The organism is Thermoflexus sp. (assembly GCF_034432235.1).
Taxonomy (GTDB): domain Bacteria; phylum Chloroflexota; class Anaerolineae; order Thermoflexales; family Thermoflexaceae; genus Thermoflexus.
In genome coordinates this window covers 1-56,665 of record NZ_DAOUCJ010000078.1, presented here as the reverse complement: position 1 = coordinate 56,665, position 56,665 = coordinate 1, and the positions used below count along the sequence as shown (strand labels likewise).

The 56,665-nt window shown below is 65.4% G+C and carries 50 protein-coding genes, 1 tRNA gene, 1 other RNA gene and 1 pseudogene; 31 read left to right on the top strand and 22 right to left on the bottom strand.

From position 1 onward, the window contains the following. Positions 1 to 73: 73 nt before the first annotated feature. On the bottom strand, positions 74 to 1,249 hold the full coding sequence (locus tag VAE54_RS09745; RefSeq protein ID WP_322801771.1) for a class I SAM-dependent methyltransferase: 1,176 nt from the start codon (positions 1,247 to 1,249) through the stop codon (positions 74 to 76). A gap of 95 nt (positions 1,250 to 1,344) precedes the next feature. Then, positions 1,345 to 1,730, bottom strand: a transfer-messenger RNA (tmRNA) gene (gene ssrA / locus VAE54_RS09740). Between the two features lie 254 nt (positions 1,731 to 1,984). On the opposite strand from ssrA, the gene pdo reads away from it, so the two are divergent. The 6 genes from pdo to VAE54_RS09710 all read left to right on the top strand — a co-directional run bounded on the left by pdo (position 1,985) and on the right by VAE54_RS09710 (position 6,226). Further along, entirely contained in the window at positions 1,985 to 2,722 is a 738-nt protein-coding gene (gene pdo, locus VAE54_RS09735; protein WP_322801770.1) for a protein disulfide oxidoreductase, read from the top strand. Between the two features lie 51 nt (positions 2,723 to 2,773). After that, the gene (locus VAE54_RS09730) at positions 2,774 to 2,971 is read left to right on the top strand and encodes a DUF2892 domain-containing protein (RefSeq protein ID WP_322801769.1); all 198 of its coding nucleotides are present in this window, start codon (positions 2,774 to 2,776) and stop codon (positions 2,969 to 2,971) included. 114 nt (positions 2,972 to 3,085) lie between these two features. After that, positions 3,086 to 3,161 (top strand) — tRNA-Gly (locus VAE54_RS09725). Positions 3,162 to 3,321: 160 nt separating this feature from the next. After that, positions 3,322 to 4,155, top strand: coding sequence for a ribonuclease III (gene rnc, locus VAE54_RS09720; RefSeq protein ID WP_322801768.1), 834 nt, complete (start codon positions 3,322 to 3,324; stop codon positions 4,153 to 4,155). A gap of 49 nt (positions 4,156 to 4,204) precedes the next feature. Then, complete coding sequence (gene prfA, locus VAE54_RS09715; protein ID WP_322801767.1) at positions 4,205 to 5,296, top strand: peptide chain release factor 1; 1,092 nt, start codon at positions 4,205 to 4,207, stop codon at positions 5,294 to 5,296. Positions 5,297 to 5,398: 102 nt separating this feature from the next. After that, a complete protein-coding gene (locus VAE54_RS09710) occupies positions 5,399 to 6,226 on the top strand; it encodes a lysophospholipid acyltransferase family protein (RefSeq protein ID WP_322801766.1) in 828 nt (275 codons plus the stop codon). An 81-nt stretch (positions 6,227 to 6,307) separates the two neighbouring features. Here VAE54_RS09710 and VAE54_RS09705 read toward each other — a convergent pair whose 3' ends face one another. The 5 genes from VAE54_RS09705 to VAE54_RS09685 form a co-directional block, all read right to left on the bottom strand. After that, positions 6,308 to 7,831 carry a G5 domain-containing protein gene (locus VAE54_RS09705; RefSeq protein WP_322801765.1) on the bottom strand — a complete coding sequence of 508 codons (1,524 nt, stop codon included), beginning with the start codon at positions 7,829 to 7,831 and terminating at the stop codon, positions 6,308 to 6,310. A gap of 90 nt (positions 7,832 to 7,921) precedes the next feature. Then, positions 7,922 to 8,884, bottom strand: a complete 963-nt coding sequence (locus tag VAE54_RS09700) for a hypothetical protein (protein WP_322801764.1) — start codon at positions 8,882 to 8,884, stop codon at positions 7,922 to 7,924. Positions 8,885 to 9,101: 217 nt separating this feature from the next. Further along, positions 9,102 to 10,142, bottom strand: a complete 1,041-nt coding sequence (locus tag VAE54_RS09695; protein ID WP_322801763.1) for a TadE family protein — start codon at positions 10,140 to 10,142, stop codon at positions 9,102 to 9,104. A 36-nt stretch (positions 10,143 to 10,178) separates the two neighbouring features. Then, the gene (locus tag VAE54_RS09690) at positions 10,179 to 11,690 is read right to left on the bottom strand and encodes a pilus assembly protein TadG-related protein (RefSeq protein ID WP_322801762.1); all 1,512 of its coding nucleotides are present in this window, start codon (positions 11,688 to 11,690) and stop codon (positions 10,179 to 10,181) included. A gap of 59 nt (positions 11,691 to 11,749) precedes the next feature. Further along, complete coding sequence (locus VAE54_RS09685) at positions 11,750 to 12,352, bottom strand: TadE/TadG family type IV pilus assembly protein (RefSeq protein WP_322801761.1); 603 nt, start codon at positions 12,350 to 12,352, stop codon at positions 11,750 to 11,752. A 198-nt stretch (positions 12,353 to 12,550) separates the two neighbouring features. On the opposite strand from VAE54_RS09685, the gene VAE54_RS09680 reads away from it, so the two are divergent. The 13 genes and pseudogenes from VAE54_RS09680 (at position 12,551) to hpf (ending at position 26,386) form a co-directional block, all read left to right on the top strand. Next, positions 12,551 to 13,111: a TadE family protein gene (locus tag VAE54_RS09680; RefSeq protein ID WP_322801760.1), complete on the top strand. Its 561-nt coding sequence runs from the start codon at positions 12,551 to 12,553 to the stop codon at positions 13,109 to 13,111. Between the two features lie 18 nt (positions 13,112 to 13,129). Then, complete coding sequence (locus VAE54_RS09675; RefSeq protein WP_322801759.1) at positions 13,130 to 13,618, top strand: TadE/TadG family type IV pilus assembly protein; 489 nt, start codon at positions 13,130 to 13,132, stop codon at positions 13,616 to 13,618. A gap of 32 nt (positions 13,619 to 13,650) precedes the next feature. Further along, entirely contained in the window at positions 13,651 to 14,961 is a 1,311-nt protein-coding gene (locus VAE54_RS09670) for a Tad domain-containing protein (protein ID WP_322801758.1), read from the top strand. 104 nt (positions 14,962 to 15,065) lie between these two features. Then, on the top strand, positions 15,066 to 18,080 hold the full coding sequence (locus tag VAE54_RS09665) for a hypothetical protein (RefSeq protein ID WP_322801757.1): 3,015 nt from the start codon (positions 15,066 to 15,068) through the stop codon (positions 18,078 to 18,080). 193 nt (positions 18,081 to 18,273) lie between these two features. Then, on the top strand, positions 18,274 to 18,930 hold the full coding sequence (locus VAE54_RS09660; protein ID WP_322801756.1) for an LPXTG cell wall anchor domain-containing protein: 657 nt from the start codon (positions 18,274 to 18,276) through the stop codon (positions 18,928 to 18,930). A gap of 233 nt (positions 18,931 to 19,163) precedes the next feature. Then, complete coding sequence (gene cpaB / locus VAE54_RS09655; RefSeq protein WP_322801755.1) at positions 19,164 to 20,174, top strand: Flp pilus assembly protein CpaB; 1,011 nt, start codon at positions 19,164 to 19,166, stop codon at positions 20,172 to 20,174. A gap of 87 nt (positions 20,175 to 20,261) precedes the next feature. Then, entirely contained in the window at positions 20,262 to 21,464 is a 1,203-nt protein-coding gene (locus VAE54_RS09650) for an AAA family ATPase (RefSeq protein ID WP_322801754.1), read from the top strand. A gap of 65 nt (positions 21,465 to 21,529) precedes the next feature. After that, a complete protein-coding gene (locus VAE54_RS09645; protein WP_322801753.1) occupies positions 21,530 to 22,930 on the top strand; it encodes a CpaF family protein in 1,401 nt (466 codons plus the stop codon). A gap of 105 nt (positions 22,931 to 23,035) precedes the next feature. After that, complete coding sequence (locus tag VAE54_RS09640; RefSeq protein ID WP_322801752.1) at positions 23,036 to 24,007, top strand: type II secretion system F family protein; 972 nt, start codon at positions 23,036 to 23,038, stop codon at positions 24,005 to 24,007. Between the two features lie 4 nt (positions 24,008 to 24,011). Next, positions 24,012 to 24,947 carry a type II secretion system F family protein gene (locus VAE54_RS09635; RefSeq protein ID WP_322801751.1) on the top strand — a complete coding sequence of 312 codons (936 nt, stop codon included), beginning with the start codon at positions 24,012 to 24,014 and terminating at the stop codon, positions 24,945 to 24,947. Positions 24,948 to 24,972: 25 nt separating this feature from the next. Continuing rightward, positions 24,973 to 25,167 (top strand): annotated as a pseudogene (locus VAE54_RS14635) (double zinc ribbon domain-containing protein); the annotation flags it as partial. Between the two features lie 174 nt (positions 25,168 to 25,341). After that, positions 25,342 to 25,704 (top strand): ComF family protein, encoded by a 363-nt coding sequence (locus VAE54_RS09630; protein ID WP_322801750.1) that lies wholly within the window; start codon positions 25,342 to 25,344, stop codon positions 25,702 to 25,704. A 142-nt stretch (positions 25,705 to 25,846) separates the two neighbouring features. After that, on the top strand, positions 25,847 to 26,386 hold the full coding sequence (hpf, locus tag VAE54_RS09625; protein ID WP_322801749.1) for a ribosome hibernation-promoting factor, HPF/YfiA family: 540 nt from the start codon (positions 25,847 to 25,849) through the stop codon (positions 26,384 to 26,386). Between the two features lie 215 nt (positions 26,387 to 26,601). Here hpf and VAE54_RS09620 read toward each other — a convergent pair whose 3' ends face one another. The 4 genes from VAE54_RS09620 to VAE54_RS09605 form a co-directional block, all read right to left on the bottom strand. Continuing rightward, positions 26,602 to 27,015, bottom strand: coding sequence for an SH3 domain-containing protein (locus tag VAE54_RS09620; RefSeq protein ID WP_322801748.1), 414 nt, complete (start codon positions 27,013 to 27,015; stop codon positions 26,602 to 26,604). Positions 27,016 to 27,116: 101 nt separating this feature from the next. Continuing rightward, positions 27,117 to 28,130 carry an MraY family glycosyltransferase gene (locus VAE54_RS09615; RefSeq protein WP_322801747.1) on the bottom strand — a complete coding sequence of 338 codons (1,014 nt, stop codon included), beginning with the start codon at positions 28,128 to 28,130 and terminating at the stop codon, positions 27,117 to 27,119. 134 nt (positions 28,131 to 28,264) lie between these two features. After that, entirely contained in the window at positions 28,265 to 32,293 is a 4,029-nt protein-coding gene (locus tag VAE54_RS09610; protein WP_322801746.1) for an N-acetylmuramoyl-L-alanine amidase, read from the bottom strand. A gap of 108 nt (positions 32,294 to 32,401) precedes the next feature. Continuing rightward, positions 32,402 to 33,289, bottom strand: coding sequence for an SH3 domain-containing protein (locus VAE54_RS09605; protein WP_322801745.1), 888 nt, complete (start codon positions 33,287 to 33,289; stop codon positions 32,402 to 32,404). A 227-nt stretch (positions 33,290 to 33,516) separates the two neighbouring features. Between VAE54_RS09605 and VAE54_RS09600 the strand changes: the two genes are divergently transcribed. Next, complete coding sequence (locus VAE54_RS09600) at positions 33,517 to 33,744, top strand: hypothetical protein (RefSeq protein ID WP_322801744.1); 228 nt, start codon at positions 33,517 to 33,519, stop codon at positions 33,742 to 33,744. Here VAE54_RS09600 and VAE54_RS09595 read toward each other — a convergent pair. Then, a complete protein-coding gene (locus tag VAE54_RS09595; RefSeq protein ID WP_322801743.1) occupies positions 33,680 to 34,870 on the bottom strand; it encodes an AI-2E family transporter in 1,191 nt (396 codons plus the stop codon). The two genes, VAE54_RS09600 and VAE54_RS09595, sit on opposite strands and share 65 nt — an antisense overlap. Positions 34,871 to 35,153: 283 nt before the next feature. Between VAE54_RS09595 and recA the strand changes: the two genes are divergently transcribed. The 11 genes from recA (at position 35,154) to VAE54_RS09540 (ending at position 46,106) form a co-directional block, all read left to right on the top strand. After that, a complete protein-coding gene (gene recA / locus VAE54_RS09590; RefSeq protein ID WP_322801742.1) occupies positions 35,154 to 36,215 on the top strand; it encodes a recombinase RecA in 1,062 nt (353 codons plus the stop codon). A gap of 83 nt (positions 36,216 to 36,298) precedes the next feature. Next, positions 36,299 to 36,934, top strand: a complete 636-nt coding sequence (locus tag VAE54_RS09585; RefSeq protein ID WP_322801741.1) for a regulatory protein RecX — start codon at positions 36,299 to 36,301, stop codon at positions 36,932 to 36,934. A gap of 95 nt (positions 36,935 to 37,029) precedes the next feature. Continuing rightward, entirely contained in the window at positions 37,030 to 38,595 is a 1,566-nt protein-coding gene (rny, locus tag VAE54_RS09580) for a ribonuclease Y (RefSeq protein WP_322801740.1), read from the top strand. 203 nt (positions 38,596 to 38,798) lie between these two features. Next, positions 38,799 to 39,038 (top strand): hypothetical protein, encoded by a 240-nt coding sequence (locus VAE54_RS09575; protein ID WP_322801739.1) that lies wholly within the window; start codon positions 38,799 to 38,801, stop codon positions 39,036 to 39,038. 5 nt (positions 39,039 to 39,043) lie between these two features. Beyond that, positions 39,044 to 40,363, top strand: a complete 1,320-nt coding sequence (locus VAE54_RS09570) for a pitrilysin family protein (RefSeq protein ID WP_322801738.1) — start codon at positions 39,044 to 39,046, stop codon at positions 40,361 to 40,363. Between the two features lie 59 nt (positions 40,364 to 40,422). Further along, positions 40,423 to 41,904 (top strand): nucleoside triphosphate pyrophosphohydrolase, encoded by a 1,482-nt coding sequence (gene mazG, locus VAE54_RS09565; RefSeq protein WP_322801737.1) that lies wholly within the window; start codon positions 40,423 to 40,425, stop codon positions 41,902 to 41,904. After that, positions 41,879 to 42,250 carry a DUF192 domain-containing protein gene (locus tag VAE54_RS09560; protein WP_322801736.1) on the top strand — a complete coding sequence of 124 codons (372 nt, stop codon included), beginning with the start codon at positions 41,879 to 41,881 and terminating at the stop codon, positions 42,248 to 42,250. The genes mazG and VAE54_RS09560 overlap by 26 nt, the downstream gene beginning before the upstream one ends. Continuing rightward, positions 42,223 to 43,434 (top strand): LysM peptidoglycan-binding domain-containing M23 family metallopeptidase, encoded by a 1,212-nt coding sequence (locus VAE54_RS09555; RefSeq protein ID WP_322801735.1) that lies wholly within the window; start codon positions 42,223 to 42,225, stop codon positions 43,432 to 43,434. Before VAE54_RS09560 ends, VAE54_RS09555 begins: the two co-directional genes overlap by 28 nt. A gap of 477 nt (positions 43,435 to 43,911) precedes the next feature. Next, positions 43,912 to 44,145, top strand: coding sequence for a hypothetical protein (locus tag VAE54_RS09550; RefSeq protein WP_322801734.1), 234 nt, complete (start codon positions 43,912 to 43,914; stop codon positions 44,143 to 44,145). Positions 44,146 to 44,181: 36 nt separating this feature from the next. Continuing rightward, positions 44,182 to 44,670, top strand: a complete 489-nt coding sequence (locus VAE54_RS09545) for an SH3 domain-containing protein (RefSeq protein ID WP_322801733.1) — start codon at positions 44,182 to 44,184, stop codon at positions 44,668 to 44,670. A gap of 35 nt (positions 44,671 to 44,705) precedes the next feature. Then, a complete protein-coding gene (locus tag VAE54_RS09540; protein ID WP_322801732.1) occupies positions 44,706 to 46,106 on the top strand; it encodes an MATE family efflux transporter in 1,401 nt (466 codons plus the stop codon). 34 nt (positions 46,107 to 46,140) lie between these two features. On the opposite strand, the gene VAE54_RS09535 is transcribed toward VAE54_RS09540, so the two are convergent. The 10 genes from VAE54_RS09535 to VAE54_RS09490 form a co-directional block, all read right to left on the bottom strand. Next, entirely contained in the window at positions 46,141 to 46,932 is a 792-nt protein-coding gene (locus VAE54_RS09535) for a hypothetical protein (protein ID WP_322801731.1), read from the bottom strand. A 13-nt stretch (positions 46,933 to 46,945) separates the two neighbouring features. Continuing rightward, positions 46,946 to 47,458 carry a Mut7-C RNAse domain-containing protein gene (locus tag VAE54_RS09530; RefSeq protein WP_322801730.1) on the bottom strand — a complete coding sequence of 171 codons (513 nt, stop codon included), beginning with the start codon at positions 47,456 to 47,458 and terminating at the stop codon, positions 46,946 to 46,948. A 209-nt stretch (positions 47,459 to 47,667) separates the two neighbouring features. Then, positions 47,668 to 49,185: a lysine--tRNA ligase gene (lysS, locus tag VAE54_RS09525; protein ID WP_322801729.1), complete on the bottom strand. Its 1,518-nt coding sequence runs from the start codon at positions 49,183 to 49,185 to the stop codon at positions 47,668 to 47,670. A gap of 10 nt (positions 49,186 to 49,195) precedes the next feature. After that, positions 49,196 to 49,669 carry a transcription elongation factor GreA gene (greA, locus tag VAE54_RS09520; protein WP_322801728.1) on the bottom strand — a complete coding sequence of 158 codons (474 nt, stop codon included), beginning with the start codon at positions 49,667 to 49,669 and terminating at the stop codon, positions 49,196 to 49,198. Positions 49,670 to 49,986: 317 nt separating this feature from the next. Next, positions 49,987 to 51,774 carry a translation initiation factor IF-2 gene (gene infB, locus VAE54_RS09515; RefSeq protein ID WP_322801727.1) on the bottom strand — a complete coding sequence of 596 codons (1,788 nt, stop codon included), beginning with the start codon at positions 51,772 to 51,774 and terminating at the stop codon, positions 49,987 to 49,989. A 196-nt stretch (positions 51,775 to 51,970) separates the two neighbouring features. After that, on the bottom strand, positions 51,971 to 52,255 hold the full coding sequence (gene rnpM / locus VAE54_RS09510; RefSeq protein WP_322801726.1) for an RNase P modulator RnpM: 285 nt from the start codon (positions 52,253 to 52,255) through the stop codon (positions 51,971 to 51,973). 146 nt (positions 52,256 to 52,401) lie between these two features. Beyond that, positions 52,402 to 52,992 carry a Uma2 family endonuclease gene (locus tag VAE54_RS09505; RefSeq protein WP_322801725.1) on the bottom strand — a complete coding sequence of 197 codons (591 nt, stop codon included), beginning with the start codon at positions 52,990 to 52,992 and terminating at the stop codon, positions 52,402 to 52,404. A 19-nt stretch (positions 52,993 to 53,011) separates the two neighbouring features. Then, positions 53,012 to 53,683, bottom strand: a complete 672-nt coding sequence (locus VAE54_RS09500; RefSeq protein ID WP_322801724.1) for a Uma2 family endonuclease — start codon at positions 53,681 to 53,683, stop codon at positions 53,012 to 53,014. 5 nt (positions 53,684 to 53,688) lie between these two features. Beyond that, a complete protein-coding gene (nusA, locus tag VAE54_RS09495; RefSeq protein WP_322801723.1) occupies positions 53,689 to 55,446 on the bottom strand; it encodes a transcription termination factor NusA in 1,758 nt (585 codons plus the stop codon). Between the two features lie 631 nt (positions 55,447 to 56,077). After that, positions 56,078 to 56,665 (bottom strand): DNA translocase FtsK (locus tag VAE54_RS09490; protein ID WP_322801722.1); only part of this gene is annotated, 588 nt, incomplete at its 5' end.

Sequence of the window (56,665 nt, the reverse complement as noted above, 5' to 3'; positions counted from 1 at the left end):
GGTCAGATATCCCCTTATCGATAGAGAGGCCGCAGGGTGCTATCGGAATCTGGGGAACGGCCAACCGCGCCAGCTATCGAAGCCGGCGGGGCATGTGGAGCGCCCGATACACCCGATAATGGCGATCATCGAACAGGATCTCCACGTTCCCGAAGACCCGCTCAATGATTGTGCGATAAGGCAGCACCACCGCCCCAACCAGATAGAGCCGCCCTCCAGGGCGCAACACGGAGGGAGCATCATATACGAATTGTGTAGCGACTTCCCGTTCGACTCCAAAGCCCTGGTGGATCGGCGGATTGGTCACCACGACATCGAACAGTTCTCCCCGCACGCCATCGATGACGTCGCTGAGACGGACTTCCACGTGAGGCAGGGAATAAAGGGCCAGAGTGCGGCGGCTCGCCTCCAGGGCTGCCGCGCTGATATCCACCATCACCACCCGACCTTCCCGCGCTTCGTGGCCAGCGATCACCCCTACGATCCCATATCCGCATCCCAGGTCCAGAACGTGATCCGTGGGGCGGATCTCCATCTGTTCGATGAGATGACGGGTTCCCTCATCCAGAGCGGACCACGAGAACAGGCCAGGGCGAGTGATGAAGCGCCAGGTGCGGCCCCGAACGACCGCCTCCCGTTCCACGAAATCATCTCCGGGAGGCTCGATCTCCAGGTGAGCCGGGCGGGAGGCCACCGCCACCCGGTAGCCGCTTCCATACGCCCATACCGGAGCCCGGCCGAAGAGATCCCGGGCGTAAGCGATGATGCTGTCTACGCCGCCTCGCTTCGGCCCGGCCAGATAGAGCCGTCCCCCAGGCTTAAGCGCCCATGCTGCGAGGCGCACCAGGCGTTGCGCCACCTCCTTGCCCTTGGGGATGTTCAAAAGAACCACATCGAAAGACCCGGGCTCCAGGAGGGGATAGCCATCGCCATGGAAGATCCGGGCGCGCCCCTCGAAGCCGTTCATCGCCATCGTGCGCCGAGCAGCTTCCACCGCCAGGCCGTGGTCGCTGGCCAGGACGATCCGACCGGTTGTGCGTCGGGCGGCCAGTACCCCTAACCATCCCACCCCGCAGTTCAAATCCAGGACGTGATCCTCGGGGCCGATCTCCATCACCTGGGCGATGAGGGCCACACCCGGATCGACATGGCTCCAGATCTCCAGGCCCGGCTTCCCCGCCCAGCGGATCCGCTCCCCGCCGATGCGATCCTCGAATTCCCGCCAGACATAATAATCCGTGACCCCCATGGCACGCCCTGTCGGCGCGAGAAAAAATTGAAGCCCCCGGCCTTATAAACGGGAAGTGGGCGAGGCCCACCTCAGGACCCCGCCCACTTCCGCGCAGGTGGAGGCGGCGGGAATCGAACCCGCGTCCGGAAGATTCGATCGCCGGTGCCTACAGGCGTATCCGGTTTTTCCCTCTCGCCGGCCGGTCCTCCCACCGGCAAGGTCTCCGGCCGGCCAGCCCCTTGGATCTTAGGCGGCCTTCCGGGGCGCCCGGCCGCCGCACGCCGACTTTGTCCCACCCGATCCGGCCCCGTCGGCGATGGGTCCGGTCGAGCGGGTCCCCTCATCGGGGGACCGTCCCCTCACGCTGGCTTAGGCGGCCAGCGGGAGAGCCGCGTAATCGCGGTTGGCACTTGTGGTTTGCTCGGGTTGTTCACGGGGTCCGAGCGGCCCCGACCTGCCACCGACGATCTGCCTCCCCCGTCGAGCCCTCTTCGCCCCCTCGTGCATTCCTATTATATCGCACGTCCAGCTTCCTGGGAAACTCTCGCTCCGCCCCCTTTTCCATTCGCCAGGCGAAGGGGATCTGTCACTCCAACCGGCCCTCTGCATCTAAAAGAAGTGAAGGGCGACGGTCCGCGCCATCGGGCCCTCCGACTGGGGGGAGGGGGTGGGTTTCCGCCCACCCCCTCCAGGCTCCCGGGAGGAGGCCGGCGGATCGAACCCAAAACCCTTTCACCCCAGGAGGAGGTCCGTATGGCGTTGCTGGATGCGCACACCCGTGAGGAAGTCCGACGTCTGCTCGCTGATCTGAAGAACCCGGTCCGGCTTCTGGTTTTCATCCAGCACGTGGATTGTGTGTATTGTCGCGAGACACGGCAGCTGATCGAGGAGGTTGCCTCCCTGTCGGATCGGATCACGGCAGAGGTCTACAACCGGATCACTGATCGGGAGGTGGCTGAGCGCTATGGCATCGACAAGGTGCCTGCGGTCGTGATCGAGGGGGATCAGGACTATGGCATCCGTTACTTCGGGATCCCGTCCGGCTACGAGTTCAGCTCCCTGATTGAGGATATCCGGATGGTCGGCGCGCGGGATTCTGGCCTCTCGCCCTCCAGCCGCAAGCGCCTGGCTCAGATCCAGACGCCTGTTCACATCCAGGTCTTCGTCACACCGACATGCCCTTACTGCCCGCGGATGGTGCGGCTGGCCCATCAGGCGGCGATGGAGAGCCCGTGGGTCCGGGCGGATATGGTGGAGGCGATGGAGTTCCCGGAGCTGGCGGATTACTACGGCGTCTACGGCGTCCCCCGAACAGTGATCAATGAGGTCCTTCACATCGAGGGGGCAGTGCCGGAGGGATACTTCATCAATGAGCTGATGAAGGTGACGGATCCGGAAGCGATGGCGCGGGCTCGAGCGGCATGGGAGCATATGCGCCATGCCCTTGCTGGAGCTCATATGCATCACCATCATCACGATGAGGAGGAGTGAGCCCGTGATGTTCGAGGAGATCCTGTTCGATCCCTTCCAGGAGGTGAAACCATGGTGGTGAATATGGCCAGCTGGGATCGGATCGTGCGGCTCATTGTGGCCGTGGTGTTTATCCTGCTCTCCGCCTTCGTCCTCCACTTCAATGCCCTGGGCATCATCCTCACCGTCGTCGGCGTGATCTTCATCCTGACCTCTCTGATCGGCTGGTGCCCGCTCTACGCGCTGCTGGGCTTCCGGACGAAGCGCTGAGGTGCTCCCCCTCCCGACCTCCATCCTCACTCCTCCCCTACCAGGGGAGGGGTGAGGATGGGGGGAGAGATTTGACAGAGGCGCTCGGACCCGCTAAATTGTTATATAGAGCGGGCGGGCGTAGCTCAGATGGTAGAGCGTTGGCTTCCCAAGCCAAAGGCCGCGGGTTCGAGTCCCGTCGCCCGCTCCATCGGGGGCAGATCCGTGATCTGCCCCCTTTGTTTTGTAGGGGTTCTCGGACCTAACCCCCCGGCCCCCTTCCCTACGAGGGAAGGGGGAGCCGATTTTCGCTCCCCGCTTCGGGGAGGGGTTCTTGGACCGTTATCCTTCCTTCGCGAGGGAGATTTGCGATGGGGAACTGGTGGGTTCGGATCGGGCGTATCTGGGGGCATCTTCAGGAAAAGCAGCCGGAACCCGCGCCTCGCGGTTCGCCCCTCCCTTCGCCCCACGCTTCCCCTTCCGAGGAAGACCCTCTTCGGCTCCTGGAGAAACGCCTGGGCTGGTCCTTCCGAGACCGGACTCTCCTTATGGAAGCCCTCACCCATCGGTCCTATGTGAATGAGCATCCGGAGGAAGGGGTCCGGGACAATGAGCGCCTGGAGTTCCTGGGAGATGCGGTCCTTCAGCTGGTGGTCAGCGCGGAGCTGTTCCGTCGATTCCCAGATTGGTCGGAGGGACGCCTGACGGAGTTGCGTACGGTTCTGATCCGCGGGGAGCGGCTGGCCGCATGGGCGGAGGAGCTGGAGCTGGGTCGGTGGCTCCGCGTAGGGAAGGGGGAGGCGGAAAGCGCTCGGGCCCGTCCTTCGGTTCTGGCGGATGCCTTCGAGGCGCTTCTGGGCGCTCTGTATCTGGATGGGGGGCTGCCGGCGGCCGAACGTCTGCTGGGCCAGTTGCTGCCCATGGCCATCGATCAGGCCGTGCGGGATCTGGAGTGGCATGATCCGAAAGGACGCCTGCAGCACTGGAGCCAGGCCGTCCGGGGGAAGACCCCTGTCTATCGGGTGGTGGCGGTGGAAGGCCCTCCCCACGCGGCCCGTTTCACGGTTCAGGTGCTGATCGGCGATGAGGTCGTGGGGGAAGGTCAGGGGGCCAGCAAGCGGGAAGCCACCCGGGAGGCGGCCCGGAACGCGTTGATCCGCCTGGGGATCGAGAACGGCGGCGAGCTGGAAATCGGGACCGCGTGATATCCGATCCTGCTGGTCTTTCGCACAACGGTGATCAGGTGAATTCCCGATGGAACGGCGATGGCTGGAGAAACTGGAAGCTGTCGAACAGCGCTATGAAGAGCTGACCGCGATGCTGGCCGACCCGGCCGTGGCGGCGGATATCTCCCGGCTCCGGATCCTCAGCCAGGAGCGGGAGGAGCTGGAGCCCATTGTGGAAACTTTCCGCCGCTATCAGGCGGTGCGTCGACAGCTGGAGGAGGCGCGGCAGTTGCTGGAAACCACGGAGGACGAAGAGCTGGCCGCCCTCGCCCGGGAGGAAGCCGAACGCCTCTCCGAGGAGCAGGAGCGCCTTGAGCAGCAGCTCCGGCGCCTCCTGCTCCCCCGCGATCCGAACGATGAAAAAAATGTCATTATGGAGATCCGCGCGGGGGCGGGCGGGGAGGAGGCCGCGCTGTTTGCCGCCGATCTTTTCCGGATGTATACCCGTTACGCGGAGCGGAAAGGCTGGGAGGTGGAGCTCCTCAGCGCCAACGAGACCGGCCTGGGCGGCTTTAAGGAGGTCATCTTCCTGATCCGCGGCCGCGGCGCTTATTCCCGCCTCAAATATGAGAGCGGTGTCCATCGGGTCCAGCGGGTGCCCGTTACGGAGGCCTCCGGCCGCATCCACACCAGCACGGCAACGGTTGCGGTGCTCCCCGAGATGGATGAGGTGGAGGTGCAGATCGATCCAAAGGACCTGATCATCGAAACCTTCCGGGCGGGCACGGCGGGCGGGCAGCACATGCAGAAGAACGAGACAGCGGTGCGGATCACCCATATCCCCACCGGGATTGTGGTCTCATGCCAGGATGAGCGCTCCCAGTTCCAGAACAAGCAGCGGGCGCTGGCCATCCTGCGGGCCCGTCTGTATGAGCGGGAGCGCCGGAAACGAGAGGCGGAGGTCAGCCAGGCTCGCCGCCTCCAGGTGGGGACCGCGGAGCGGGCCGAGAAGATCCGCACCTATAACTTCCCTCAGAATCGGGTCACGGATCACCGGATCAATCTCTCCCTGTATCGCTTGCAGGAGATCTTGGATGGCGATCTGGATCCCCTCATCGATGCGCTGATCCTGGAGGATCAGACCCGCCGGCTGGCAGAGGAAGAGATGGCGACACGCTGAGGATACCGAGCGCATCCGGGGTTGCGCAGCGGGGAAACCCGCTGCGTTCCTTAATTTTTGGTTTTTGCCGGCATTCCGCGATCGGGATTGCGCAGCCAGGATATGACGGAAACGGGACAGGTATTCCAACGGGCTTCCCGCTGGGCGACAGCCACGCGGGTCCATCGGCACTCGTGGCTGCGCCGCTTTCTGACCTTCTTGCTTCATCTCGCTTACCGGCTGGTGCTGCGCCTGGAGGTCGTGGGGCTGGAGAATATCCCTCCCGCCGGGCCGGTGATCCTGGCCATCAATCACATCAGCTTCCTGGATCCGGTGCTGGTGGTCAGCCTCCTGCGGCGCAAGGTGCTCCCCATGGCCAAGGCCGAGGTCTTCCGCGATGTCGTGCTGGGCCCCCTGGTCACCGCCTTCGATGCCTTTCCGGTCCGACGGGGAGAGATCGATCGCCGGGCCGTCCAGACCGCCCTGGAAGTGCTTCGGATGGGCGGGGTGTTGCTCATCGCCCCGGAGGGCACTCGCAGCCCCACCGGCGCGCTGATCCCGGGGAAAGAGGGAGCTGTCTACCTGGCCTGGCGCACGGGCGCCCCGATCGTGCCGGTGGGTGTGGATGGGACCGATCGCTTCAAGTTCAACATCCGCCGGCTCCGGCGCACGCCGGTGCGGGTGGTTTTCGGCCCGCCTTTCCGGGTGGAAATCCCCGAGGAGCGGAGCCGGGAGGCGCTGCGGGAGGCGACGGATGAGCTGATGGCGCAGATCGCGGCGTTGCTGCCGCCGGAGCGACGCGGGGTTTACGCCGACTTCCCCGCCATCCCCTCTCGCTACCTCCGTCCCCTTTCTGTCCCGGAAGGCGTTCGGGTGCGACAGATCCCGGCCGGGCCGGCGGCAACAGGTCCTCGCTCCACCCGGATTCCCCAGGCGAATGAAAATCCCTGACTCCAGATAGGATGGATCAACGAACAGGCCGTCGTCCGGTCTAAACGGTGTAAGGAGATATCCCCACGGGGGATCCGGCCTTCAGCGCCATGCCATCGCCGCGATGTCCCCCCGGGCGGTGAGGCGATCGATCCGGCCGGAAGGGAGGGCAATCCGGTAGAGGTCCCCCTGATAGCGCACCAGGAGGCTTCGCCCGTCGGGTCCCCAGCGCATATCGGGCTGGCCGCCGAATCCGATCTCCCCCTCCGGCGGGAACAAGCGCCGTCGATCACTCCCGTCGTGATCGGCCCAGTAGAGGTCATAGCGGGAAGCATCCCCGGCCTCGGGCTGACGGGCCTGGCCGAAAAAGAGGCCCAGGTCGCTCCAGAGCACGCCTGCCCATATCCCGATATCCTCGATCAACGGGCGCGCCCATCCGGCATCCACGGCCAGGATCCAGAGATCAAAGCGGGTGGATTGCTCGGGGGGCTCTCCGGAGCGGGGAGGGCCATGAACGAGCGCAGCTAGGTATCGGCCATCCGGGGACCAGGCGAGAGCGGGCACCCAGGCCCACGCGCTCCGGGTTTCATAAACCGGGAAGGTGAGCAGGATGGTCGCTCGGAGGCTCCCCAGATCCAGCATCCCGATCCCATCGGTGCGCCCGAAGGCCAGACGGCGGCCATCTGGGGACCAAGCCCAGGCCATGCCCCACCATCCGTAAGGGCCGCCAGCGGTTGGCGTCAGCACCTGGCGGGCTTCGATCCGCCCGTTCCCCCATCGGCCGATCCAGAGGTCGTTATGCGCTCGCCAGCCTGGCGGCCCGGGGCTTGGCTCTCCGGTGGCGAAGGCCAGACGATCCCCCCGGGGAGACCATTCCAGCCAAAGCACGTTTTCCAGGCCGGCGGGCTGCGGGCGTGGCGGATCGGCACGGAGGTTCAGCCCCCAGAGGGTGTTCAGGAGCGGGCGAGGGGATGTCAGGGGAGCCCGGGAGAACAGGAGGAAGCCGCCATCGGGAGATAACGTGAAGACCCGTCCGTCCAGATCGCCCAGGTTCGTGAGCGGCAGGATCCGGGTCGTTTCCCCAGCGACGCGCCATGCGTCTCGACGGGCCAGGAAGACCAGCGTGCCGGAGATCGGCATCGAGGTCACCTCGCCCAGCAAGCTGACCGCCACGATCTCGGGAACCGGATCCCGCAGGCGTTCCCGGTGGATCTCCTGGCGCTCCACCGGCTGGCCATCGGCCCATGTGATCCGGACGGTCACCCGTTCGATGCCGGGTTCGCCCCGGCGGATCAGGCGGTTTTCCCCCGGGGCCAGCCGGGCGTCCTTCAGGATCTGTCGGGGGAACGGGATCGGGACCTCCTGGACCTCCAGGGTCTGGGTGATGCGGGTGACCGTGATCACCATCCCGGGGCGGATGGACACGTTCTCCGGCGGCGTAACCCGATCCAGATCCCCGAGGGGGATGCCTGCCTGAGCCAGCGCCTCTCGGACCGTTGGACCGCGGGCATAGATGGTGCGGCGCTGGCCGTCCGCGATGACGGTCATCATCACCGGCCGGGCCAGGCAGGCGACCAGCATCGCCACCCCGAATCCGATCATCCCGCGTTCCCACCGATGGATCATCCATGCCTCCGGTTCCCTGCTCTGGTGTGCCGTCCGGGAGGTCTCTTCCCGGTTGTTGATTTTACCGGAGGCGAGGATGGACTGGAGGATTTACGGAGGGCTGCGCAGGATCAGGGGGAGGAAGAGGGCACGCGGGCAGATCATGGCCACGTTGTTGTCCTCCCGGGCCTCCCAGACCCGTCCGGTCAGGGGGCTTTCTCCATAGGGATCCACATCCACGTTCAGGAACAGGCATCGACCGGGCTGGAGCGAGGCGGTTCCGGTGATCGGAACCTCGTGGCCGGGGCTCAGAGGAGGGAGCCACACGCCGGTGGGTCCCTGCATCCACGTCTCGAACCCTCCGCCGTCCGCCGGGCTGGTCGGGGGATCTCCGGGGGCGCGTTGCTGCAAAGCGACCAGAAAGCCGCCGACCCGTGATGGGACCGGTGCGGCGCCCGCATTGCGGATCCATGCGTTCACCTGGGCGCTTCCTCCATGGATCCGTAGGGTCATGGTGAGGGGGATCAAATCCGGGAGCGTGGCTTCTGATCGATTCCGCAGATCCCCCAGGCGGAAGGTATACGTGACCCATGCCCGGCTCTCTGGGGTGGTGGTGAAGCGCGCCATCGGCCAGACGAGGCCTCCGGGCACGTAAAGGGGAAAGGGGCTCAACCCCTCGTGGCTGGTGGACACGATCCGCGCATAGGTAACCGTATAGACGCCTGCGGGCAGACGCACCGCCATCCCGGTGGCGAAATCGAAGCCCTCCCGCCCGATGGTCCCAACGGTGATCTCGTACTCCGGCGGCTCATACCGGGCGTAGGCCGTGGTGACCCATGAGGCGAAGAGGGTATGAGTTGGCTGGACATTATAGAACACCACCCCGGTGGGTTCCATCGTCCAGGTGATGCCACCATCCTGGGGCTCTGCCCAGGCCTCCACGCGGGTGATCTGCTCCGGGAACGTGAGCCCTCCAAACCCGATGCGCAGGGAGCTCACGGTGGCGTTCTCAACCCGGTTTTCCCGGGTGATAGGGAGATGAGGGTCTCCCGGATCCGTGATGCCGATGGTCATGGTCTGCCACCGAGCGTTGGGGAGCGTCTCAGCCGCATCAATCCCTGGCGCCGGGGCAGGAGGAGCCGGCCACGGAGGAGGGGGCGGGGGCGGAAGGGTCTGGGCGCTCCCGCGTCCGATCAGAGCGCCCAGAAGCCCCAGTCCTGTTAAGGTGAGCCCCATAAGCCAGAGGATCCTCCCCCTTGGCATCTTTGACCCCCCGTCCCTTTCGTTCGGTTCACCCGTCAAAGCCACCCGGCGTGGGCGTCATCGTCGGCGTGGGCGTCCACGCCGGCGTAGGGGTACGGGTGGGCGTGCGGGTGGGAGTCAATGTGGGCGTTCGCAGCGGCGTCGGCGTGGGGGTGGGCGTCGGCGTAGGAGTGCGGGTAGGCGTCGGCGTCCGGGTGGGTGTAGGAGTGGGTGTCGGTGTGCAGATCGAGGGCGGGCACACCGTCGGCGTCGGTGTGCGGGTGGGCGTCGGCGTGGGCGTCCGGGTCGGCGTGGGGGTACGGGTGGGCGTGGGAGTCGGCGTCGGCGTGCAGATTGAGGGCGGGCAAGCCGTCGGTGTGGGCGTGCGGGTCGGCTTTGGCGTAGAGGTGGGCTTGGGCGTGAAGGTGGCCGTTGGCGTTGGCGTATCCGTCGGCGGCGGCGTGGGCGTGGGGGTATCCGTGGGAGCCGGCGTGAACGTGGGCGTCGGCGGCGGCACGACCGTCGGGATCTTCGGCGGCAGCCCCAACAGGCGGACGGTCCGGAAGCGCTCGTTGATCACCTCGCGGCGGGCGATCAGGGGGATATGGGCAACGATGGGCCGGAGGAGGGGGGTGATGATCATATGATTGTGGCGGATCACTACCACGACCCGATCCCCAGGCCCCCCGGCATCGTTCCCTGGGACGCAGCGCAGCGTAGCCGGATCGAACTCAAAGCCCGGCCGACTGCTGCAGATGGTGACCCCATAGAAGCCCGGGGTATCGGAGCCCGGCCCTCCGGCTTGCTCTCCGAACTGCGTGATCAGGAGACCGTAGAGGATCTCCCGACCCCGTTCCAGGCCGGCCCGGAGCCGAGCCTGTTCCCGATCCGCCTCATCCGCGCAGCCGTTGAGGCAGAAGGCCGGGTCGTATTGCCCAGTGGAGAGATAGCGGGCCGCCGCCCGCGCGTTATTCTCGATGGTCGCCCACGCGTAGAACACCCGGGCCAGCTCGATGACCATGAAAACCAGAAGGAGAAAGATCGGCAGGGCCACGGCGAACTCCAGCGTCCCTTGGGCCATTCGGCGCATGATTCCCCCTCCTCAGCCATGCGACGGAAAGCCCGCCTATCGGTTCAAACGGGTGAAAATCCGGCGGGCGATCTCCCGGAAGATCTGCTGCAGCGCTGCGGCGTCCGGCGCGTAGAAATAGTTGCTGCATGACTGCCCCTGCGGCTTCCAGGCCGCGCCCGGGCTGAACCAGTCGCTCCCGCCCTGCAGGCAGTCCGCCTGATTGTTGCCATCGGTGCTGTCGGCCAGGTAGCGCATGAACTTCTCCCCCACGTCTGGATCCCGTCCCTGGCCCGGGCGCACCTTCAGACCGTGCATTCCGCTCCCGTAGCCGATGGAGAAGACCACGACGTTGGCCTCCCGGAGCACATCCACCATATCGAGCGCGGCGTCCTCCGCATCATATCGGAGATCGGCTGGGACATGACGCGTTTCGAAGTCGCCATCCTGACAAAACGGACGGAAGTCGGGATCCCCCCAATACCAGGTGGGCTCACCCCAGCCGGGGGATGGGTTATAGCGAGGGCAGAGCCCGAAGTCCCTCGCCGCCGGATCCGGCGAGCCTGGAGAGGGGTCCGTGGCGTTGGCCGCGGCGTCGCTCAGCATCACGATGGCCCAAAGGGCGCCGGTCTCTGCTGGCCGTCCTTGGGTGGCCAGGACGTTGTAGGCCAGGCGGAGAGCTCCCTGGACGTTGCTGCTGGGGCACGGGCGCGGGTCAATCCCTGGCCCCGGCACCAGCACAGGAACCGGACGGCAATTTCCAGAGGTGCAATCCATCCCGGCGCATTTCGCGGTTTGGGAGTTCTGGGCGGGATCATAAACCCGGATGCTCTGGATCGCGTTCTGAACAGTGGCGAGGCTCGTTCCCCCGTTGAGATCCACCAGCAGGCGGGCCTGACGGTCGAAGGAGACCACCGCCACGCGGTCGTAGGGGTAATACATCCGCGCGGCGAATTCCTGAGCGGCCTGGCGCACGGAGCGGAAAGGCTCACAAATATCCTGGGGGTTGCAGAAGTGTGGCCTCTGGGGCTTGGGGCACGCCGGACTGGGGTTGGGGGAGTCCGTGGGGATGCAGACGATGGGGTCGCCCTGGGCGAGCACCATCCGGGTGTCATACGCCATCGACTCCGAGTTGTCAATGATCAGCACCAGATCGACGGAGGCTGCCTCCCCGGTCGCGGAGCCGGAGAGCCGCGCGCTCGACCAGCCCACCACCTGCATGAAGGTCATGGGGACGACGATCTCTGCTTCGACACGCACCAGCTTGCGACGGGGAGTGGTGCAGAGCTCTGCAGCGTAAGGGCCTGGGTCATCGCATGTATAGACTCGGATGTTGGCCACATCGAAGCCCTGGGCGGTCAGGAAATCCCGGGCGGCCTGCTGGATATCGGCAAGGGTGCGGCCGACGCGGAACTGGTTGGAGCCGGCCAGGGCCGCTCCATCCAGGGCATGCTGCAGGCGGTGTCGGGCAGCATAGAGGCGGGCGCCATCCATCGCCAGGCCGGCCAGGGCCAGCAGCCCCACCAGCATCAAGGCGAAGAGAACCACAATCTGCCCGCGGCGGCGCATCGCTCCACCTCCTGATCTCCCTTAGGGCGCCGGAGAAGCCCTGCAGACCCGCGCCTCGTTCATTCCATCGGATCCACAGAAGGCAGCGGCATCCAGGCCGATGCATACATCGGGATCATTTCGGGGAACGCCCAGGTGAACAGACCCAGACGCTGGCGGTAGTGGTAATACACCTCCACCACCAGCACGCCTTTGCTGGGGAAATGGCCGATCTGGGCGGCGATCGCTGCATTTGTGACCCGGGAGCTCCGATTGTGGAAACGGGACCACCCGTTAGGGGCATTGCGGGGGAGCCGCCAGGCCAGCGTGCCGTCCTGTCGGATGCCGAAAGCAGAGATCACCAGATCATCCCCCAGGCCTGCGTTCAGCGCGTATGGACGGAAGGCTTCATCGAAGCGCTGGGAGACAGGAGTCATGAAGAGATCGCTGTCGCAAACGGCACCGGGGTCTCGGGGATCCTCCTGATGATCGGCATACAGACAGGGATCGCCGTCGGCCCCGAAGCGGGCGGCCTCCCGCACGGCGTCCTGGAGGGAAAGATACGTGGCGATCGCGAACCCCAGTTCGGTCAGGCCGGCGATGAGGATCAGGAAGAGGGGCAGCAGGATCGCCAGCTCCACGATGCTCTGGGCTCTCCGCCCCCTCCATACCCATCGACGCATCGACCCCTCTCGTATCCCAAAGGCCTTCTAAATCTAAAACGGTTTATAAAACTGGGCCTTCTTTCATTTCTCCCTCCCCCAGATTATATTAAAAATTCTCAAACCGTCAATAGCCCGAAGGTCCGGCAGGGGTGGGAAGAACGGGCCCGTAACCTCCCCATCGGACGGGGCGGTTTCTTACAAGGAGGTAAGAGATTTATGACTTTCCGGATACCGGCGAGACTGTCGCGGGGGGGATGCAGGAGTGGGGGGCAGGGCCTGGTGGAGTTCGCCCTGGTCCTCCCGGTGCTGTTGTTGTTCATGCTGGGCATCATGGAGTTCGGCCGCGTTCTCTTCATCTACACCGAGGTCTCCAACGCGGCGCGGGAAGCGTTGCGCGCGGCCGCTGTGACCATCCATCGGGGCAACGATGCGGATCGCGGGAAGGTGACCGTCGCCGAGTGCAATGAGATCCTGAACCGGGCTTATGGGACACTGGCGCTGACGCCCCAGAGCCAGGTGACGATGACGGTGGAGTATCGTCGTCCCAATGGGAGTGGGTCCTTCCTTTCTTTGGGCAGGTGCTCTTCGGATCCGGCTCAGACTCAGTTGCCCACCACGGATGTCCTGGCCCTGAACGACCTGGTCTATGTGGAAGTTCAATCTCAGGTGAGCGCGGCCACCCCGCTGATCCGGCCCTTCGTATCGAACCTGCCGCTCCGTTTCGCCGGGATGCGCTCCGTGGTCCCGATCAGCGGGATCGCCATGCCCAAGCCGTGAGCGCGAGGGGAGAGGACGATGGGATCCGGCGGGAATCCCTGCTCCCATGATCATCGCCAGCGCGGCCAGAGCCTGGTGGAGTTCGCCCTGGCCGCCACCGTGTTGTTGCTGTTGCTCACCGGGGTGCTGGATCTGGGCCGGATGTATATGGCGTGGGTAGCGATCCAGGATGCGGCGGGCGAGGGGGCGCTCTACGCGGCGATGAACCCGCGCTGCATCAGTGCGGCCAACGGGCCTTCATGCGCGACCCCCAATAACGCTTACGATCGGACGTTCATCGCGATCCGGCAGACGCCTGGAACTCCTCTGGATCCCTACCGGGTTACGATTGTGATCACGCCGAACGATCCGGGACAGATCTGCTTCGGGACGCCGATCACGGTTTCCACCTTGTATTCATTCACGATGATCACGCCGGTGATGCAGGCGATGTTCGGCCCAGAGGTGAGGCTGCGGGCTTACGCGGTGCAACGGGCCCTAAACCATGGATCCGGGGCATGCCCGTGAGGCGTGATACGGACCGATCAGGAGGTGCTCCCATGGGCGGAAGGATGGAAGGGCGGAATCGTGGACAGGCGCTGGTGCTCATCGCGATCGCCTTCATCGGCCTTCTGGCCCTCACGGCCCTGGCCCTGGATGGCAGCAATGCCTACGGCCAGCGCCGGCGGGCTCAGAACGGGGCGGACGCTGGCGCCCTGACCGGGGCTCGCTTTCTCTGGAACCCCCAACCATGGTGCAGTAATCCCCATGGTTATGGCTGTCTGGAGGCATCCCTGCGGCAGGCAGTGAACGCCGCTGTAGAGACCCACGGCATCCCGGATACCTCTGGTCAACCGGGAGATGCTTATAACAACAATATCGAGGTCTTCTACACCGACGCGGATGGGAACGTCCTCGGCCCGGTCGGTGGCGGTTTCGTGCCGGCGAAGATCGGCACCAAAGAGGTCAAGGGGATTCGCGTGGTGGTCTGGAATCCCTTCCCGGCCTTCATCGCACAGGTGATCGGCCGGGCGAACCTGCGGGTGAGTGCCGAAGCGGTGGCGGTCTATCAGCCCCCGGTTTCTTGCAATGGCTGGGCGATTTTCGCGGGGTGCACCGGCAACTGCCAGCCTAACGTGCTCAAGGCCACCGGCGGCGGCCAGGCTGGGGTCGTCAACGGCAACATCCACTCCAACGCCGATATCAACATCAGCCAGCAAATGTATATCAACGGGGTCTGCGATTACGTGACTCAGAAGAAAGGAAACGGGACATGCCAGACCACCCAGCAGGGCAGCTACATCCCGATGCCGCAGTTTTACCGGTATGAGGACTTCCTGCCCGGCGGCGCGAAATGGAACCAGGTCGATTCCAGCCGGCGGTATTATTTCAAGGACTCCATCACCCTGCAATCCAGCGGCCGCTGTCCCTCCCCCGGGAGCAATGGTAGGGGCTCCTATAAACTTTGCGATGGGCTCTACGTCGTCGACGGCGATGTCACGATCCAGGGCGGGGGGACGGTCACCATCACTGTCGTCACCAATGGATCGATCAAGTCCACGAGTTCGAACAACGATCAGGCCTACTTCAGGGGGTTCTACAAGGAGCCCGATGGCAAGGGGCAGCTCCTGTTCTTCTCGACCTCGAATGACACCAACAACGGGGCGATCCAGCTCTCGTATTCCCGGATCTCATGGGAAGGCCTGATCTACGCCCCAAACGGCCTGGTGAACCTCTCGGGCAGCCAGGGGTTCACCGGGAACGGCGCCATCTTCGGCTACGAAGTCGATGTCTCCGGGGCAAACTTCCAGCTGACCTATAACGAGAACGCTTGCCCGACCACACCTCCTCAACTCTTCCTGTTCCGATGAGGAGGCTTCCAGCGGGTCCGATCTCCATCTCTCCACCCAGGATCCGGGCTATGGGGTCGCGCAGGGGTTGGCATCGGGTTGGAGCAGGGCTTCTCCTGGGAGGGGTGGGATTTCTCGTTCTCCTTCTGTCTATGGGCCGCCGGGTTGAGGCGGGCGTCCAGGCCCTCTCTCAGACCACCCTGGCCGATTTCAGCCCGGGAGAGTTCCTCCGTACCGGGCTGGCGAATATGGGAGATGGCGCCGTCTCCCTCCTTCGAGCCGGGCTGAGCGGCGAGTGGATCACCACGGTGGTGACCGCTGGTTTGATCCCCCGTTGGGGTCACATGGCCGTTTATACGGCGAGCCGCCTCTATGTCCTGGGAGGATTGGCCTCGAGCAACGACATGATCGCCGGCCCATCCCTTGTGCAATCGGCCACCGTCCGCTCCGATCATGATCTCACTTCCTGGGTGACGGTTTCGACAAACCTCGCGGACTTCTTCCCTTCCGGGATCGCGTATGGAGGGGCGGTGGTGGTGAACAATTTTCTCTATGTGATCGGCGGGCAAAACCAGCCGGCCATCGCCCCGGGGGCGCCGCAGCGGACGGTGGTCTATGCCCGGATCCAGCCGGACGGCTCCCTGGGGCCGTTCACGACGACGGCTTCTCTGCCCATCAGCCTGACGAACATGGCGGTTGTCGCATGGGGTGGATGGATCTATGTGCTGGGGGGGATTTCAGAGGGCTTGCAGGTTCGTGACCTCATCTACGCAGCGCGGCCTGACCCGGTCACGGGTCAGATCACCAGCTGGCAAGTCCTTTCATGGACGCTTCCCTATCCCCTGTGGCGGCACGCGGCAGTCGCCGAGCAGGGTGCTCTTTATGTGATCGGAGGAATGACCGGGACAAACAGCCTGCCGCTGTTCGAGGTCTGGTTCGCGCCTCTGGGGGACGGAACGCTCCTTGGACCCTTCACGCGCACTACGCCCCTGGATAACAATCTGGTGGATCTGGCGGCCATCGGTTATCACGGCCTCCTGCTGACCAGTGGGGGTCTGCAAAGCAACTTCAGTGATGCCAGCCGGGATGTGCGAGCGGGTGTGCTCGCGGACACGGGGGAGGTCATCACCTGGACGGCGACCAGCCTGATCACGCCGCCCCGCAGCGCCCATGCCATGGTGGTGTTGCCGGATGGTTGGGTTTATGTGATCGGAGGCCGGTATGGCAACATCCCGCTGACCCATATCAACGCCGGCCGCCTGAGCGCGGAGGGAGCAGGGCTCTTCGTATCCAATGGGCGCTATCTGGCCCCACCCTTCCATCTGGATCGGCGACGGCTGCTGTTGACTCTGGATCTTCAGTTTCTGCATCCGCCCGGAACAGACGCCGCGGTTCGTATTCGATCCCAGAGCCAGGATGGCTTCCCCTGGAGTGATTGGAGCGCATGGACACCGCTCACCGAGACGGGGGTGGTTACGCTCTCCATTCCCCTCAGTCTCTATGTTCAGTCTCTGCAGTATGAAGTGGCTCTCAGCACCACAAACCCCCTCACGGCGCCTTTCTTGCTCCGGGCCGATCTGCGCTATGAGGTCCCGGACAGGCCGCCCACCTGGTGGAAGCAAGCCGCGCCCCCGGGAGGAAGCTCGGTGCGACCGGGAGATCGGATCACCTACACGGTTGTCCTGACGAACGACAGCGGCGCCACCCTGCATGGCCTCCGCCTGGTCGATTTCTTCCCTGCTGGAACCGCTTACGTGGGAGGCTCCGCTTCCGCTTCCGGGGGTCTCTCATGGACGGTCTCCCCCAGCGGATGGCTGGGGGAAATCGCCTCCCTCGCCCCGGGTGGGATTCTGACGTTCTCCTTCGCCGTCACCGTGTCCGCAGGAGGCGGCGATATCCAGAACCAGGCTGTGTTGCAGACCGATGAGTTCGGCTCGCTTGCCAGCAACCCGGTCATCCATCCGGTGGCGGCGCTGACCGGCACGCTCGGCGCCCTTCCGCCTGCCGGGAGCATCGTTTCCCCGGGGGCGCTGCTCACCTATACGCTTCGAGTGACGAACACGGCGTCGGCAGCCAGTGGGGCTTTGGAGATCTTCGGCCAGCTTCCCAGCCCTATCGTCCCGATTCCCAACGGCGTCCAGGTCTCCATCGGTTCGGTGTTCACGGACACATGGCCGACCTTCCGCTGGGACCTGCCCGGCCTGAGCGCGGGGATGGCTGCTGCCCTCACCTGGACCGTACGGATCACGGAGCCCGCCTTCATCGCCGATGGCGTGTGGCTCACCGCCACCGCGGCCCTCTCCGGCGCTATCCCGATTCCGCTTGGGAGTGTTGCCCACCTGGTGCGTCAGCCCTACGCTCTCGAGATCTCCAAAACCGATGGCCGGAGTCAGGCGGACATCGGAGATGTGCTTGATTACACGATCACGGTCACCAACACCGGGTGGGTGACGGTCACGGATATCCGGATCACCGACACGCTGACCGGGTGGCCGTGGATTGCTTTCGTGGACCCGCCCGTTGGGTGGGGGCAGGCGGTGATTACGCTGCCCGCCCTGGGCCCGCGGGCCACGTTTTCCTTCGTCCAGAGGGCTCAGATCAGCATCTCCGCCAATCTCTCCGACGTGGTCGCCTTCACCAACACAGTCATCGCCCGCTCCTTCGGGACGGCCGGCGTTCCCCTGATGGATGCCTTCCAGGCCTCCGACGTCACCGCCCTGGCCGGGCCGGACTTGGTGGCGGCCATTCCGCCGGAGTCCGTGCGCTTCGATGGCCGCACCGTTACGCTCACTGTGGTTGTCACCAACCTCGGGCCCGGCACGGCCCGTCCACTGGATACTTCATCCCCGCTCTGCGCTCCCTACTGGGTGCTCGTGGGATTCTCCGTGAACGGCGTCCCGGTGCGATCGGACTATTTGTTCTTCGGAATGAACCGGCTACGCCCCGGCGAGATGGCCTCAGGCACGTTCACGCTGACGCTCTCAGGTCCTGCCTGGATCAGTGCCACGGTGGATGCTTACGCGCCCGGCTTTGGCTTTCCAGGCCGGGGATGCGTGATGGAGACGCGGGAAGACAACAACGTTACTGTTCCTGTCCGGGCTGGCGGATATTCCGTCTTCCTCCCCCTGATCCTGCGATAGCGGATGGGGAAACTGGGCTTCGCTGTTGTTCCCGAGCCGGGTCTCTCCATAGCGTCTGGATGATTCCCCTTTGGAGTCAAGCCAGCCCGACCTTCCCAATCCCAGGATTCGGCAGTAAAATCCCTCCAGTCCATGGAGACGACGCTGGACCCCTTGCCTTCGAACGAAAATTGAGAATAAGGGGAGGGACCGGATGAGGTGGGCAGGATCACCGATCCGAGGAGGTGGCTGGTGGAAGCAAGGAGGGCTTCGGATCGGCCTGGGCTTGGCGCTGGGGGTCAGCTGGATGTTGGGAGGGAACGATCGGGCGCAAGCCCAATTCCCCACCCCTCCAGCTCCAACCCCTACTCCATTCCCGACCTGGACTCCCACGCCCATTCCGACCCTGACCCCGACCGCTTCGGCCACACCGCTGGCGACCCCAACGGACACGCCAACCCCCACGCCGACCGGGACGCCAGTGCCGACGGCGACGCCCACGGGTTCTGGGTTTCCCACACCCGGTCTAACGCCTACTCCATTGCCCCCTGGGCCTACGGCGACATATACCCCTACGCCTTTGGGATCGCCCACCCCCCTTCCTTCGACAGCCACTCCCACGCCCTCCCCTATGCCATCTCCGACCCCGGGGGCCACGGGGGCTCTCGCTCCTCCTCCGCCTCCGCCACCCCCGTCGGGGGAATGGCACGGCCCGGTGCAGGGAACAGCTCCGCCGCGTCTGGATGCGGCGCGGTTGCCGCAGACAGGCGGGGCGTTGTGGGGGCCGGTGGCCGGAGGGGGATTGGCGCTGCTGGCGGTCTGGCTGGCGTGGCACCGGCGGTCCCGCGGGCGAAGGGGAGATCCCTCATGATGACGCTTTCAAGGGAGCACTTTCCCATCCCATCCAGAGGCATTACCCGGAAAGCCCGACCCCAGGGACCCAGCGCCTATTCCGAAAAATTGGAAAAGGCATATAATAGACGGTAATCAAAGAAGCTTCTGTCTTCCAGGAGCGGTGCCGGGTGGAGACCGGGCCTGCGGTGGAACCAGCCTGGAGCCATCCACTCGAGGCGAACGCGGGAGATTATCCACTGGAGGCGGGGAATGCGCCGGCGCAGAAATCGGACGCTGTTGTTGCTGATCCTGCTGATCCTGGTCTTGATGGGAGCGGCGCTATGGCTGTTGCCGCGCTTCGCGGCGGGGCCTGCTCCAACGGCCACACCTACGCCACCCTTCCTGCAATCCATTGTGATCGCCGCGCAGAACATCCCTCGTGGCGCCGTGATCAGCGAATCGGATGTGACGCTGCGGGGATGGCCGGTGGAGGTTCTTCCAGAGGGCGCCTTCACCGATCCCAAGGCGGTGATCGGGAAGGTGGCGCGGGTGGATATCCCCCGACAGAAGCCCATCGTGCCGGAGGATCTGACGGTCCAGCCTGCGGAGGTGGGACGGCGGGGATCCGACGCCAGCTTCTTCGTGCCACCCGGTAAAGTGGCCTTCCCAATCCCTGTGGATGAGGCGGGCGCGGTGGCCTTCAACTTGGCGCCTGGAGATCGGGTGGATGTCCTGGTGACGTTCCGGTTTGTTCCCGTTAAGCAGGGGGCGGAGGGAGAGTTTTATCCCCAGATCCTGGATGAGGATCTTTTCAACCGCCTGAAAGCTCTGGGGGTGGAGCCGGGGGCTGCCGCTCAGGTCGCTGTGGTGAAGCCGGACCAGCAGACGGTCCTCCCGGTCAGCCAGCTGGTCCTTCAGAACGTGGAAGTTCTTTCCGTGGGGCCTTTCGAGTCGCCTCGCCGCCCTGCCCCAACCCCCGGACCGACGCCTGCTCCTGGGCCCACGCCGACGCCCACGCCCATGCCGCGTCATCAATATATCACGCTGCTGGTGGACCCTCAGGAGGCCCTGATCCTGCAGTGGCTACGGGAATCGGGGGCCGTGGTAGATCTGGCCTTGCGCAATCCGACAGACAACCAGCTGGCGCGGACGGATCCGGTGACGCTGGGCTGGCTGATCCAGCGGATCGGGATCACGCTTCCGCCTCCGGGACGCTTCGGCTTGGCTCGCGATAACACGCCAGGCTGTCCCGATCAATTCGCCCGGGAGCCATGCCGCTGAGCCCCGGGTAGGACACAGGGAGGACAAGGGTGGACCTCCCGTCCGATCGGTTCAGGCATTCCAGACTGTGCTCGTCGAGGAGATCCAATGGCGGACTCGCGGATTCGTGTGCTGATCGTGGACGATGTCCACGAGACGCGGGAGAATTTGAAGAAGCTCCTCATGTTTGAGCCGGACATTGAGGTGGTGGGCAGCGCAGCCAGCGCAGAGGAGGGGATTCGGCTGGCCCGGGACCTTCAGCCAGATGTCGTCCTGCTGGACATCAACCTACCGGGAATGAGCGGGATCGCAGCGGTGGAGCAAATTATGGAGGTGGCGCCCCTCACCCAGGTGGTGATGATGTCGGTTCAGAGCGATGCGGACTATCTGCGGCGGGCGATGCTGGCCGGAGCCCGGGACTTTCTCTCCAAACCCTTCTCGGCCGACGAGCTGGTGGCCACCGTTCGTCGGGTGCATCGGATGCGCCGGCCGCCGCCGGTGCTGCCTCCAACGGGGCCGTTGCCCGGAGGTGGCCGTGGCGCCCAGGGGAAGGTCGTGGCGGTTTACAGCCCCAAGGGAGGAGTCGGCACCACGCTCATCGCCGTGAACCTCGCGGTGGCTTTGCAGAAGCCAGAGCGCCGCGTGGCCCTGATCGACGCCTCGCTGCCCTTTGGAGACATCGGGGTGTTCCTGAACTTGCAGGGGCCCCGTAGCATTGCGGACCTGGCCCGGCTGGAGGAGATGGATCCAGAGGCCTTCACCCTCTCCCTGGTGTCCCATGCCTCCGGGTTGAAAGTGCTCCTGGCCCCCCCACGTCCGGAGCTGGCGGAGTATGTGACCGCCGATGCGATGAAGCGGATCCTGCACATGGCCCGAACCCTCTTCGATATCGTGGTGATCGACACCACCACCCAGCTCACTGATGCCACGCTGCTGATCCTGGACGAGGCGGAACAGATCGCGCTGGTGGTGACCCCCGATGTGCCGGCGATCAAGAACGCTCGCCTGTTCTTTGATGTCATCACCCAGTTGAACTACCCACCGCAGAAGACCCGTATGATCCTGAACAAGATGGATCGCCGCTTCGGGATCACCGCGGAGATGGTGGAGCAGGCCCTCAAGCATCCGGTGAGCGCTCAGATCCCCTGGGATGAGATCACCGTGCTGAGCTCCATCAATAAAGGAGCCCCATTGGTCGCCCAGCGATCCAAACCCATCGCTCAGGCGATCCTCCAGCTGGCCGGGCGGGTCGAGGAGGCGCTGTTTGCCCCTCAGGAGGTCGAGGAGGCACGAAAACGGAGCGGTCGTTGAAAGCGGGAAGGGGTGGGAAGGGGTTCTCCCGCCATGGGGAAACGTTAACATAAGGAGGTGGAGTGATGTCTCTCTTAAAGCGAATTCAGGGCGCCCAGCCCTCTCCCTCGACTTCTCCGAACCCTGAGCCGGCGCGCGCCGCCCCGACTCCTGAACCCTCATCTGTCCCTCCTCGTCGTCCGCTCCCTACAACGGGGGGGATGCGGGATGCATATGTGGATCTCAAGAGCCGTATCCAAGCGAAGCTCCTCTCGGAACTGGAGCCTACTCTCGATTTCTCCCGCACCGACGAGTTGCGGGCGATGATCGAGGAGAAGTTCGATGCCGTTCTGATGGAGGATCACATCGTCCTCAGCCGCCTGGAGCGACAACGGCTCTTTGAGCAGATCGTCGCCGAGATCCTGGGCTTCGGCCCCCTGGAGCCCCTGCTGAAAGATGACTCCATCACGGAGATCATGGTGAACGGCCCCAAGAAGGTCTACATCGAGCGCAACGGGAAGATCGAGCGGACGAATGTGGTCTTCGAGGATGAGGAGCACTTGATGCGCATCATCGAGCGCATCGTCGCCCCGCTGGGGCGCCGGGTGGATGAGAGCATGCCTTACGTGGATGCCCGGCTGCCGGACGGATCCCGCGTGAACATCGTGATCCCGCCCATCTCCCTCATCGGCCCGGTGGTGACCATCCGAAAGTTCTACCGCACGCCGCTTACGGTGGACGACCTGATCCGCCTGGGCTCGGCCACGCCCGAGGTGATGGAGTTCCTCAAAGCCTGCGTTCAGGCGAAGATCAATATCGTGGTGTCCGGCGGGACGGGCTCCGGGAAGACGACATTGCTGAACATCCTCTCCGGATTTATCCCGGAGGGGGAGCGGATCATCACGATTGAGAACGCGGCGGAGCTGCAGCTGCGCCAGGAGCACGTGGTGACCCTGGAGACCCGCCCGCCCAACATCGAGGGGAAAGGCGAGATCACCATGCGGGATCTGGTGATCAACGCCCTACGGATGCGTCCGGATCGAATCATCGTCGGCGAGTGCCGCGGCGGTGAGGCCTTCGATATGCTCCAGGCGATGAACACCGGCCATGAGGGCTCCATGACCACCATCCACGCCAACAGCCCCCGCGACGCCCTGGCCCGTCTGGAGAACATGGTGTTGATGGCGGGGACCGATCTGCCCCACCGGGCGATCCGGGAGCAGATCGCTATGGCGATCGACCTGATCGTCCAGACGGCGCGCATGCGCGATGGTTCCCGTAAGATCATCTCGCTCACGGAGATCCAGGGGCTGGAAGGAGAGGTGATCACCACCACGGAGCTGTTCAAGTTCGAGCAATATGGGATGGAAGGTGGAAAGATCGTTGGCCGCTTGATCCCGACCGGGATCCGCCCCCGCTTCATGGACCGCCTGGAGGCAGCCGGCATCCGGCTGCCGCCCTCGATTTTCGGCGCCGGGCGAAGGTAGCGGCCGGTTCTTGTGCCGGCTGGCCCGGATTCCAGAAGGGGATGGCTCTTCTTCCCTTCCCAGACCCCTCCGGGCCGTGGGAAATGAAAGATGCAGGGGGAAGCCATGGCCTGGCAAACGTATGTGCTGGTCGGAGGAGGGATTCTGATCCTCATCCTTTTGCTTCTCTATATCTTTGGCGGGGAAGAGGAGGAAATTGTCGTCGAGCGGCTGGAGCGATATGCCGCTCCTCGTCCAGGGCGTCGGGGTGAGGAGCCGTCTCGCCCAACTCCTCCTCGCCGGACGATGCCGTTCAGCGAAAGCTTGAATCGGGCCATCGCCGGGCGGGGATTCGCGGAGGACCTGCGGCTTCAACTGGCCCGGGCCGATCTGAAGGTCACCCCGGGGGAGTTCCTGGTCATCCAGATCCTGACGGCGATGATAGGGCTCCTCTTGGCCCAGCTGTTCTTCCGGTTCGTTCCTCTGGCCATGCTGGGTCTGATCGCCGGCTTCTTTGCGCCACGCTTCTATGTCGCATGGCGGCAGCGACGACGGCTCCAGGCCTTCAATGCCCAGCTCGGCGATGCCATCAATCTGATGGTCAATGGGTTGCGCGCCGGCTACAGCATTCTTCAGGCCATGGAGGCCGTCGCCCGCGAGCTTCCCCCGCCGATCTCCACCGAGTTCGATCGGGTGGTGAAAGAGCAACAGCTGGGTCTCTCCCTCGATCAGGCGCTCCAGAACATGCTGCGTCGGGTGCACAGCGATGACCTGGAGATGCTGGTCACGGCGATCTTAATCCATCGCGAGATAGGGGGAAATCTGGCGGAGATCCTGGATACCATCAGTTTCACCATTCGGGAGCGGGTGCGAATCAAGGGGGAAATCCGGGCGTTGACGGCCCAGCAAACCCTCAGCGGATATGTGCTGATGGTCCTCCCGATTCTCCTGGGTCTTGTCCTGTTTGGGATCAATCGAAACTACATGTTGAATTTCTTCAACAGTGGGATCCTAGGCTACTTCATGATCGCCTGCACAGCGGTGATGATGCTGGTCGGCTACTTCGTAATCCGGCGGATTGTCCAGATCGAGGTGTAAGGAGATGTTGAGTCTGGTCCTGATCTTAGGAATTCTGGCTGTAGGGGTGATCGCCGTGGCCCTGGTGATCGGCCTGGGCGCCCCCCGCGAGGAAGAGGTGCTCCAGGCCCGCCTGGCAGAGTTCGCCGCCCGGGATGTGCCGGTGACACTGGAGGAGGTCGAGCTTTCGATTCCCTTCACCCAGCGTGTGATCGTCCCCATCCTTCGTCAGATCGCGGAATTCATCAGCCGCTTCACGCCTCAATCGATCATCGAGGACACGCGGCGCCGGCTGGAGCTGGCGGGCAACCCGGTCCGCCTGGGGGCGGCGGAGTTCTTTGGGCTGCGGATCATAGCCGGCCTCTTCCTTTTCGGCCTGATCTATGTGCTGCTGCTGCGCGCCCCGGCCCTCCAGCGATGGGCCCTGAGCCTGGCGATCGGCGGACTGGGCTTCTATTACCCGATGCTCTGGCTCAATCAACAGATCGCCCGGCGTAAGAAGGAGATCCTGAGAACACTCCCGGATGCCCTGGACCTGCTGGTGATCTGCGTAGAGGCCGGGCTGGGGTTCGATGCGGCCATGCAGCGGGTGGCGGAGCGATGGAACAACGAGCTGGGGAAAGCCTTCGCACGGGTGCTCCAGGAAATCGCCCTCGGGCGCTCGCGGAAGGACGCGCTGCGGGATATGGCTGCCCGCGTGGATCTACCGGAGATGACCACGTTTGTGGCCGCGATCATTCAGGCGGAGCAGCTGGGAGTCAGCATCGCTAAGGTGCTTCACATCCAGGCAGATCAGATGCGCCTGCGCCGCCGGCAGCGGGCCGAGGAATTGGCCCGACAGGCCCCGATCAAGATGCTCTTCCCGCTGGTCTTCCTGATCTTCCCGGCTATGTTTGTCGTCCTCCTGGGACCGGCCCTGTTGATCGTGATCAAGCAGTTCAGCGGCGGCTTCCCGCGTTGAATTTCTCGGAACGGTCAGGGATCCCTTGTCCTCGTTTCGCTTCTCCGGGTGGATCGCTCGCCTGAGGGAGGAGGCGCTCGACCTCCTGTTCCCCCCTCGTTGCGCCGGATGCGGGCGCCCCGGGTGGTCCTGGTGCCCGACCTGTGACACCGCCGCGAGCCCGCTGATGCCTCCCGTTTGTTCTCTATGTGGTATCCCCTGGTCAAAGGAAGGGCGGTGCCCACGCTGTAAAGAGGATCCCCTGCATCTGGACGGCGTCCGATCCTGTTACCTCTATTCGGGCCCCATCCGGCGGGCGCTGCATCGGCTAAAATTCCATGGGCGATATCGTCTCGCCCAGGCTCTGGGCGTGGGGATGGTGGAAGGATGGGCCCGCTTCGCGATGGAGGCTGACTTGCTGGTTCCGGTCCCCACCTCCAGGGCGCGCCAGCGCCAGCGGGGATACAATCAGGCCGCCATGCTGGCCCGGGCCCTGGCGGAAGGCGTGGGGATTCCGTTCTGCCCTCAGGCGCTGCATCGGGTTCGGTCTACTCCATCCCAGGTCGGACTGGATCAGAACGCCCGTCGGGAGAACGTGCGCGGGGCTTTCATGGCGGATCCCCGCTGGGTATTAGGGAAGCGGATCGTCGTGGTGGACGATGTGTGCACCAGCGGGGCGACGCTGGAGGCCTGCGCGGCGGCCCTCTATCAGGCAGGGGCCCGATCGGTCTGGGGGTTCACCCTGGCCCGCGTGATCCTTCAACAGGAGGGTTGTTAGGCCGAGCGGTCACGCTTTCCCCGCGAGCCTCATTGAAAGGGAAGAGAAAGGCCCGGTTTAGGGGTCAGGCCGGACCCCCGGGTCCACCCGGAGAAGGCCAGCGATAGCACTCCAGTTCCATCTGCGCCAATGGAGGAAGGCTATGGAGCTAATTATTCGGGGGCGGAACATCGAGATCACCGATCAGATTGAAACATATGCCCGAAAGCGAATCGCGCGCCTGGAGCGATTTCTGCCTACCATCTCTCAGGCCGAGCTGGAGCTGGCCCAGGAGAACACCCGAAGCCGGGATCAGCGTCAGATCGCTCAGCTCACCCTGCGGATGACCCCAGGTATCCTCCTGCGCGCCGAGGAGCGCCACGCCGATCTTTTAGCGGCGATCGACCTGGTGGTGGATAAGATGGAACGGCGGATCGAACGCTTCAAAGGGCGCCGGGAAGGGAGGATCCGCGCGGAGTCGCTGGAGTCCGCTTCCCCCGGAGAAACCGGCGGCCCTGCGGGACGCATTGTGAAGATCAAGCGGTTCGAGATCACGGCCATGACGCCGGAGGAGGCCATCGAGCAGATGGAGCTCCTGGGCCACGATTTCTTCATTTTCTACAATCCAGAAACGGCCAGCATCAACCTGGTCTACCGCCGGCGAGACGGCAACTACGGGCTGATCCAGCCGGAGCTGACGTGAATCTTTCCCCAGTCCCCTGTGCGACACGGGGAGGGGGAGGAGTCCTCGGACCTAACCCCCCTGGCCCCCTTCCCTCGTAGGGAAGGGGTTCTTGGACCTACCCCCCCAACCCCCTTCCCTCGTAGGGAAGGGGGAGCATAAAAATCCCCCCTCCCCGTTTCGGGGAGGGGTTCCCAGCCAGAAAATCCACCGGTGAAGAGAGGGTCTTCAAGGCGCTATTCCGCCGGGGCCAGATAGGATTCCGCCACCCATCCCTCGAAGGCTCCATCCTCGGTCTGAACCCGACGCCAGCGCAGGCCATCCGCCTCGACAGAGTCCGGGAATGCCCGGAGGGATGTTCCTTCCTTCAGGATCGTGACTACAGGGTAGAGAAGCCCCGGCCCTTTTCGCAGCCGCAGGCCGATGCCTCCCGTTCCTGTAATCACCATTCGCTGGGCCCGCGGTGTCCGCGTGGGGGAAGGTGAGGGTGAGGGTAAAAACGAGGGTGGATGGCTCGGCGTTGGAAGGCGGGTGATCAGAATCACCCGCGCCGTTGCGACGGGAAGGGATAGATGGGGACGGGCCGCAGGCCGAAATTTCGCCAGCCCGATGCACAATCCCAGCGCCAGCAAGCCTCCCGCCATCCCCATGAGCCCCTTCTTCCCCATGCTCTTCCCGCCGATTTCGATGGAGCGTCGTTGGGATCGGATGGGTAAGATGTCCGTGGGCAGAGCCCCGGCAGGTTGTCGGGCTATCCCCCCCAGAAGGGCGGTCGTTCCAGGCGCCAGAGGGCCCAGAGCGCCAGCCCCCCTACGAAGGCCCCGATCAGATAGCTCTCCAGCATCCCAGCCATCGCCACAAACAGCGCCAGGGCCCCCAGCGCGGCCTGGGCCAGATAGAGGAGGAGCACCGCCTCCCGATGGGTCATCCCAGCCCGCACCAGCCGATGGGAGAGATGATCTTTCCCCGGGGTGGTGAGCGGGTTCAAGCCCCGGCGCAACCGTGAGACGATAACCAGGGCGGTGTCGAAGATGGGGATCCCCAGCACCAGCACCGGGACCATCCAGGTGACGAAGGCTACGTGATTGGGGAAGCGCAGTTTAATCCCCAGCACGGCCATCAGGAAACCCAGGAAGAGGCTGCCAGCGTCCCCCATGAAAATCGAAGCCGGGTTGAAGTTGTAACGCAGGAAGCCGATACAGGCGCCCAGCACAGCGGCCGAAAGGGCGCCCACCAGATACTGGCCGTTCAGGGCCGCCAGAAGCAGGAAGAAAGCTGCGGAAACCGCGCCGATCCCACCCGAGAGGCCATCCATGTTGTCAATCAGGTTAAAGGCGTTCGTAATCCCCACCAGCCAGAACAGAGTGATCAGGACGTTCAGGATCGGCCACGGGAAGAGGGAAACCATGACGCCGGTGGCCATCACAACCCCGGCGACGATGATCTGCCCGCTGAGCTTGATCAGAGGCCGAAGCCCCCACCGATCATCCCAGATCCCCAGAAAGGAAACCGCTGTGGCCCCGATCATGACCCCCGCCAACTGAGGAAGGTTATAACGATCCTCCAGCACCAACAAGGCGATCAGGACCGCGAGGTAGAGCGCGAGGCCGCCCAGCAGCGGGATCGGCCGGGTGTGGAGCTTGCGCGGGGCGGGATGATCCACCATCCCGATCCGGAAGGCGACCGCCCGGGCCACCGGCGTGGCCAGCATCGCGATCACCATTGCGCTCAAAAGGATCAGCAACCAAGCCGTTTGCGCTCGCATGGAGCGTCATGCTCCTGTTGCTGGGAACTCAGGGTTTTTCATTCGCTGTTCAACTTCCACGCTGGAAGGCGATATGGCCTCCCCCACAGAAACTTGAGGGCCAAGGCAATTCTCGGGATGCTCAACCGCGCGGTCTAACGACAGACCTCCAGGTGAACCCCATCGATCACCGCAGCGCTCCCTAACCCGCTTCCATTGTTATAAACGCCGATGGTCAGTGTAATGATCTGCCCTACATACGGCGTCAGGTCCAGGCTCACCAGCTCCCATGTCCCGGTGTTCGCCTGATCCACCAGCAGGGGCACCCACTCATTGCGCGCGTTCCGGAAACCGATGTAGAAGCGATCTCCGCGATCCCGGATCTGCGGGAGACGCCACAGGGTAAGGGTCGCCCGGGTGCCATCCAGGGTCACTCGCTGCCAGAGGGTGGCGTAAGAGGCGGAGGTCGCCTGGAGGTCACCCAGGCGGACAGCCCACTGCCCCTCATGGACCGGGCTCTGGACCCGCGCGATGGGAGCGCCCGGGTTCAGGATCTCCCAGGTCCCTGTTAGATCGGCTTCGAACCCTCCATTGCGCAGCCGTTCCTCACAGGCCGGCGGTGGGGGCGGCGTCGTCTCCGCTCCCCGCAGGATCAAAGGCAGATACAGGGTGGATCCCCGAGCGCCCGGGCCGACATAGAACCGCACGGGCGGCGGTGTGCTGGAGAGGTTGCCCGCGGCGTCGAAGGCGGCAACCGTCCACTGATACTCCCCGGGCATCAGATTGGCCATGAAACTGGTCGCTGTTACGGTAAAGCGGGCGCTGTTGAGGATGAGCACATACCCGGCGGGAGGCTCCGATCCGGTCGGTGCCCACTCGAAGCGAATGGGCGGCGTATACGTGGCGGTGACCGTCGGGGTGATCAGCGTCGGCACTCCGGGGGGTGTCCGATCCAGCGTGAAGGTGACCGCCGCCGGCGTGGGATCCACCGTTGTCCCCCGCACTGCCCGGGCCAGCACGCCATAGGTCCCATCCGCCAGATCGGAGGGGGGCGTCCAGGACCAGGAAAGCCGCCCGGTGGCCGTTAGCCAGACGGGTCCCGCGCCCCATCCATTCCCCGTCCACCATTGCTGATCCGCTGTCCGCTGAAGCGCCACCTGGACCCCTGTGATGTCCGAAGGGGAGGCGGTTCCAGCGATCACCGGGACCTGGTTCAGCAAGGCATTGGGGACAGGAGTCGTGATCGTGGTCTCAGGGGGCGCCCCGCATCGAGTCATCGCGTCCAGCAATCGGGAGAGGAGGGCCGCGCGCGCCGCCATCGGCCATGCGCTTTCCAGGGGGAACCCGAAGACGGCCACCTGCGGGCATGGCGCGCCATAGAACGTCGCCGCCGCCTGCCCATCCGGATACTGCATGAGAGCCTGCGCGTCACGCCCGGGGGCGAGCACATCCGGCGTGGTGACCCGGTGGCTCCCCATCGTTCCATCATCCAGGGTCAGATCCCCAACCCCATCCAGCAGGCCCCCCGAAACGGGGCGGACGGTCCGGGTCCCGGCGTCGTCGGCGACGAAGCCCGTCCGGAGGGCATCGGTCAGAAAGCCCGGATCCCGTTGACCGAGATCCTGGCCGACGTTGGACCCGCTGAGGATCAGCCGCCCGCCGTTCGCCAGAAAGCTGCGTAACCGGGCCCGGGCCCCGTCGTCCAGGGTCGGCTCCGAGAATCCCTCCTCGCCCAGCAGCCACAGGACAATGGGATAGCCCTCCAGGCCGATAGACCCGCCGGAGACCGCCTCATCGGTCGCCCCATCGAAGGGCATCGCGAGGGCGCGGCCCACATGGGCCAGCGCGTCGAACGCGTTCATCCGGGCGATCGGCATCCGCGTCACCACCCCCAGGCTTCCCCCCAGATCCTCTGTCGGCCGCATCGCCCCGTCCAGCCGATCGAAGCCGTCCACGAGGAGCAGCCGGGGCGCGCCCCATGGCCCAACCCGCACCCCGACGACCGGGGTGGGGAAGGATTCGCCGCCCGCGTTCAGACCGGTCACGCGGAAGAAGAGCGTCGTGCCCTCCGGCAGACCGGAAAGCGTGTAGGAGGTGCCGTTGACGAGAACCCCATCCCCCCAGGCGAATCCATCGGTGCTGGTATAAACCTTGTAGGCCGTGGCCGGATGGCCCAGGAGCACACCGCCATCGCTGGGCGAAGGTTGCCAGGAAAGCGTCACCTGGCCTGGCCCTGTTTGACGGGCCACTGGGGCCTGGGGAGGCTCCGGCAGGAAGACCGGGGAGCGGCCATCCCGCTGCGCGTAATAGCGCACGATCCCCTTATAGATCGCCCGGGCCACCAGCATAGCGAAGCGAGGATCCTTGAGCGCGGCGGCGTCCTGCGGGTTGTCATGGAACGCCGCTTCCAGGAGGACACCGGGCATCGTCGAAAGGAGGCGCAATTCCCCCAGATTGGCCTGTTTCTTCCCCCGGTCGATCCAGTTCGGATCCCAGCCGGCCCGGATATCCTGGATCACCTGGGTATGGATCGCATCCTGGAGCTCCAGGCTTCCCGGCGTTCGCCGGTAGTTCGGATCGCTGTTGTCATAAACATACGATTCTGTCCCTCGCAGGGTCCCATTATAGGCGTTTGTGTGGAACGAGAAGTAAACCGGATCATCGAAGGGCTCCCGCTCCCACTCCACATAACGGGGGCGAGCGGTTACGTCATCAATCAAATCCCCGCATGCGCTATAACTGGAGCACTGAAAAGGATCGTAGACCGAAGGCGGAGCCCCCTGGTATTTCGCCCAGTAGCGAGCGGCTTCCTCCCAGCGCGGTCGCCCGCTTGGCCCGGGGCTGGGCGGGGGCCCATCTCCGGTCATCGTGCCCATTCCCCCACCGATCCGAACAGCGTCCGCCACCACCACGCGGTTCAGGTTCTCCGGGCGATCGGTCCGGTTGGTGAGGATCACCCGGGCGGGCTGCCCGCCGCGGAAGGGGAAGGAGCCCAGATAGCGCCAAGTATAGCCGTGGCCCTGCTGGTTGATCCGAACCTCGCTGCGGCCCCCGGCATGCTCGATCAGGAACTGCGCGTCTGTGCTCCGGTTCGAGCCGCTCGTATACCAGACGTAAACGGCATAGATGCCATCCCGGGGCGGCATCAGTGTCCAGACGGCCTGGGCGGTGACGGCTCCCAGAGCCGTCAGGGCCGTGCGGTAGGTGCCGCCGTTGTAGCCCGGGAGGGTGCCCGGGGACCAGGAGCCCTGCTCCTGATACACCTGAGGGTTATCATTGTCCGCGATCCCTTCCCAGGGGTTCATATCCCGTTCTCGAACTGGCCAGACATCCGCCCCCGCGTTAAAGAGATACTGGATCAGGAACTGGTTGACGGTCTCCGCGTTGTTCAGATCTTCCACCAGCCCATTGGTGTTCCCCCGCTGAGTCAACCAGCGGCCGCCCGGCGCATACCAGTACCAGCCGTGGCCCGCGCTCAGATAAACAGCCTTTCCGCTCAGGAACCCCTGAGCTTGAGGGCGGCTGTAGGCAGGGAGCTGGCCGGCAGCGCTCATAGGAGTCAGAGGCTCTCCCCTCGCCCGCGCGAGCTCGGTGGGTTTATTGACGGGCGGGGTTTCCCGGAGGAACCAGGAGAGGGCATAAAACCGCCCATCCTGAGGGTTCCGGGCCATCAACTGCACGTTCTGCACCCCGAAGGGCTCCAGATGCCGTAGGAAGAGATAAGCCGCCTGATCGATGGTCCACGGATTGAGCATCGGCTCCGCCCCGCCGGTCCGCTCCAGATAAGAGGCGGGCAGCTCCAGGTAGAGCGTGAGCCCATGACCGGACCACTGGAAACTGGCGACGCGGGCTCCGGGGGGTAGCGGGGACCACAATCCAGCCGCCCGTTCCTCGGCCGTCGGCCCGGCGACCAGAGCCTGGAGGCGAAGGGAAACCCGGTCGGTGATGGTCGTGGCTGCTTGAGAAAAGAAACGAGGAGCGCACCGGACCCGGCTATCGAGAGGATCGATGTAAAAGCAGATCGAGGAGCTCTCCTGCTGGGGGCGGGCCACCGCCGCCATGCCTCGCCACGCCAGCCCCAAGAGGGCCAGAAGGCCGATCCCCAGCGCCAGCGCGAGCAACGTCCGCCACCGGTGTCGGGAAAACCCGGTGGCGGCTCTCGATCGTCCCCAGGAGATCCTCATGGCCCATGCTCGCTCCAGAGGATTTGGGAAATCCAGCATTGGATGGTTCTTAACGAGTGTAGTCGAAAGGAAGGGCGAAAGCAAACGGGAAAGTTCAGCGGGAGATTCCTAAGGCTCCCAGAAAAATTGCATGAGCACGGCCACGTAGGGATGGCCGTTCATATATGCAATGCCCACGACCCAGGTTCGCCAGTCCAGCTCATTGCCCGGGGTGCCTGGCCGGTGCAGGCTGTAGAACCGGAACCCCTGATAGAACTCCGGCCAGGCCGGCTGATAAGTGACTGGAGGCACCAGCAGGCCGCAGTGCCGCTCATGGGGACGACCGATGACATCCAGGAGATCCGGCAGCACGGCCTGGCGGAAGGGACCCACGATCTCCGTGGCGCTGGCCGGATGAACGCCCCAGCGGATGGGCGTCTCATCGGTGAAGAGGGTGGCCGCCTGCTCCGGTCGGATCAGGACGGGATCGCTGATGCGGCTGACGTGGATGCGCAACCCATGGATGGGGCTGATCAGCGCCGCGAGCGCCGGGCCGTCTCGCCCCCGGATGGCCGCCTCCAGCCGGTCCAGCAACGCGCTCACCTGGGGGTCCGCGCAGAACGCCTGGAGGGACACCTCCGGGGTGAGGAACATCGCGTTCACCCAGCCGATCCGTCCGTCGGGAAGGCGGACCTCCACCCAGCGGGCGCCCGCAACGGTCTCCTCCTTTCCGGTGAGGAACAGGCCGGAAGCGTTCGGGGGCAACGTCGTCAGGATCGGCTGATCGGGCCCCGGCCCGGCGCGCACATTCAGCTGATCCGTGGGTGGAACCAGGACCACGGTGAAGGGCCCCTGAAGAGTGGGGGGCGCGGGCGTAAAGGTTGGTGTAGGCGCCTGCTGGGGAGGGACCGGCGAAGCCGTCGGGGTGGAAGGGATGGACGGGCGGCCCATCTGACATGCGGCCAGCCACCCGATCATCCCGATGCCGATCTTCCCGATCTTCGTCCTCATGTTCATCGGAACGCTCCTTTTCTTCCAGAGAGGGGAGGAAGAGCGTTGAGGTCATCGCTCGATTTCAGCCCGAAGACTCCAGGCCCGATTTAAGATAACGATGGGCGGGCCCGGGAAGTTCCCGGGCCGACATGCTTTCTCAGCGCGACGGAGGATCGCCTTCTGAGATCCAGGATGGCGAGATGGTTTTCAACGTCCCCTTCTCCAGAATCGTTTTGATCAGGAGGACCGCTATGGCCAGGGTGCGTTGCTACGCTGGATCGACTTATCCAGAGCGACCGGAATCTTTTGAATGGGAAGGAACGGAGAAGGCGGTGGCGGAGATCCTCCATCGCTGGCGAACCCCGGAGACGCTGGGGTTCCGGGCGCGCACCGCCGATGGCATGGTCTTCGATCTCATTTACGATCTTCGATCGGATCAGTGGACGGTGATCCCGCGGACGGCTCCGGCGCTCGGGTAGGAGCGCCCTGGGAGTTCAGCAGCAGAAACGCCAGGCTGTATCCGGCGCCGGCTACCGGGATGGCGAAGATGAATCCCCAGAAGCCGAGGAGGCGCACTCCCACGAGAATGGCGATCAGCGTCAGCAAGGGGGGTAACCCGGTGGCCTCCCCCAGCATGCGGGGGACCAGGAAATGAAAAAGGATCTGCTGGTAGATCAGCAGGACGATCCACATCCAGAGCCCGGCGCTCCACTCCCCCCGGAGCCAGAAGGTGAGCGGAGGCCCCCAGAGGGCGATGGGCGCTCCGATGAGGGGGATCAGGATGACCAGCCCTGCGAGCAAGGCGATCAGGCCAGCAAAAGGAGCGCCAAAGGCCACCATCACCCCAAAGGTCATCAGCCCGTTGATCAGCGCAATCAGCAATTGCCCCCGGAGGAAACCCCCGAAGGTGCGATCCAGGATCGCCGCGGTCGCCCGGATCTCGTCGTGATACGCCGGGGGGATCAGCGCGAGGATCTGCCGGGAAAGGTTGCGCCAGTCCAGCATCGTATAATAGCTCAATGCCAGGATCAGCAGGAATTCCACCAGCCCGCCCCCGATCCGCCGCGCGGTTTCCACCAGGATCGGCAGCACCCACCCGGCCCCCAGCCGCGCCAGATCCTGCCAGGCTTCCCGGGAGGGAAGGATCGCCAGGGATTCCACCGGGACGTTGAGGCGCGCGGCCAGATCCCGCTGGAGCTCCACCAGGATCTCCGGCGCCTTCTGAAGATAGGAAGTGAGCAGCGTCGTGAGCTCCAGGGCCTGGGGAACCAGCAGGGGCACTCCCAGCAGCAGGCCGATCAGGATCGCTGCGAGCAGGCCGGTGTAAACCAGCGTGGCGCCGATGGGGTAGGGGATCCGGAAGCGCGTGAGGACGCGGAGCTGCAGAGGTGCCCCCCGGCGGATCAGGCCCTCCAGCCATGGCTCGGGAAACGGCCCGCGATCCAGCCAGGCCACCAGAGGATGCAACACGTAGGCCAGCAGCCAGGCCAGGGCCAGCATGCGGACCAGGTCGGCGAACATGCTGAATAGCTGCCACAACCGCTCCGTGACGTAAATGAGCGCCGCGAAGGCGACCAGGAACAGCACCAGGCGGGGAACTCGCACCGTGCCTCTCCCCTCCACGAGCTCGCTCCTTCATCTTAGTCCGGTTCGCCCGGATTTGCAGAAGCCGGAGCTCCCCATCCTAAGGCTTTCCCGTCCGGACCACCGCGAGAGGATGTTCTGTCTTCCGGATCGGAGCCCGATGGTGTAAAGCCGGTGGAGTCCCCTGCACGGGTTTGCATGCTGGACCCTCCAAACGTAAACTATTTTAAAGCATGGGTATCCATCAGCTGATCTCTTGAGAGGTGACCTATCTGTGGATCCAGTCTGTGGAGAGAGGTGAGCGATGGGGAACGACGCGCGGCGAAAGGCCCTGGAGACCGCGGTGTTAACGCTGACGAAACGATTTGGAGAAGGAACGATCATGCGCCTGGGGGAGGCGGCGCAGCAGCCGGTGGACGTGATCCCCACGGGCTCCCTGGCCCTGGATCTGGCCTTAGGCGTAGGGGGGATCCCCCGAGGGCGGATCACCGAGATCTACGGCCCGGAGGCTTCCGGGAAGACGACCCTCTGTCTCCATGTCATCGCTGAAGCTCAGAAACGGGGCGGGATCGCGGCGTTCATCGATATGGAGCATGCCCTCGATCCCCAGTATGCCCAGCGATGCGGCGTGGATGTCGATAACCTGTATGTGGCACAGCCGGACACCGGGGAGCAGGCCCTGGAGATCGCGGAGACCCTGATCCGCAGCGGGGCCGTGGATGTCGTGGTGGTGGACTCGGTGGCGGCGCTGGTGCCACGGGCGGAGATCGAGGGGGAGATGGGCGACGCCCACGTGGGGCTCCAGGCGCGCCTGATGAGCCAGGCCCTGCGCAAGCTCGCCGGGGCCATCCGCCAGTCCAACACGGCGATGCTCTTCACCAACCAGCTGCGGATGAAGATCGGCACGATGTTCGGCAACCCGGAGACCACCACCGGCGGCATGGCCCTCAAGTTCTACGCCTCGGTCCGCCTGGAGATCCGTCGCCTGCAGAATCTGAAAGCGGGCGGCGAGATCATCGGCAGCCGGGTCCGGGTTCGGGTGACGAAGAACAAGGTGGCTCCGCCCTTCCGCGAGGCGGAGTTCGATATCCTCTACAATGAGGGGATCAGCAAGGCCGGGGATATCCTGGATCTGGCGACCGAGCTGGGGCTGGTCACGAAGCGGGGCACTTTCTTTATGTATGGAGACACCCGCCTGGGGCAGGGCCGGGAGAACGCCCGCGAGTTTCTGAAAGCCCATCCGGAATTGCTGGAGGAGCTGGAGCGCCAGATCCGGGAAAACGCCGCCCGTGCGGCCTCCCTCAAACGCCTGGGGGTGAGCGCGGAGGGCGCCGAGGAGGCCGCTCCCATCCTGGAGGCCGAATAACCGGCCGGAGGGGCTCGGGGATCGCCGGCCGGGAAGGCGAGACCCGCTTCCCCGCCAGGGATCTCTCTTCGCCCAGAGGCTTCATGGGCGGTCGGATCACCGGTTTGCGAGCGCTGAAAAGCGGCCGCGTGGCCGTTTATCTGGATGGCCGTCGGGCGTTCCGGCTGACGGCCGTGGAGGCCGCGCGGCTGCGCCCGGGCCAGGTGCTCACCGATGAGGAGATCCGCCAGCTCCTGGAGCGGGATCTCCGGGAACAGGCCCATGAGATCGCCCTCCGGTTCCTGAGTTATCGCCCCCGCAGCGAACGGGAGGTCGCCGACCACCTGCGCCGGAAGGGCTTCGACGCCCGGACCGTGGAAGCGGAGCTGGAACGGCTTCGGCGCGTGGGGCTGGTGGATGATCGGGCCTTCGCCCGGTTCTGGGTGGAGAGTCGGACCGCGTTCCGGCCGCGCAGCCGCCGGGCCCTCCAGGCCGAGCTCCGGCGCAAAGGCGTTCCCCTCGCCATCATCCGGGAGGTCCTCCAGGAGACCTCTCCCGATGAACGTGCCCTCGCCCTGCGCCTGGCCCGGGAACGGGCCCGGCGGTTGCGGGGTCTGGATCCCCTCACCTTCCGACGGCGCCTGGCCGCATACCTCATCCGCCGGGGGTTCGAGGGGGAGCTGGTGATGGAGATCCTCCGAACTATGGAGCAGGAGGAGGGGGAAGATCTGAATGAGTAGGCGTGGACCCGATAGGGGCTCTGGGGGCCGGTCTCTCCAGACCTCCAGAGGAGAGGAAAGGATTTTCCCGTATCTCAATCGAGACAGGATGCGTCATGGACTGGCTGATCATTGTCCCACTGGCCGCAATCGGAGTCATTGGCGGCGGTGCGCTGGGATGGTTCCTGGGAAAGCGACTGGTCCAGCAACGGGTTCGAGAACAGCTCCGGAGCGAGATCGAAGCCGCGCGGCAGGAATCCCAACGGCTGATCGAGGAAGCCAAACAACAGGCGGCGGAGCTTCTTCTCCAGGCCAAAGATGAAGCCCTTCGCCTTCGGGAGGCGACCGAATCGGAGCTGCGCCGGTGGCGGGCCGACCTCCGCAAGGAGGAAGAGCGCCTGCGCCATCGACGGGAGGAGCTGGATCGCCGGGCGGAACGGCTGGAGAAGCAGGAGCGCCGTCTGAACGAGCGTCAGGCGGAGCTGGATCGCCAGAGCGCTCAGCTGCAGGCGGCGATCAGCCGCTTTGAGGAGGAGCGCCGGGCCGCCCTGGAGCAGGTCGCCGGGATGACCGTCGAGCAGGCCCGTCAGGCCCTGCTGGAGATGGTGGAAAAAGAGGCGCGGGAGGATATGGCGCGCCTTTACCGCCAGATCGAGGCCGAGGCCCGGATTCAGGCGGAGGAGCGCGCCCGCGAGATCATCGCCACCGCCATCCAGCGCATCGCCAGCGAGCAGGTCGCCGAGTTGACCGTCTCGGTGGTGCCCCTGCCGAACGATGAGATGAAAGGGCGCATCATCGGGCGGAACGGTCGGAACATCCGGGCCCTGGAGAAGATCACCGGGGTGGAGATCATTGTGGACGACACCCCGGAGGCCATCACCCTCTCTTCCCATGATCCGGTGCGCCGGGAGATCGCCCGCATCGCCCTCACCCGCCTGATCCAGGACGGGCGGATCCATCCGGCGCGGATCGAGAAGGTGGTGGCCGAGGCCCGGGAGGAGGTGGAGCGGATCATCTGGGAAGAAGGCCAGCAGGCCGCGGCCGCAGCGGGGGTCACCGGCCTGCATCCCGAGCTCATCCGTCTCCTGGGCCGTTTGAAGTTCCGGACCAGTTACGGCCAGAACCAGTTGCATCACGCGGTCGAGGTGGCCTGGCTGGCCGGGATGATCGCGGCGGAGCTGGGCGCCGATGTGCGGATCGCCCGGATGGGCGGGCTGTTGCATGACATCGGGAAGGCGGTGGACCATCAGGTGGAGGGCACCCACGCCCTGATCGGCGCGGAGCTGGCCCGACGCTATGGGGCGCCGCCCAAGGTGGTCAACTGCATCGCCAGCCACCACCACGAGGTCCCGCAGGAGTGCATCGAGGCGGTGATCGTCGAGGCCGCCGATGCCATCTCCGGCGCCCGGCCCGGCGCCCGCCGGGAGACCCTGGAGATGTATCTCAAGCGGATCCAGGATCTGGAGAACCTGGCCCGCTCCTATCCCGGCGTCGCCGAATGCTACGCCATTCAGGCCGGCCGGGAGATCCGCATCATCGTGAAGCCCGAGGAGGTGGATGACCTCGCCGTCATCCGGATGTCCCGGGAGATCGCCCGCAAGATCGAGGAGACGATGCAGTATCCCGGGCAGATCAAGGTCACCGTGATCCGGGAGACCCGAGCGGTGGAGATCGCCCGCTGACGCCGGGCGGGATCCGGCGAGGGGCTCTGCCTCCGGGCTCTTCCCTAATTTCAAAGCGCTCTGACTGGGCTTCCCAGCAGGGAATCCGCCATCTCACCGCATGCAGGCGGGTGCTGGAGGCGATGGGATGCGGGGGATGCAAAGGAGGGGCGACCCGCCGGGTCGCCCCTACGAGATGATCTTCCTTCAGGAGTGGGATCCCGATGGCCAAGAAACGACGGGTGCGATCGACCCCTTCCACCCCGGCCCGGGCGGTTCCGGCCCCGGCCCGGGAGATCCCGGTGTCCGCTTCGCCGGCTCCGTCCCGACGGCCGGCATCCAGCCTGGCGAATTATGATTACTCCTATGTGCGGCGGGATCTGCGCCGCATCGGCGTGCTGGCCGCGCTCCTCCTCGGCGGCCAGATCGCCCTGGCTTTCCTGCTGCCTCATCTGTTGAGGTGAAGGCGATGACGCGGCGATCGGCTTCCCGGATCTCCCGACGGTTTCGTCCGGTTCGTCGGGACGGTTTTCTGAAAACGGTGCTGGACAATGGGCTGACGGTGGTGCTGAAAGAGCAGCACCATGCCCCGGTGGTCACCTTCTGGGTCTGGTATCGCGTGGGGAGCCGGGATGAGCCCACCGGCCTCACCGGGATCTCCCATTGGGTGGAGCATATGCTCTTCAAGGGCACCCCCACCTATCCGAAGGGGACGCTGGACCGTCTGATCTCCCGGGAGGGAGGGGCCTGGAATGGGATGACCTGGCTGGATTTCACCGCTTATTTCGAGACCTTGCCCTCCGATCGGTGGACGATCGCCCCGGAGATCGAGGCCGATCGGATGACGAAGGCCCTCTTCCACCCGAAGGAGGTGGAGGCGGAGCGCACGGTGATCCTCTCCGAACGGCACGGGGCGGAGAACAACCCTCTTTTTCTGTTGAGCGAGCAGGTGCAGGCCCTTGCCTTCCAGGCCCATCCTTATGGCCACGAGGTTATCGGATGGCCGGGGGATCTCCAGACCATGTCGCGGGAGGATCTCTACCGTCACTACCGGACTTATTACGCGCCCAACAATGCCATCGCGGTGGCGGTGGGGGATTTCCGGATCCCGGAGGCGTTGCGGGTCATTGAACGGGCTTTCAGTCGCATCCGCCCGGCCCTGGAGATCCCTCGCTTGCGGGTGACGGAGCCTCCCCAGCGGGGGGAACGCCGGGTGGTCGTGGAAGGGGACGGGAACACCGCCTACCTGGAGATCGCGTATCACGCCCCGCAGGCGAGCCACCCGGACTTTATGCCCCTGGTGATCCTGAACGCCGTGCTGGCCGGTTCGGGCTCTCTCAGCTTCAGCGGCGGCACGTCCAATAAGACCTCGCGGCTTTACCGGGCCCTGGTGGAGACGCAGATCGCCGCTGAAGTGGAAAGCAGCCTGATCCCCACCGTGGACCCCTTCCTTTACAGCCTCACGGCGACCCTGCAGCCCGGCCGGCATCCGGAAGAGGCGGAGGCGATTATCGATGCCGAGATCCAGCGTCTGCAATCCGAGCCCATCCGCCCGGAGGAGTTCGAGAAGGCCCTCAAGCAGGCTCGCGCCGACTTCGCTTACAGCAGCGAGTCGGTGACCAACCAGGGCTTCTGGTATGGCTGGAGCGAGATCTTCGCGGATTACACCTGGTTCGAGACCTATCTGGAGCGCCTGGGCCGGGTGACCCCCGAGGACGTGCAGCGGGTCGCTTGCGCGTATCTTACGCGCGCCAACCGGACGGTGGGCTGGTATCTCCCCCGGGCATAGCCCATCCGCTGGAGGATCGAGCGGCGCCGGTCTGATCTCTTTTCCCGGGAGGCTGAGGCGTGATCATCATTCTGGGTTTGGGCCCCGGAGATCCTCGATACTGGACCCGGGAGGCGATGGAGGTCCTGGAGGGGCTTCGGGAGATCTATGTGCGGACCCGGCGGCATCCGGCGGTGGCGGCGCTGCCGCCTCACCTGGTGGTTTACGACTTCGATGCGGTCTACGCGGAAGAGGAGAACCTGGAGGCGGTCTACGAGCGGATCGCCCGCACGGTCCTGGAGCTGGGCCGGCGGCCGGAGGGCGTCTGCTATGCGGTGCCCGGCTCGCCCTTCGTGGGGGAAGCGACCGTGGCTCGGATCCGCGCCCTGGCCGCCGGGGCCGGCATCCCCATCCGGATCGTCCACGGCCTCAGCTTCATCGAAACCGCCCTGGAGCTCCTGGGCCTGGACGCGCTGGACGGCCTTCAGATCGCGGACGCCTTTGAGCTGGCCGAGCGATATCATCCCCCTCTGAATCCGGATCGCCCGGCCCTGATCGCCCAGGTGGACAGCCGGACGGTGGCCGCTGATCTCAAGCTCACCCTGATGAATCAGTATCCCCCGGAGCACCCGGTGACGCTGATCGACGCCGCGGGGCTTCCGGAGGCCCGGCAGGTCACCTTCCCGCTGTATCAGCTGGACCATCGTTCGGATTTCACCCCGCTCACCGCCCTGTATGTGCCGCCCCTGGCCCGGCCCGGCGCCTTCGAGACGTTCCAGGACACCATCGCCCATCTCCGTTCCCCCGAGGGTTGCCCCTGGGATCGGGAACAGACCCATCAGAGCCTGCGCGCCAACCTGCTGGAGGAGGCCTATGAGGTCCTGGAGGCGCTGGACGCGGATGATCCCGGCCGCCTGAAGGAGGAGCTGGGGGATCTCCTGCTGCAGATCGTCTTCCACAGCCAGATCGCGGTCGAAAGCGGGGAGTTCTCGATGGCGGAGGTCATCGCCCATGTGAACGAGAAGATCCGCCGCCGCCATCCCCATGTGTTCGGCGACCTGCGGGTCACTGGCGTCCGGCAGGTGCTGGAGAACTGGGAGCAAATCAAGCAGCGGGAGAAAGCGGAGCAGGGCCAGGCCGCCTCGATCCTGGATGGGGTGCCGAAGGGCCTGCCCGCCCTGGCCCAGGCGGCGGCCTACGGCGAGCGGGCCGCCCGGTTGAAGTTTGACTGGTCGGACGCCGATGGGGTGCTCGAGAAGCTCCAGGAGGAGCTGCGGGAGATCGCCGCCGCGGCGGATCCGGCCCATCGGGCGGTGGAGTTCGGGGATCTGCTCTTCACCCTGGCGCAGCTCGCCCGACACTGGGGGATTGACCCGGAGGCCGCCCTCCGGGAGGCCAACGCCCGCTTCGCGCGCCGGTTCCGTCAGATGGAGGCCCTCGTCGCCGCCCAGGGCCGGCGGCTCCAGGAGCTCTCGCCGGAAGAAATGGATGCGTTGTGGGCTCAGGTGAAGCAGGCATCTTCCCCGGGCGCGCCCGATGGCCCCGCGGATTCTTCTCTATGACCCGGACGGACGGCTGCTGGCCCGGCTGCGGCCCTGCCGCTCGTGGTGGTGCCGCGGGCGCGGATGGATGTTCCGCCTCCGGATGGGGGAGGAAGGGCTTTTCTTCGTGTTCCCGCGAGCCGGCCGGTGGGAAACCGCCATCCATATGTTCTTCGTGTTCTTCCCCATCGCCGCCATCTGGCTGGATGAGGCCGGGCGGATCGTCCACGCGGTGGAAGCTCGTCCCTTCCGGGTGTATATCCCGCCGCGCCCGGCCCGCTACCTGATCGAAGGTCCCGTGGGTTTGCTGACCCACGCCCGGATCGGGGAGGTCTGGACATGGCGCGAGGAGGCTGGGGGATCCTGATGGGGCTGGCTTTGAGCCTCGCGCTGGCTCGGCCCGCCCTCGCGCAGGAGCCGGTCCGCTACACTGTGCAACCCGGAGATACCCTCACCCGCATCGCGGCGCGCTTCGGGAGCACCGTGTCGGAGATCGCGGCGACCAACGGCCTGGCAAATCCCAACCTGATCTATGTGGGCCAGGTGCTCCTCATCCCCGCCGACGCCTCCGCCCCTTCCCCTGGACGGATTCATATCGTTCAGCCCGGGGAGACCCTGTATCGCATCGCGCTGCGCTATGGCACTACCGTGGAGCGCCTGATGGCCCTGAACAATCTAAATAGCCCCAACCGGATCTTCGCCGGACAGGTCCTTCGGATCCCGGAGGAAGCCCGGGGCGCTCCCACCGTCTGGCCCTCGCCGTTTGTGGAGATCGAGGTGGGCGCAGCTCCAGCGGTTCAGGGACGGGTGTTTCCGGTGCGCGTTCGCCTCTCCGAGCCGGCGGCGCTGGAGGCGACCTTCCTGGGCGTGAACTATCCCCTGGCGCCGACGGCGGAGGGCGGGGAAGGGCTGCTGGCCGTGCCGGCGATGCAGGCCCCCGGAGTATATCCCCTGGCCCTCACCGCCCGCCGCTCCGACGGTCAGACGGTGCGTGTCCACCTCCAGGTGCGGGTGGACGCCGGGCCTTACGGGCGGGAAGCGATCCGCCTGCCGCCGGATCGCCAGAACCTGCTCGACCCCCGGCTGATTCGGGAGGAGCGGGAGAAGGTACTGGCCGCCTGCACGCCCTTCGAGCCCGAGCAGCGCTGGAGCGGCCCCTTCCGGTATCCGGTGGAGAACCCCGAGGTGACCTCTCCCTTTGGCACCCGGCGTTCGTATAATGGGGGGCCTTACACCAGTTACCACGAGGGCCTGGACCTCCGGGGAGCCATCGGGACGCCGGTTTATGCGCCGGCTGACGGCCTGGTCGCCCTCGCTGGGCCGCTGATCGTGCGGGGCAACGCCGTGATCCTCCGGCACGGCTGGGGGGTATGCAGCGGCTACTGGCACCTCAGCGCGGTGGCCGTTCAAGCCGGGCAGCGGGTGAAGGCGGGGGATCTGCTGGGCTACGTGGGGAACACCGGCCTCTCCACCGGCGCCCACCTGCACTGGGAAATCCGGGTGCGGGGCATCCCCGTCGATCCGCGCCAGTGGGTGGAAGGGGTCGAGTAAAGGCGCAGCGTCGCCCCAGCGTTCGGTAAGTCCTGGTTTTCAGGACCGCGGAAGCGGCCAGGGGCCGAGGCAGGCCACCAGGCAAAAAGCCAGACCAGTAGAATCCGGCCATGGGCTCCAGGCCCTTCGCTGATCGCCCCTCGTCGGGAGGATCGCGCGCCGCAAGCGTGAGGAGGTGAAATGCAATGCCGGACCTGGATCAAGTGAGAATGCTCCTCTCTCGCTATACCTCCCTGGAAGGCGCGAAGGCCTTCTTCAAGGGGTTAGGATACCCGGTGATGGATTCCCTCCCGCTGGACCTGGATGTGGTAGCAGGGGCGTCCCGCCGGGACGCCCCTGCCAGCGTGCGGGAGGCGGTCCGTTCGATAGTTCAGCTGGTGCATATCGGCGATAGATCCTCGTTCCGGGTCTTTCACGTCGAACGGGTGGGGGCAGGGCATGCCGTGCCCCTACCATTCCAGCGGAGGGAATCGAACCATGTCTTACGACCCGGAAAAGCACCATCGATGTAGCATCCGCCTGAAGGAGTATGATTACACCCAGCCCGGCGTGTATTTCATCACGGTGTGCACCCACGAGCGGGCATGCCGGTTTGGCGAGGTGGCGAAGGGCGAAATGCGGCTGAATGAGCTGGGCCGGATTGTGTGGGAGGAATGGTTTCGTTCCGCTGCCGTACGCCCAAATATATCCCCCCGGCTCGGCGTAGAATAGAGACGATTCATCATGCCCCTCGCTGAGGGAGGATCGATGCAGCGGCCGATCCGTGTGCGTCCCCGCCCAGGGGAGGGCGAGTTGCGGGCCTCGGAGTGGTTGCTGTTTTTCGGCGCCCTCCTTGCGGCGCTGCTGATCTGTGGAGGAGGGTTCTGGCAGCTCCAGCGATCCATGGCGGGCGCGCTGAGCGGCCCGCCCACCGCCACGCCGCGGCCGACATGGACCCCTTCTCCACGCCCCAGCCCCACCCCTCCGGCGCCTACGCCCACGCCGACCCTCCCCGCCGCTGTCCAGGTGGGGATCTTCGTAAAGGTGAGCGGGGCCGGCGAGCAGGGGCTGAGTTTCCGTCGGGCCCCCAGTCTGCAGGCGGAGCGGATCCGATTCCTTCCCGAAGGGACAATCATGCGGGTGGTCGGCGGCCCGAAGGAAGCGGATGGGTTGACCTGGTGGCAGCTGGAGGATCCACGGACCGGGGAACGGGGCTGGGCGGCGGGCGCCTATCTCACACCGTCCTATGGGCCATAGCGTCCCTGCTACGGCATCCAGAAGGGAGTAGAGCGATGCCGTTCCGTGAAATCCGACGCGCCCCGGCCGGGCTTGGGATTGCCCGCCGTGTCCATCGAGGCGTTCCGGCCCCATGGACCCCGACGCTGAAGGTTGTGCTCGGGCTGGCCTGGCCGGCGGTCCTGGAGCAACTGTTGAACATCGTGGTGGACTGGACGGATGCCTACCTCGCCGGGCATCTGGGAACCATCGCCCTGGCCGCCGTGGGGTTGAGCGGCCAGCTCACGAACCTGGTCGCGGTCTTCTTCGGCGCCCTCGGGGTGGGGGCCACAGCTCTGGTGGCCCGCGCCGTCGGCGCCGGCGACCGGGATCAGGCCGGCCGGATCACCCTCCAGGCGCTGCTCGGCGCGGGAGCCCTCGGGCTGGTCGGGATGGGGCTCGCAGGGATCGGCGGGGCCTGGCTGTTCGCCGCCCTGGGCGCGGAGCCGGCGGTGGGGGCCGCCGCCCGGGTCTATCTGAACATCGTGGCCCTCTCCTTCCCGGCCATGGCTGTCCTCTTTGTGGGCAACGCCGCGCTCCGGGGCGCCGGGGACACGCTCACCCCGATGCGCATCTGGGCGGTGGTGGTCTTCGCCAACGCCGCGCTGGCATGGATTCTATCCGGCCCATGGAGCCCCTTTCATCTGGGCATCGCCGGATTGGGCATGGCGGCGGCCCTGGCCCGGACCCTAGGGGCGGTGCTGGTCGGGGTGCGGTTGTGGCGGGGAACCGCCCGTCTGGCCCTGCCGCATCAGGGGTTAAGGCTCGAATGGGCGGTGCTGCAGCGGATCCTCCGGGTCGGGCTGCCGGCGGGGGCGGAGCAGTTGCTGCTGCAGCTGGCTCTGCTGAATTTGACCGGCGTGATCACGGCCCTGGGGACCGCCGCGTATGCCGCCCATCAGATCGGGCTGCGGGTGATGTCCCTTTCCTTCCTTCCCGGGTGGGGATTCGCCGTGGCCGCCTCCACCCTGACGGGCCAGGCCCTGGGCGCGCGACAACCGGAGGCGGGGAGAAGGGCGACGTTCAGCGCCCTCTTCCTGGCGCTGGCCCTGATGGGAACGATGGGGCTGGCCCTGGCCCTGGGAGGGCCCTTGCTGGTGGATCTGTTCACCGAAGATCCGGAGGTCATCGCTCAGGGCGCGGCGGCCCTGCGGATCACCGCGCTGATCCAGCCGGCCATGGCGGTCAGCTTTGTGTTCTCCGGCGCGTTGCGCGGGGCCGGGGATACCCGTTATACGCTGCTGGTCACGGCCACCTCCATCTGGATCGTTCGTCTCCCCATCGCGATCCTCTTCGCCCATGGGCTGGGCTGGGGGCTGCCCGGCGCCTGGCTGGGCATGCTGGCGGATTTCGCGGTGCGGGCGTTGCTGTTCGCCTGGCGCTTCCTCAGCGGGGCCTGGGAGCGCGTTCGCGTTTGAGGTGGAAGGCTGAGGCGGAAGCCCTTCCGACCCTCTAAGCGGGAAGCGTCCGCACGATCCATGCGGTAAGGATCAGCGCGAGGGCCCACAGGATTCCCTGTGCGCGACGGGAACGACAGATCCGATCTTCCTGGAGCAATAGACCGATAAGCGCCAGGCCATAAGCTCCGGGTCCATGACTCAGGGCCACGGCCCAGGCGACCCACAAGGGCCAGGCGACCCATCCGACTGCCGGGCGTTGAAATCCCACCCAGGCCAGACCGATCGGGATCCCCGCCACAAGAGCAGGCGCTGAGGGGTTCCCCCCGGCCAGCCCCAGCCACCAGGGAAAGGCCCCGAAGACCCACCGCCAGATCCCCCCCCCGATCCCCGGATGGCCCAGACGCCGCCCGAGGAGGAGAGAGACCCCAACCCCCAGGGTCAGCCATGCCCCGATGCCCCCCACCAGCCCGATCCCTATTCCGAGGGCAGCGAGCGCGGTCGCTATGGTGGCCAGGAATTCTGGATCTTCCCGGGCCCGCGTCCGGATCTCCCGGACCCGCTGCCCGATCGTGCGAAGGAAGAGATCCGCTGGGCTATCGGAGCGGAGATAGGGCAGGGAAAACGAAGGGGGTTCCGGGGAGAGGCGCTTGCCCTCTCCATACAGTTCGAGCAACAGCCGGCGCAGCGCTGGCCATCCGGCTTCCGTTAGCAGCCATGCCCCCAGCAGCCAGGGCCCCGGGGATGGGCGGCCAGCGGCTGCCCACGCCGCCGTTAGGATCAGCGTGGCTTCCCCTTTCCCGAATAAGACCAGGAGCGGAAAGCCCCTTCCCTCGCCCGGCTGCATGGGAGCTCTGAAGTCAGGCTCTGAGACCCTGACCATCATCGAGCCCGAGGTCATGGATCTCCAGGGCTTTCAGCACGGACCGCATCCGCTCAAAATGCGTGCCGGGCCAGTAAACGCGGCCGCATTCCGGGCACCGATGGAAGCGTTCATACTGCCGCCAGACGAAAGCGGGGACACAGGAGGCCACCGCTTCTCGCGGGACGGGGGTCAGGCGGGCGTTGCACACCGGGCAGCGGGAGAACGGGACGTCCGCAGGCTCCCCGAACTGCTCCCGGATGGCCCGCAGTTGCTGGATGAGGTCCTCGTGGTCCACCAAGAACGCGTGGGGTCCTCCCCGGCGAGCCAGGGCATGATCCCGGGTGAGCAGGATGCGATCCTCCGCCTGGGCGATGCGCAACAGGGCGTCATCATCGAGGGAGGGATCGTAGTGGGTATCGTAACCCAGGATCCGCAACCACTTCGCCAAGCGGCCAAGCATCGTATCGGCCACAAAGCGGGCGGAACGATGGTTTGCCAGCGGACTCATCGCGGCCCCCTCAGGGATCGGCGGCGCATCTTTGTGGCAGTCTTTAATGCTTCGATTCTCCGCAGCACCCCTGGATGATCTGTGGGAGAATAACGGCGTTGATCTCCCCCGAGGGATGGGGGAGGAGTCTTCCCGCCTTCCGCCATTCAGGGCCCATCGTGCATGTCCGGCCGTGATCGCAGGTGGTCTGGGGAAGGCCGTCCCGGGCGCTAACCTTCCGCCAGTTCTTCCAGTTCGGCCTCCTCCTGACGGCGTTCCCGGGGCCGAAGGTGCGGGAACAGGATCACCTCCCGGATCGAGCGCCGATCGGTAAAGAGCATGGTCAGACGGTCGATCCCCACCCCCAGGCCTCCGTTCGGAGGCATCCCATAGCGCATTGCATCCAGATAGTCCTCATCCATCGGATGCGCCTCCTCATCTCCAGCCTCGCGCGCCCGTCCCTGTTCCAGGAACCGCTGCTCCTGATCCAGCGGGTCGTTCAGCTCCGTGAAGGCATTGCAGATCTCCATGCCTCCGATGAATCCCTCGAAACGTTCCACCGTCCCCGGATCGTCCGGGCGGGCCTTGGCCAGGGGCGAGATCTCCCGAGGGTAATCATAAACGAAAGTCGGCTGGATGAGGTTGGGCTCCACGAACTTCGAGATCAGGTCATCGATCAGCTTGCCCCGACTGGCGCGAGGGTCGACCTCGATGCCGCGGGCCGCCATGGCGGCGGCCAGGGATTCCCGGGTGGGGTGCTGGGCGATGTCGATCCCTGCGAACTCCAGGATGGCCTCCCGGAGGGGGATGCGGCGCCAGGGCGGATTGAGATCGATCTCGTGGCCCTGGTAAACCAGGGTACGGCGCCCCAGCACCCGATCGGCGGCGAAGGCGATCAGCTCCTCCGTCAGCCGCATCATCTCCTCATAATCGGCGTAGGCCACGTAGCATTCCATCTGGGTGAATTCCGGATTGTGCTTGAAGGAAATCCCCTCGTTGCGGAAATCGCGGCCGATCTCATATACCCGCTCGAACATCCCCACCAGCAGACGCTTGAGGTAGAGCTCAAAGCTGATCCGTAGGTAGAGTTGCTGCTTCAGCTCGTTGTGATAGGTCACGAAGGGACGAGCGGAGGCCCCGCCGTAAATCGGCTGCAGGATCGGCGTCTCCACCTCGATGAACCCTCGTTCGTCCAGGAAGGCCCGGATGGCCCGGACGAGGGCCGCGCGGGTGCGGAAGACCTCCCGAACCTCCGGGTTCATCATCAGGTCCAGGTAGCGACGCCGGTAACGGGTCTCCACATCCTTCAGGCCGTGCCAGCGGGAGGGGGGCGGGTAGATCGCCTTGGCCAGCATGCGGAAATCCCGAACCCGAAGGGAGATCTCCCCGGTCCGGGTGCGCATCATCGTCCCTTCTGCCTCGATGAAATCGCCCAGGTCGAAAAATTCCTGGAAGAAACGATACCGCTCCTCGCCCAGGTCATCGTAGCGGAGGAATAGCTGGAGACGACCGTCGCCGTCGTGGAGGTCCGCGAAGGTCACCTTTCCCATCACCCGGATCGCCGTGAGGCGCCCGGCGACTACCGCCTCCACAGTTTCCTCGCCGCCCTCGACAGCCTGGAAGGCCCGGATCGCCTGCGCGCTGGTGTGGGTGCGCCGCGAACGCGGCGGATACGGATCGATGCCCTGGGCCCGGAGGCGGGCGACCTTTTCCAGACGGCGGCGGACGATCTCTCGAAAGAGGGCCATCGTCGGAAACCTATTCGATGCGGAGGATGCGGAAACGCAGAACCCCATCTGGGGCGTTGACGGTGATCACATCCCCCACCTGGCGCCCCAGGAGAGCCTGCCCCAGCGGGGACTCATTGGAGATCCGGCCTCGAGCAGGGTCCGCCTCGGCCGAGCCGACCACCTGATAGCGCTCTGGGGTGGAGCTGCCCTCCTCCTGAATGGTCACCCAGCTCCCCAGGGTGACAAAGGTTTTAGGGCCCGTGGTTTCCTCAATGATCACCGCCCGGCGGAGCATGGACTCCAGCATCATGATGCGGCCTTCCACAAACGCCTGCTCCGTCTTGGCGGCCTCGTATTCGGCGTTTTCATCATAATTGCCTTCGTCCATCGCCAGGTTCAACCGCTTCGCGATCTCCTGGCGCCGGACCGTGCGGAGATACTCCAGCTCTTCAAGGAGCTTCTGATAACCCTCACGGGTCAGATAGATCGGTTGCTCGCTCATAGGTCCTCACAAGAGTATAGTTTTCGCAGCGATATCCCATGGACAGCAGGATGATAAACAGAAAGAGCGCCCATTCAGGCGCCCTGTTTGTTGAAACTTGTCCCTTGATCCCGGTCATCCTCTCGATGGCGCCCCCATTATAGCATGTCTCTGAGGGGGAAACAAGAGCGGGTCCCCCGGGCGTGGGCCCTTCCTGGCGATCCGGGCTTGGGCTTTTTCCCTCCCCGCGGCTCACCGGGCCATGGGGAGGGGACGGGGGGCGGGGGGCCCCATCTCCCTCTCCCATCCCAGCGGGAAGTTCGGCCAACCTGGGCCCGCTATGCCGCTGCGATCTCCTCCCGGATGAAGCACTCCAGGATATCCCCCGTGGCGAAATCGTGGAATCCCTCCAGTCCAACCCCGCATTCGTAGCCGGCGCGGACCTCGGTGACGTCGTCTTTATAACGCTTGAGGGAGGCGATGCGGCCTTCGTGGATCTTCTGGCCGCCCCGCAGGACCCGCACCAGGGCGTTCCGCCGGATCTCGCCATCCCGGACGTAACAGCCCGCCACCTGGCCCCCCCGCACCTTGAAGACCTGGCGGACCTCGGCGTGGCCCAGGATCCGTTCCTGGATGGTGGGGGCCAGCATGCCCTTCAGGGCCTTCTCCAGGTCCTCCTCGATATGATAGATCACATTGTAAAGCCGGATGTCCACCCCCTCGTTCTCCGCCAGCCGCTTCGCCGCCGCATCCACCGGGACGTTGAATCCGATGATGATGGCGTCGGAGGCAGCCGCCAGGGTGACATCGGAGACGCTGACCTCGCCGGCATCGGCATGCAGGACGTTCAGCTGGAGCTGATCCCGGGCGTGCTTCTCCACCAGCCGCTGCAAGAGACTGATGATCGGCTCAATGGATCCCTGGACGTCCGTCTTGACGATGACATTGAATTCGCGAACCTTTCCCGCCTGCATGCGGCGGTAAAGGTCTTCCAGGCTCATCCGCCGGACCTGGCGTTGTCGCTGGCGCTCGGCCGCCCGCCGCTCCGCCAGCTCCCGGGCCTGGCGCTCGCTTTCCACCACCTCAAAGAAATCTCCCGCCTCCGGCACATCTGAGAGCCCCAGGACCTCCACCGGCGTGGAGGGAGGCGCCTTCTTCAACGGACGGCCCCGGTCGTCGAACATGGCGCGGACCCGACCGTAGGTGGCACCGGCCACAATGATGTCCCCTTGTTTGAGGGTGCCGTTCTGCACCAGCAGGGTGGCCACCGGCCCGCGCTTATCCACCCGCGCGTCGATCACCGTGCCCACCGCCGGGCGATCCGGGTTGGCCCTGATCTCCCGGGTCTCCGCCACCAAGAGGATCGCCTCCAGGAGATCCTCGATGCCGATGCGCTGTTTGGCCGAGACCTTCACCACGATGGTGTCGCCCCCATATTCCTGGGGAACCAGGCCGAGCTCCGAGAGCTGGCTCATCACGCGCTCGACGTTGGCGGTGGGCTTATCGATCTTGTTGAGGGCCACGATCACCGGCAAGCGGGCGGCCCGGGCGTGGGCCAGCGCCTCGCGGGTCTGGGGCATCACCCCATCATCGGCAGCCACCACCAGGACGGCGATATCGGTGACCTGGGCGCCGCGGGCTCGCATCTGGGTGAACGCCTCGTGGCCCGGCGTATCCAGGAAGGTGATCTTGCGCCCGTTGTATTCCACCTGATAGGCACCGATCCGCTGTGTGATCTGCCCTACCTCCTGGGCCGCCACGTTCGTGCGGCGGATGGCGTCCAGCAGGGTGGTCTTCCCGTGATCCACGTGGCCGAGGACCACGACGACGGGCGGCCGCGGCTTCAGTTTGGAGGGATCTTCTCCGGCATAGAGGCGCTCCCAGAGCAAAGAAGGGCCTTCCGCTTCCGCGGCCTCCGGCGGCCGCTGCTCCCGGGGTTCAAAGCCGAACTCATGGGCCACCAAGGCTGCCGTTTCATAATCGATGCGCTGGTTGATGCTGGCCATAATCCCGTTGTGCATGAGGACCTTGATGACATCGATGGGGCTCACCGACATCAGCGCAGCCAGCTCGCGCACCGTAATGCTCGCCGGGATCTCGATCTCTTTCCGTCCGTTCTGCCGCATCTCTTACCTCCTCGCGAAACAGGATGGGTGCTTTCCCCATGGATCCTGCACGTTCATCCGGAATCCTGGCGCAGCCCTGCGGATAAAAAAGCCGGCACGGTGGCCCTCGCCGACCGTGCCGGTGGATCCAATCCAGGATGCCCTGCTGCCTGTGCAAGCCCCGAAGAGCCCTCCGGCGATCTCCCTCAGGGTCGCATCACGCTTCATCCTCCGGCAGGGTCGCGGCATAGGCCACCAGCGCCATGCGGTCCTCCTCCCGCAGCGCCTCGATCCGCAGGGCGTATTCCAGGCGCCCATCCTTCAAGGCCCGTTCCCAGCAGGAACGCCGGGGATGCAGATACGCTCCCCGACCGGATTTCTTCCCTGTCGGATCGATCTCCACGCGGCCCTCCGGGGTGCGGACGATGCGGATCATCTCCCGCTTCGCCTGCACCTGCCGGCAGCCCACGCACGTGCGTTGAGGGATATGCTTCCGCGCCATCTGGGTTCCATGCTCGCAGGGCTTATCTCGTAGACTGGACGGCCCGATTCGCCCGGGATCCTGTAGGGAACGGCCCTGTCTTAAAAGTTCCCCGCAGGAAGCCCGCTGCGCAACCGGCGCTCCACGTCGAATCGGATGACGAGCCTTCATCCGAAGATCCGGTCCACCTCCACGGTGAAACCGACGAGGAGCACGGAATGGGCCGTCTGGCCCATACCCCACTTGCCGATCAGCTCATAGGCTCCGCCCTTCAGCTCATACACCTCGACCGTTTGCGCTTCCGGATCAACAATCCAGTATTCCAGCACCCCTGCCTGGGCATATTCCGCAAACTTCTCGACCCGATCTGTCCTCCGGGTAGCCGGCGAGGTGACCTCAACGACGAGGTCCGGAACACCGCATACCTGCTCGCCGATGCGATCGACATGCTCGCGAGCAATAAAGAAGATGTCCGGCTCGCGGATCTTGCCCGCCCACAGGCGGACGGGGAGAGGAGCAAAGCGAACCACCCCCAGCTTGTGCCGCTCGATCAACGCGTGAAGCGCCAGAAACAGGTTTTGAAGGGCCGTCTGATGCGTGTAGGTGGGATGCGGCGGCACCAGCAGCCTCCCCTCCGAGAGCTCCACGATTCGATTCCGATCCGGCAGGGCGAAGAAGTCCTCCTCCGTCCACTGTCCCTGAGGAGGGTAAAGTTCCGCCACCTCCACCGTTCGTCCTCCCCGGGTTCGAGCTCCCATACGCTCCTCCCCCCACCGGTCATGTCTCGTCCAGGCGCCCTCCGATCTCCTGCTCTGACCCCAGGATGCGGCGCAGGCACGGTTCGACCGGAGGCAGGGGCCTCTGGAACAGCCATCCCACCTCCAGCCAGAACCCTGGCACCCCCTGGCTGACCAGCCGCCCTTCCCGCATCCGCACCATCGCCTCATTGCCACCTTTCACCCGGTGCGCCACCACCTCCTCCTGCTCCAGGTCCACCACCCCGTACTCCGGGATCCCCGCCGCCCGATACTCCAGCGCCTTCTCCCCCAGATCCATCCCCCGGGTGGCGGGGCTGGTCACCCCGATCACCAGGACGGGCCGCACGGTCAGGGGCACCCCCCGGGCCCGGGAGATCTCCTCTGGTGGCAGCACGAAGAGATCCGGCTTCCGCACCACGTCCGGGAGCACCTGAAGGGCTGCGGGGCCCGCCAGAACTTTCCCCCATCCCCTGGCTTCACAATACCCGGCCAGAAGCCGCAGGAGGAAGATCACGACGTCCTGATGTTCAGCCGTAGCCGGCGAGTGCATCACGACCTCCCCGCGCACGAACTCCCAGACCGGGCTCTCGGGAGCCTCCGCCAGATAGCGCTCCAGCGTCCAGCCACCCATCCGCACCACATACGGACCCGGGATCGGCCGCTTCCGCTCATCCACGACCATCACAGGCATGGCCCTCACTCCTCCAGCCAGTCGCGCACCCGCCCGCCACGCATCCGTCGCAGCCAGGTTTCGTCCTCATAATCGATCTCATAACGGACCCGCCGGCGCTCCTTTCCCTTGCCGGCCTTCTTGCGCCGCCGGAGCTCCTCCTCTTCCTCTTCCTCATCTTCCTCGTCTTCGGTTTCCTTGATCCCTATGGGCTCCGGGATCGGGAGGGGAACTTCCAGAGCCTCCAGCGTTGGCTCCGGAGGGGGAGCCTCTATGGGAGCCGGAGTCTCCGGGTGAGGTTCCTCGCTCCCGGGGATTTCCGTCTCCGCAGCCTCCAGGGCAACCGGCTCCAGAACGACTTCCGAAATCGAAGGGGCCGACGCCACCGCCGCCACCGGCTCGGGAGCGGGAACCTCCTCCACCGCCTGGGTTGGCTCCGCCTCCTGAGGAGCAGGCTCCGGTTTCTCCAGCGGGATTTCTGGAGCCTCCGCGCGGGCGGCTTTCTGCGCCTTGCGCCGGGCCCGCTCGGCCTCCCGCCGCGCCATATAGGCCTGATAAGCGGCCTCCAGGAACGTCCGGGCCTCCCGGAGCTCATCGGCGCTCCAGGGCAGGCCGGGCTGGCTCTTATGACGGGCCAGCGCCTCCCGCATCGCGGGGATCAGGCGGGCGGCCTCCCCCATCCGCTCCTGCAATTCGGGATCCTCCACGCGGGGGAGCCACTGCTCCAGCGCCTCCGTCAGGCTGTGGATATCGATCCGCCACCCTGTCAGGCGCGCCGCCAGCCGGGCGTTCAGGCCCTCCCGTCCGATGGCCAGAGAGAGCTGATCATCCGGCACCACCACCTGGGCGGTCCGCTCCGAGCGCTTCTCCTCGAACAGATGCACCGTGAGCACCCGGGCCGGGCTCAGGGCTTTCGCGATGAAGATCGCGGGGTCCGGATGCCACTCGATCACATCGATTTTCTCGCCCCCCAGCTCGTGGACCAGGTTCTGGATCCGCATGCCGCGCTGGCCAACGCATGCCCCCACGGCGTCGATGTTCGGCTGCGTGGCGGCCACGGCCACTTTCGTGCGCTGGCCCGGCTCGCGGGCGATCGCCTTGATCTCCACCAGGCCGTTGTAGATCTCCGGCACCTCGGTCTCCAGCAGCCGACGGATCAGGTTCTTGTGGGTCCGGGAAAGGATCAGCTGCGGCCCTCGGGGCGTTTGCCGGACCTCTGCCAGATAGGCGCGGATCCGCTGGTGGGGCTGGAGCCGCTCCCCGGGCACCATCTGATTGCGAGGCAGAATCGCCTCCGCCCGCCCCTGGGCCAGCAGGACCGTCGCCCCCTGGGGGGTGACGGCCTGAACCACCCCGTGGACGATCTCGCCTTCCTGTTCGGAGAAGTAACGATAGAGATACTCCCGCTCCGCCTCGCGGATGCGTTGCAGGATGATCTGTCGCACATTCTGGGCCGCGATCCGCTGCGCGAAATTCGCTGGCGTGACATCGACGCGAATCGTCTCCCCTACCCGGATGTCCGGGCGGATCCGTCGAGCCTCCTCCAGAGAGATCTCATGGCGAGGATCCTTAACGGCTTCCACCACCGTCTTCTGGAGGAAAACGCGGACCTGGCCGTTTTCGAGATCGATCTCCACATCGACGGCCTGGGCACTTCCCATATCGGTCATCCGACGGAACACGGTGGCCAGGGCCCCCTTCAGGACCTCCAGGACCACCTCCCGAGGAAGGTTCCGATCGGCGGCGATCTGATTCACGGCCAGCAGGAGCTCGCTCTTCGCCATTCGATGGCTCCTCTTTCTGCATATTCGTTCTCAAGATGGCGCGGTGGATCCCGCCCAGGTTCGAAGGGCTCAACAGGCCCGTGAAGACAGCCCCTTTCATGATCCTCATATCCCCGTATGAACAACACAGGGGCGCCTGATCGCGCCCCTGTTTATCCAAGGGATCCTCCGACGATGAAACCCGCTATGAAAACTTGACAGGCACCCCGGGAGAGCCCGCCTGTCCTCTCAAACTCCAGGCACAGATCCATCGAGCCATTCTGTTTTACATTTTAAACATAACCCCCTGAAACGTCAAGGAGATCGATCCGGAGGTCCCACCCCCGCATTCTGGCTTCCGGACCCTGCCGTACCCTCGCACCCTTTCCGAGGCAGATCGATCTGGCCGTCCAGAACGGCCTACCCTCGCAGAGACCCATAGGCCAGCCAAACGCCTTCCTGGCAGTTCCCTTCCCAGGGGCCAGCAACTCCCACAGGCATGGGGCGGATTGTCCCCGGAGCTCGCTGCGGGCAAAGCGATGGGCAAACGAGCGTCGCACGAACGAGGACGTCAGCGGGGCGGCAGCGCTGGCCCAGAAACCCGCCTGGCGACGCGCCCTCGCCCAAAACCCACACCTGGGATGCCGGCCTTCTATCGCCGGAACCAGTCCGGCGGGGGTTCCCAGTTGTCCGGGATGAGGAGCGGACGCAGGCGGCCGCTGGGCTCCGGCGGGCCGATGATCCCGAGCTCCTCCAAGCGGTCGATGAGGCGAGCGGCCTTGGGATAGCCGATGCGCAGCTTGCGCTGAAGCAGGGAAGTGGACGCCCCACGATGCCGCTTGATGATCTCGATCGCCTCCCGTAACAGGGCCTCTTCGTCCTCCTCCTCGAATTCGCCGCGGCTCACCGAACGGCCACTCCCCACCTCCAGGGGGGTCACCATCCCTTCCCAGGGGGCAGGCTCTGGCCGCTCATCCGCATAGCGCTCCTGCCAGAACCGCACCACCCGCTCCACCTCTCCATCCGAAACATAGGCGCCCTGGACCCGAACCGGCTTCCCCAGATCCGGCGGCAGGAAGAGCATATCCCCACGCCCCAGCAGGGTCTCCGCTCCCGGCGTGTCCAGGATCACCCGGGAGTCCACCGAGGAGGCCACCGCGAAGGCGATGCGGGCCGGGAAGTTGGCCTTGATCAATCCGGTCACCACATCCACGCTGGGGCGCTGGGTGGCGATCACCAG

What these genes read in the sequence shown, in the direction of transcription:
- rnpM (WP_322801726.1), bottom strand. Translation starts at nt 52,255, where the DNA reads ATGGCGCGGAAGCATATCCCTCAACGCACGTGCGTGGGCTGCCGGCAG.
- infB (WP_322801727.1), bottom strand. Translation starts at nt 51,774, where the DNA reads ATGCGGCAGAACGGACGGAAAGAGATCGAGATCCCGGCGAGCATTACG.
- VAE54_RS09745 (WP_322801771.1), bottom strand. Translation starts at nt 1,249, where the DNA reads ATGGGGGTCACGGATTATTATGTCTGGCGGGAATTCGAGGATCGCATC.
- rnc (WP_322801768.1), top strand. Translation starts at nt 3,322, where the DNA reads ATGGGGAACTGGTGGGTTCGGATCGGGCGTATCTGGGGGCATCTTCAG.
- VAE54_RS09690 (WP_322801762.1), bottom strand. Translation starts at nt 11,690, where the DNA reads ATGCGCCGCCGCGGGCAGATTGTGGTTCTCTTCGCCTTGATGCTGGTG.
- VAE54_RS09620 (WP_322801748.1), bottom strand. Translation starts at nt 27,015, where the DNA reads ATGGGGATGGCGGGAGGCTTGCTGGCGCTGGGATTGTGCATCGGGCTG.
- cpaB (WP_322801755.1), top strand. Translation starts at nt 19,164, where the DNA reads ATGCGCCGGCGCAGAAATCGGACGCTGTTGTTGCTGATCCTGCTGATC.
- VAE54_RS09645 (WP_322801753.1), top strand. Translation starts at nt 21,530, where the DNA reads ATGTCTCTCTTAAAGCGAATTCAGGGCGCCCAGCCCTCTCCCTCGACT.
- VAE54_RS09550 (WP_322801734.1), top strand. Translation starts at nt 43,912, where the DNA reads ATGTCTTACGACCCGGAAAAGCACCATCGATGTAGCATCCGCCTGAAG.
- VAE54_RS09570 (WP_322801738.1), top strand. Translation starts at nt 39,044, where the DNA reads ATGACGCGGCGATCGGCTTCCCGGATCTCCCGACGGTTTCGTCCGGTT.
- VAE54_RS09660 (WP_322801756.1), top strand. Translation starts at nt 18,274, where the DNA reads ATGAGGTGGGCAGGATCACCGATCCGAGGAGGTGGCTGGTGGAAGCAA.
- nusA (WP_322801723.1), bottom strand. Translation starts at nt 55,446, where the DNA reads ATGGCGAAGAGCGAGCTCCTGCTGGCCGTGAATCAGATCGCCGCCGAT.
- VAE54_RS09500 (WP_322801724.1), bottom strand. Translation starts at nt 53,683, where the DNA reads ATGCCTGTGATGGTCGTGGATGAGCGGAAGCGGCCGATCCCGGGTCCG.
- VAE54_RS09710 (WP_322801766.1), top strand. Translation starts at nt 5,399, where the DNA reads ATGACGGAAACGGGACAGGTATTCCAACGGGCTTCCCGCTGGGCGACA.
- VAE54_RS09730 (WP_322801769.1), top strand. Translation starts at nt 2,774, where the DNA reads ATGGTGGTGAATATGGCCAGCTGGGATCGGATCGTGCGGCTCATTGTG.
- lysS (WP_322801729.1), bottom strand. Translation starts at nt 49,185, where the DNA reads ATGGCCCTCTTTCGAGAGATCGTCCGCCGCCGTCTGGAAAAGGTCGCC.
- VAE54_RS09575 (WP_322801739.1), top strand. Translation starts at nt 38,799, where the DNA reads ATGGCCAAGAAACGACGGGTGCGATCGACCCCTTCCACCCCGGCCCGG.
- VAE54_RS09700 (WP_322801764.1), bottom strand. Translation starts at nt 8,884, where the DNA reads ATGACCATCGGCATCACGGATCCGGGAGACCCTCATCTCCCTATCACC.
- VAE54_RS09680 (WP_322801760.1), top strand. Translation starts at nt 12,551, where the DNA reads ATGACTTTCCGGATACCGGCGAGACTGTCGCGGGGGGGATGCAGGAGT.
- VAE54_RS09650 (WP_322801754.1), top strand. Translation starts at nt 20,262, where the DNA reads ATGGCGGACTCGCGGATTCGTGTGCTGATCGTGGACGATGTCCACGAG.
- VAE54_RS09695 (WP_322801763.1), bottom strand. Translation starts at nt 10,142, where the DNA reads ATGCGCCGAATGGCCCAAGGGACGCTGGAGTTCGCCGTGGCCCTGCCG.
- VAE54_RS09560 (WP_322801736.1), top strand. Translation starts at nt 41,879, where the DNA reads ATGGCCCCGCGGATTCTTCTCTATGACCCGGACGGACGGCTGCTGGCC.
- VAE54_RS09600 (WP_322801744.1), top strand. Translation starts at nt 33,517, where the DNA reads ATGGCCAGGGTGCGTTGCTACGCTGGATCGACTTATCCAGAGCGACCG.
- VAE54_RS09610 (WP_322801746.1), bottom strand. Translation starts at nt 32,293, where the DNA reads ATGAGGATCTCCTGGGGACGATCGAGAGCCGCCACCGGGTTTTCCCGA.
- VAE54_RS09635 (WP_322801751.1), top strand. Translation starts at nt 24,012, where the DNA reads ATGTTGAGTCTGGTCCTGATCTTAGGAATTCTGGCTGTAGGGGTGATC.
- VAE54_RS09555 (WP_322801735.1), top strand. Translation starts at nt 42,223, where the DNA reads ATGGCGCGAGGAGGCTGGGGGATCCTGATGGGGCTGGCTTTGAGCCTC.
- VAE54_RS09705 (WP_322801765.1), bottom strand. Translation starts at nt 7,831, where the DNA reads ATGATCCATCGGTGGGAACGCGGGATGATCGGATTCGGGGTGGCGATG.
- VAE54_RS09615 (WP_322801747.1), bottom strand. Translation starts at nt 28,130, where the DNA reads ATGCGAGCGCAAACGGCTTGGTTGCTGATCCTTTTGAGCGCAATGGTG.
- VAE54_RS09535 (WP_322801731.1), bottom strand. Translation starts at nt 46,932, where the DNA reads ATGCAGCCGGGCGAGGGAAGGGGCTTTCCGCTCCTGGTCTTATTCGGG.
- rny (WP_322801740.1), top strand. Translation starts at nt 37,030, where the DNA reads ATGGACTGGCTGATCATTGTCCCACTGGCCGCAATCGGAGTCATTGGC.
- VAE54_RS09505 (WP_322801725.1), bottom strand. Translation starts at nt 52,992, where the DNA reads ATGGGAGCTCGAACCCGGGGAGGACGAACGGTGGAGGTGGCGGAACTT.
- VAE54_RS09605 (WP_322801745.1), bottom strand. Translation starts at nt 33,289, where the DNA reads ATGAACATGAGGACGAAGATCGGGAAGATCGGCATCGGGATGATCGGG.
- VAE54_RS09685 (WP_322801761.1), bottom strand. Translation starts at nt 12,352, where the DNA reads ATGCGTCGATGGGTATGGAGGGGGCGGAGAGCCCAGAGCATCGTGGAG.
- pdo (WP_322801770.1), top strand. Translation starts at nt 1,985, where the DNA reads ATGGCGTTGCTGGATGCGCACACCCGTGAGGAAGTCCGACGTCTGCTC.
- VAE54_RS09545 (WP_322801733.1), top strand. Translation starts at nt 44,182, where the DNA reads ATGCAGCGGCCGATCCGTGTGCGTCCCCGCCCAGGGGAGGGCGAGTTG.
- hpf (WP_322801749.1), top strand. Translation starts at nt 25,847, where the DNA reads ATGGAGCTAATTATTCGGGGGCGGAACATCGAGATCACCGATCAGATT.
- recA (WP_322801742.1), top strand. Translation starts at nt 35,154, where the DNA reads ATGGGGAACGACGCGCGGCGAAAGGCCCTGGAGACCGCGGTGTTAACG.
- VAE54_RS09640 (WP_322801752.1), top strand. Translation starts at nt 23,036, where the DNA reads ATGGCCTGGCAAACGTATGTGCTGGTCGGAGGAGGGATTCTGATCCTC.
- VAE54_RS09675 (WP_322801759.1), top strand. Translation starts at nt 13,130, where the DNA reads ATGGGATCCGGCGGGAATCCCTGCTCCCATGATCATCGCCAGCGCGGC.
- greA (WP_322801728.1), bottom strand. Translation starts at nt 49,669, where the DNA reads ATGAGCGAGCAACCGATCTATCTGACCCGTGAGGGTTATCAGAAGCTC.
- VAE54_RS09670 (WP_322801758.1), top strand. Translation starts at nt 13,651, where the DNA reads ATGGGCGGAAGGATGGAAGGGCGGAATCGTGGACAGGCGCTGGTGCTC.
- VAE54_RS09530 (WP_322801730.1), bottom strand. Translation starts at nt 47,458, where the DNA reads ATGAGTCCGCTGGCAAACCATCGTTCCGCCCGCTTTGTGGCCGATACG.
- VAE54_RS09540 (WP_322801732.1), top strand. Translation starts at nt 44,706, where the DNA reads ATGCCGTTCCGTGAAATCCGACGCGCCCCGGCCGGGCTTGGGATTGCC.
- prfA (WP_322801767.1), top strand. Translation starts at nt 4,205, where the DNA reads ATGGAACGGCGATGGCTGGAGAAACTGGAAGCTGTCGAACAGCGCTAT.
- VAE54_RS09585 (WP_322801741.1), top strand. Translation starts at nt 36,299, where the DNA reads ATGGGCGGTCGGATCACCGGTTTGCGAGCGCTGAAAAGCGGCCGCGTG.